The 55,111-nt window shown below is 71.0% G+C and carries 56 protein-coding genes (2 of these 56 cut by a window edge); 27 read left to right on the top strand and 29 right to left on the bottom strand.

Translation table 11 applies throughout. From position 1 onward, the window contains the following. Positions 1-2,163 carry the 5' portion of a serine/threonine-protein kinase gene (locus WMF17_RS11500; RefSeq protein ID WP_437649405.1) on the bottom strand. It extends 1,902 nt beyond the left edge of the window, so 2,163 of the gene's 4,065 nt are visible here — the first part of the coding sequence; it begins with the start codon at positions 2,161-2,163; the stop codon falls past the left edge of the window. A 398-nt stretch (positions 2,164-2,561) separates the two neighbouring features. On the opposite strand from WMF17_RS11500, the gene WMF17_RS11505 reads away from it, so the two are divergent. Further along, complete coding sequence (locus WMF17_RS11505) at positions 2,562-2,981, top strand: hypothetical protein (protein ID WP_437602088.1); 420 nt, start codon at positions 2,562-2,564, stop codon at positions 2,979-2,981. Positions 2,982-3,050: 69 nt separating this feature from the next. Here the strand turns inward: WMF17_RS11505 and WMF17_RS11510 are convergent, their stop codons facing one another. Continuing rightward, complete coding sequence (locus tag WMF17_RS11510; protein ID WP_437649407.1) at positions 3,051-3,587, bottom strand: N-acetyltransferase family protein; 537 nt, start codon at positions 3,585-3,587, stop codon at positions 3,051-3,053. A 209-nt stretch (positions 3,588-3,796) separates the two neighbouring features. On the opposite strand from WMF17_RS11510, the gene WMF17_RS11515 reads away from it, so the two are divergent. Then, positions 3,797-4,237 (top strand): CBS domain-containing protein, encoded by a 441-nt coding sequence (locus WMF17_RS11515; RefSeq protein ID WP_437602091.1) that lies wholly within the window; start codon positions 3,797-3,799, stop codon positions 4,235-4,237. A 172-nt stretch (positions 4,238-4,409) separates the two neighbouring features. Here the strand turns inward: WMF17_RS11515 and WMF17_RS11520 are convergent, their stop codons facing one another. The 8 genes from WMF17_RS11520 to pepN form a co-directional block, all read right to left on the bottom strand. Beyond that, positions 4,410-4,784 (bottom strand): hypothetical protein, encoded by a 375-nt coding sequence (locus WMF17_RS11520; protein ID WP_437602092.1) that lies wholly within the window; start codon positions 4,782-4,784, stop codon positions 4,410-4,412. Positions 4,785-4,903: 119 nt separating this feature from the next. Beyond that, positions 4,904-5,488 carry a hypothetical protein gene (locus tag WMF17_RS11525; RefSeq protein ID WP_437649409.1) on the bottom strand — a complete coding sequence of 195 codons (585 nt, stop codon included), beginning with the start codon at positions 5,486-5,488 and terminating at the stop codon, positions 4,904-4,906. Further along, complete coding sequence (locus WMF17_RS11530) at positions 5,485-7,599, bottom strand: hypothetical protein (RefSeq protein ID WP_437649411.1); 2,115 nt, start codon at positions 7,597-7,599, stop codon at positions 5,485-5,487. The genes WMF17_RS11525 and WMF17_RS11530 overlap by 4 nt, the downstream gene beginning before the upstream one ends. A gap of 122 nt (positions 7,600-7,721) precedes the next feature. Next, on the bottom strand, positions 7,722-8,888 hold the full coding sequence (locus WMF17_RS11535; RefSeq protein WP_437649413.1) for a vWA domain-containing protein: 1,167 nt from the start codon (positions 8,886-8,888) through the stop codon (positions 7,722-7,724). 244 nt (positions 8,889-9,132) lie between these two features. Continuing rightward, on the bottom strand, positions 9,133-9,780 hold the full coding sequence (locus WMF17_RS11540) for a class I SAM-dependent methyltransferase (protein ID WP_437649415.1): 648 nt from the start codon (positions 9,778-9,780) through the stop codon (positions 9,133-9,135). Between the two features lie 21 nt (positions 9,781-9,801). Further along, positions 9,802-10,110, bottom strand: coding sequence for a type II toxin-antitoxin system RelE/ParE family toxin (locus tag WMF17_RS11545; protein WP_437649417.1), 309 nt, complete (start codon positions 10,108-10,110; stop codon positions 9,802-9,804). Continuing rightward, positions 10,107-10,343 carry an addiction module protein gene (locus WMF17_RS11550; RefSeq protein ID WP_437649418.1) on the bottom strand — a complete coding sequence of 79 codons (237 nt, stop codon included), beginning with the start codon at positions 10,341-10,343 and terminating at the stop codon, positions 10,107-10,109. The genes WMF17_RS11545 and WMF17_RS11550 overlap by 4 nt, the downstream gene beginning before the upstream one ends. 177 nt (positions 10,344-10,520) lie before the next feature. Further along, positions 10,521-13,103, bottom strand: a complete 2,583-nt coding sequence (pepN, locus tag WMF17_RS11555; RefSeq protein WP_437649420.1) for an aminopeptidase N — start codon at positions 13,101-13,103, stop codon at positions 10,521-10,523. A gap of 709 nt (positions 13,104-13,812) precedes the next feature. On the opposite strand from pepN, the gene WMF17_RS11560 reads away from it, so the two are divergent. After that, complete coding sequence (locus WMF17_RS11560; protein ID WP_437649422.1) at positions 13,813-14,631, top strand: Uma2 family endonuclease; 819 nt, start codon at positions 13,813-13,815, stop codon at positions 14,629-14,631. Between the two features lie 13 nt (positions 14,632-14,644). Here the strand turns inward: WMF17_RS11560 and WMF17_RS11565 are convergent, their stop codons facing one another. From WMF17_RS11565 to rarD, 3 genes are all read right to left on the bottom strand, one after another. Then, positions 14,645-15,712 (bottom strand): lysylphosphatidylglycerol synthase domain-containing protein, encoded by a 1,068-nt coding sequence (locus tag WMF17_RS11565; RefSeq protein WP_437649423.1) that lies wholly within the window; start codon positions 15,710-15,712, stop codon positions 14,645-14,647. 118 nt (positions 15,713-15,830) lie between these two features. Further along, complete coding sequence (locus tag WMF17_RS11570) at positions 15,831-16,922, bottom strand: TauD/TfdA family dioxygenase (RefSeq protein WP_437602103.1); 1,092 nt, start codon at positions 16,920-16,922, stop codon at positions 15,831-15,833. 115 nt (positions 16,923-17,037) lie between these two features. After that, positions 17,038-18,021 carry an EamA family transporter RarD gene (rarD, locus tag WMF17_RS11575; protein WP_437602104.1) on the bottom strand — a complete coding sequence of 328 codons (984 nt, stop codon included), beginning with the start codon at positions 18,019-18,021 and terminating at the stop codon, positions 17,038-17,040. 493 nt (positions 18,022-18,514) lie between these two features. Here rarD and WMF17_RS11580 point away from each other — a divergent pair, with 493 nt between their 5' ends. Then, positions 18,515-19,066: a hypothetical protein gene (locus WMF17_RS11580; RefSeq protein ID WP_437649425.1), complete on the top strand. Its 552-nt coding sequence runs from the start codon at positions 18,515-18,517 to the stop codon at positions 19,064-19,066. A gap of 124 nt (positions 19,067-19,190) precedes the next feature. Here the strand turns inward: WMF17_RS11580 and WMF17_RS11585 are convergent, their stop codons facing one another. Next, entirely contained in the window at positions 19,191-19,562 is a 372-nt protein-coding gene (locus tag WMF17_RS11585; protein WP_437649427.1) for a thioredoxin family protein, read from the bottom strand. Positions 19,563-19,662: 100 nt separating this feature from the next. On the opposite strand from WMF17_RS11585, the gene WMF17_RS11590 reads away from it, so the two are divergent. The 12 genes from WMF17_RS11590 to ureG all read left to right on the top strand — a co-directional run bounded on the left by WMF17_RS11590 (position 19,663) and on the right by ureG (position 29,254). Next, positions 19,663-20,199 (top strand): RNA polymerase sigma factor, encoded by a 537-nt coding sequence (locus WMF17_RS11590; protein ID WP_437649429.1) that lies wholly within the window; start codon positions 19,663-19,665, stop codon positions 20,197-20,199. Positions 20,200-20,250: 51 nt separating this feature from the next. After that, on the top strand, positions 20,251-21,048 hold the full coding sequence (locus WMF17_RS11595) for an N-formylglutamate amidohydrolase (RefSeq protein ID WP_437649431.1): 798 nt from the start codon (positions 20,251-20,253) through the stop codon (positions 21,046-21,048). Then, entirely contained in the window at positions 21,045-21,218 is a 174-nt protein-coding gene (locus WMF17_RS11600) for a hypothetical protein (protein WP_437649432.1), read from the top strand. The genes WMF17_RS11595 and WMF17_RS11600 overlap by 4 nt, the downstream gene beginning before the upstream one ends. Positions 21,219-21,227: 9 nt before the next feature. Beyond that, positions 21,228-22,127, top strand: a complete 900-nt coding sequence (locus WMF17_RS11605) for a Uma2 family endonuclease (RefSeq protein WP_437649434.1) — start codon at positions 21,228-21,230, stop codon at positions 22,125-22,127. A 303-nt stretch (positions 22,128-22,430) separates the two neighbouring features. After that, positions 22,431-23,849 (top strand): glycoside hydrolase family 15 protein, encoded by a 1,419-nt coding sequence (locus tag WMF17_RS11610; protein ID WP_437602114.1) that lies wholly within the window; start codon positions 22,431-22,433, stop codon positions 23,847-23,849. Between the two features lie 179 nt (positions 23,850-24,028). Beyond that, complete coding sequence (locus tag WMF17_RS11615) at positions 24,029-24,883, top strand: urease accessory protein UreD (protein WP_437602115.1); 855 nt, start codon at positions 24,029-24,031, stop codon at positions 24,881-24,883. A 10-nt stretch (positions 24,884-24,893) separates the two neighbouring features. After that, entirely contained in the window at positions 24,894-25,235 is a 342-nt protein-coding gene (locus WMF17_RS11620; protein ID WP_437579651.1) for an urease subunit gamma, read from the top strand. An 18-nt stretch (positions 25,236-25,253) separates the two neighbouring features. Continuing rightward, positions 25,254-25,565, top strand: coding sequence for an urease subunit beta (locus WMF17_RS11625; protein WP_437602116.1), 312 nt, complete (start codon positions 25,254-25,256; stop codon positions 25,563-25,565). A 12-nt stretch (positions 25,566-25,577) separates the two neighbouring features. Next, positions 25,578-27,299, top strand: a complete 1,722-nt coding sequence (ureC, locus tag WMF17_RS11630; RefSeq protein ID WP_437602117.1) for an urease subunit alpha — start codon at positions 25,578-25,580, stop codon at positions 27,297-27,299. Between the two features lies 1 nt (position 27,300). Then, positions 27,301-27,936 (top strand): urease accessory protein UreE, encoded by a 636-nt coding sequence (locus WMF17_RS11635; protein WP_437649435.1) that lies wholly within the window; start codon positions 27,301-27,303, stop codon positions 27,934-27,936. After that, positions 27,933-28,613, top strand: coding sequence for an urease accessory protein UreF (locus WMF17_RS11640; protein ID WP_437649437.1), 681 nt, complete (start codon positions 27,933-27,935; stop codon positions 28,611-28,613). Before WMF17_RS11635 ends, WMF17_RS11640 begins: the two co-directional genes overlap by 4 nt. After that, positions 28,610-29,254 (top strand): urease accessory protein UreG, encoded by a 645-nt coding sequence (ureG, locus tag WMF17_RS11645; protein ID WP_437649439.1) that lies wholly within the window; start codon positions 28,610-28,612, stop codon positions 29,252-29,254. Before WMF17_RS11640 ends, ureG begins: the two co-directional genes overlap by 4 nt. Positions 29,255-29,366: 112 nt before the next feature. Here the strand turns inward: ureG and WMF17_RS11650 are convergent, their stop codons facing one another. Next, complete coding sequence (locus WMF17_RS11650; protein ID WP_437649441.1) at positions 29,367-29,885, bottom strand: peptidylprolyl isomerase; 519 nt, start codon at positions 29,883-29,885, stop codon at positions 29,367-29,369. A 953-nt stretch (positions 29,886-30,838) separates the two neighbouring features. Between WMF17_RS11650 and WMF17_RS11655 the strand changes: the two genes are divergently transcribed. From WMF17_RS11655 to WMF17_RS11675, 5 genes are all read left to right on the top strand, one after another. Further along, entirely contained in the window at positions 30,839-31,177 is a 339-nt protein-coding gene (locus WMF17_RS11655; RefSeq protein ID WP_437649443.1) for a transcriptional regulator, read from the top strand. Beyond that, entirely contained in the window at positions 31,174-31,734 is a 561-nt protein-coding gene (locus tag WMF17_RS11660; RefSeq protein ID WP_437649444.1) for an RNA polymerase sigma factor, read from the top strand. Before WMF17_RS11655 ends, WMF17_RS11660 begins: the two co-directional genes overlap by 4 nt. Continuing rightward, positions 31,731-31,979 (top strand): hypothetical protein, encoded by a 249-nt coding sequence (locus WMF17_RS11665; protein ID WP_437649446.1) that lies wholly within the window; start codon positions 31,731-31,733, stop codon positions 31,977-31,979. The genes WMF17_RS11660 and WMF17_RS11665 overlap by 4 nt, the downstream gene beginning before the upstream one ends. A gap of 262 nt (positions 31,980-32,241) precedes the next feature. Beyond that, complete coding sequence (locus tag WMF17_RS11670; RefSeq protein WP_437649448.1) at positions 32,242-32,484, top strand: hypothetical protein; 243 nt, start codon at positions 32,242-32,244, stop codon at positions 32,482-32,484. Positions 32,485-32,904: 420 nt separating this feature from the next. Next, entirely contained in the window at positions 32,905-33,822 is a 918-nt protein-coding gene (locus tag WMF17_RS11675) for a hypothetical protein (RefSeq protein WP_437649449.1), read from the top strand. A gap of 26 nt (positions 33,823-33,848) precedes the next feature. Here WMF17_RS11675 and WMF17_RS11680 read toward each other — a convergent pair whose 3' ends face one another. After that, positions 33,849-34,952, bottom strand: a complete 1,104-nt coding sequence (locus WMF17_RS11680; protein ID WP_437649450.1) for an IS1 family transposase — start codon at positions 34,950-34,952, stop codon at positions 33,849-33,851. A gap of 292 nt (positions 34,953-35,244) precedes the next feature. Between WMF17_RS11680 and WMF17_RS11685 the strand changes: the two genes are divergently transcribed. Next, positions 35,245-35,439: a hypothetical protein gene (locus WMF17_RS11685; protein ID WP_437576435.1), complete on the top strand. Its 195-nt coding sequence runs from the start codon at positions 35,245-35,247 to the stop codon at positions 35,437-35,439. Beyond that, the gene (locus tag WMF17_RS11690) at positions 35,430-35,573 is read left to right on the top strand and encodes a hypothetical protein (RefSeq protein WP_437576434.1); all 144 of its coding nucleotides are present in this window, start codon (positions 35,430-35,432) and stop codon (positions 35,571-35,573) included. Before WMF17_RS11685 ends, WMF17_RS11690 begins: the two co-directional genes overlap by 10 nt. Positions 35,574-35,698: 125 nt before the next feature. Here WMF17_RS11690 and WMF17_RS11695 read toward each other — a convergent pair whose 3' ends face one another. From WMF17_RS11695 to WMF17_RS11705, 3 genes are all read right to left on the bottom strand, one after another. Then, on the bottom strand, positions 35,699-36,397 hold the full coding sequence (locus WMF17_RS11695; RefSeq protein ID WP_437576433.1) for a hypothetical protein: 699 nt from the start codon (positions 36,395-36,397) through the stop codon (positions 35,699-35,701). A 6-nt stretch (positions 36,398-36,403) separates the two neighbouring features. Next, complete coding sequence (locus WMF17_RS11700) at positions 36,404-36,874, bottom strand: Panacea domain-containing protein (protein ID WP_437576432.1); 471 nt, start codon at positions 36,872-36,874, stop codon at positions 36,404-36,406. A 1,105-nt stretch (positions 36,875-37,979) separates the two neighbouring features. After that, the gene (locus tag WMF17_RS11705; protein WP_437649452.1) at positions 37,980-38,258 is read right to left on the bottom strand and encodes a hypothetical protein; all 279 of its coding nucleotides are present in this window, start codon (positions 38,256-38,258) and stop codon (positions 37,980-37,982) included. Positions 38,259-38,673: 415 nt separating this feature from the next. Here WMF17_RS11705 and WMF17_RS11710 point away from each other — a divergent pair, with 415 nt between their 5' ends. The 3 genes from WMF17_RS11710 (at position 38,674) to arfB (ending at position 41,185) form a co-directional block, all read left to right on the top strand. After that, positions 38,674-39,078, top strand: a complete 405-nt coding sequence (locus WMF17_RS11710; protein WP_437649454.1) for a hypothetical protein — start codon at positions 38,674-38,676, stop codon at positions 39,076-39,078. Positions 39,079-39,193: 115 nt separating this feature from the next. Then, on the top strand, positions 39,194-40,702 hold the full coding sequence (locus tag WMF17_RS11715; protein WP_437649455.1) for a DUF1990 family protein: 1,509 nt from the start codon (positions 39,194-39,196) through the stop codon (positions 40,700-40,702). Positions 40,703-40,756: 54 nt separating this feature from the next. After that, entirely contained in the window at positions 40,757-41,185 is a 429-nt protein-coding gene (gene arfB, locus WMF17_RS11720; protein ID WP_437649457.1) for an alternative ribosome rescue aminoacyl-tRNA hydrolase ArfB, read from the top strand. A gap of 9 nt (positions 41,186-41,194) precedes the next feature. Here arfB and WMF17_RS11725 read toward each other — a convergent pair whose 3' ends face one another. From WMF17_RS11725 to WMF17_RS11735, 3 genes are all read right to left on the bottom strand, one after another. Next, a complete protein-coding gene (locus WMF17_RS11725) occupies positions 41,195-42,139 on the bottom strand; it encodes a Uma2 family endonuclease (protein ID WP_437649459.1) in 945 nt (314 codons plus the stop codon). A 71-nt stretch (positions 42,140-42,210) separates the two neighbouring features. Beyond that, a complete protein-coding gene (locus tag WMF17_RS11730; protein ID WP_437602128.1) occupies positions 42,211-42,756 on the bottom strand; it encodes an NUDIX hydrolase in 546 nt (181 codons plus the stop codon). Positions 42,757-42,855: 99 nt separating this feature from the next. Then, the gene (locus WMF17_RS11735; RefSeq protein ID WP_437649461.1) at positions 42,856-45,627 is read right to left on the bottom strand and encodes a DUF2961 domain-containing protein; all 2,772 of its coding nucleotides are present in this window, start codon (positions 45,625-45,627) and stop codon (positions 42,856-42,858) included. 119 nt (positions 45,628-45,746) lie between these two features. Here WMF17_RS11735 and WMF17_RS11740 point away from each other — a divergent pair, with 119 nt between their 5' ends. After that, the gene (locus WMF17_RS11740) at positions 45,747-47,108 is read left to right on the top strand and encodes an ADP-ribosylglycohydrolase family protein (protein ID WP_437649463.1); all 1,362 of its coding nucleotides are present in this window, start codon (positions 45,747-45,749) and stop codon (positions 47,106-47,108) included. A gap of 77 nt (positions 47,109-47,185) precedes the next feature. On the opposite strand, the gene WMF17_RS11745 is transcribed toward WMF17_RS11740, so the two are convergent. The 7 genes from WMF17_RS11745 to WMF17_RS11775 form a co-directional block, all read right to left on the bottom strand. Beyond that, positions 47,186-48,127 carry an ABC transporter permease gene (locus WMF17_RS11745; RefSeq protein WP_437602131.1) on the bottom strand — a complete coding sequence of 314 codons (942 nt, stop codon included), beginning with the start codon at positions 48,125-48,127 and terminating at the stop codon, positions 47,186-47,188. Then, positions 48,124-49,626, bottom strand: coding sequence for a sugar ABC transporter ATP-binding protein (locus WMF17_RS11750; protein WP_437602132.1), 1,503 nt, complete (start codon positions 49,624-49,626; stop codon positions 48,124-48,126). The genes WMF17_RS11745 and WMF17_RS11750 overlap by 4 nt, the downstream gene beginning before the upstream one ends. 7 nt (positions 49,627-49,633) lie before the next feature. Continuing rightward, positions 49,634-50,653: an ABC transporter substrate-binding protein gene (locus tag WMF17_RS11755; protein ID WP_437602133.1), complete on the bottom strand. Its 1,020-nt coding sequence runs from the start codon at positions 50,651-50,653 to the stop codon at positions 49,634-49,636. 141 nt (positions 50,654-50,794) lie between these two features. Continuing rightward, positions 50,795-51,613: a hypothetical protein gene (locus WMF17_RS11760; protein WP_437602135.1), complete on the bottom strand. Its 819-nt coding sequence runs from the start codon at positions 51,611-51,613 to the stop codon at positions 50,795-50,797. Positions 51,614-51,682: 69 nt separating this feature from the next. Continuing rightward, positions 51,683-52,729: a nicotinamidase gene (locus tag WMF17_RS11765; RefSeq protein ID WP_437602136.1), complete on the bottom strand. Its 1,047-nt coding sequence runs from the start codon at positions 52,727-52,729 to the stop codon at positions 51,683-51,685. 60 nt (positions 52,730-52,789) lie between these two features. Further along, a complete protein-coding gene (locus tag WMF17_RS11770; RefSeq protein ID WP_437602137.1) occupies positions 52,790-54,715 on the bottom strand; it encodes a hypothetical protein in 1,926 nt (641 codons plus the stop codon). A 67-nt stretch (positions 54,716-54,782) separates the two neighbouring features. Beyond that, positions 54,783-55,111, bottom strand: the 3' portion of a protein-coding gene (locus WMF17_RS11775) for a protein phosphatase 2C domain-containing protein (RefSeq protein WP_437602138.1). It continues 535 nt past the right edge of the window; the window shows 329 of its 864 coding nt (coding positions 536-864); the start codon falls outside the window, past its right edge; its stop codon occupies positions 54,783-54,785.

The following is a 55,111-nucleotide window of genomic DNA, read 5'->3' on the forward strand; positions in this document are numbered from 1 at the left end:
CGCGCAGAGGAGGAGCCCGGCGGCGTCGTCGAGCGGCAAGAGCGCGACCTGATCGCGCGCGTGATCGCGGGCGCTCAGCGCGTGGCGTCGCGCCTCGAGCTCCGGCGCGCCGGTGAGGAGCACCCAGAGCGGGAGGTGCGCCTCGCGCCGCGTCGCGAGGTCGAGCGCGTCGAGCGCGGCGCTGTCGGCGAAGTGCGCGTCGTCGACGATCACGACGACGGGACGCTCCGCCGCCCGGCGGCGGAGCCCCTCGGCGATCGCGCGGATCACGCTGCCGCGGCGCGCCGGCGGCTGCCGGTCGGGCGAGCCGTCGAGCCAGCCGAGGGAGGCGGCGACGGCGGGCCACACGTCGCCGCCGAGCGGCTCGCCGAGCCGCTCGACGCAGAGCGCGCGCGGGTCGCGGGGCGCCGCGCGCGCGCCGTCCTCCGCGCCGTCGTCAACGCCGAGCACCCCGGCGAGCAGGGCGGCCGCGGTCTGTCCGGATCGGCCCCCGGCGCGTCCGGAGAGCTCCAGCTCGGCGCGCACCGAGATCACGAGCGCGCCGGGGTGCGCGAGCCGGCTGCTCTCGGCGATCTCGTCGGCGAGCCGCGACTTGCCGACGCCGCGCTCGCCGATCAGGGCGCACAGGCCGGGCCCGAGGCCCGCGAGCGCGCGCTCGCGGCTCCCCTCGACGGCGCTCTGGGGGTCGCCGCGCCCGACGAGCGGCGGCGGCGGGGCGCGCGCAGTGTCGCGCTCGCCCGGGGACAGGGGCGCCTCCTGCGCGAAGAAGTAGCGGCCGTCCTCGCTCGCCGCGGCGATGTCGAAGCCGGGGTGCGCGGTGACGAGCTCGGCGCTGAGCGCGATCCCCCGCCACGGATCCGCGGGGAGCCACGCCTCGGGTCGCTCCACGGCGAGCCCGGTGACGGCCTGGACGCTGTCGGCGTCGCGCGCCTCGCGCCGGAGCTTCAGCGGCGCGACGTGGATCGCGAGGGGCGCGCCGACCGACGCGACGATCTCCCGCCCCGCGAGCAGCGCGCGCTCCGCGGCCGCCTCCTTCGGCCCGGGGAAGATCGCGACGAAGCGGTAGCCGCGCTGCCGCGCGAGGTGCCCCTCGTGCCGGGCCACGGCGGCGCGGACCTCGGCCTCGGCGCCGCGGGCCTCCAGCGCGAGCACCACCGTGTCGTGCCGGTCCGAGGAGCTGCTGACGGCGTCCTCCCCCGCGGCGTCCGCGACGCCGCCCGCCGGGGCGAGCACCGCCGCGCCTGCCGACGCGAGCGCGGCGCGCAGGCCGGCGGCGTCGTGCGGGCGGAGCGCCCGCTCCTTGGCGAGGCAGGCGAGGACGAGGGCCTCGATGGACGGCGGGACCGGGGCGAGCTCGCTCGGCCGGGGGGGCTGCCGGCCGAGGTGCCCCTGCGCGACGTTCGCGCGATCGCCCGCGAACGGCGGGCGCAGCGTGAGCAGCTCGAAGAGGAGCGCGCCGAACGCGTAGAGGTCCGCGCGCCCGTCGATCGGCTCGGCCCGGAGCCGCTCGGGCGAGGCGTACTCGGGCGTCCCGAGCATGACGCCGAGCGTGGTGAGCGCGCTGTCCGCCGGGTGGCAAACGACGCCGCGATCGCGCTGTGTGAGGCCGAAGTCGAGGAGCCGCACGCCCCCGCCGGGCTCGAGGAAGAGGTTCTCGGGCGCGAGGTCCATGTGGACCAGGCCGCGCTCGTGCACGACCTGGAGGCAGCTCAGCACGGCGAGCGCGACCTCGAGGGCGGAGCGCAGATCGAGCGCGGCGGGCAGGCCCTCGAGGCGCGCGGCCAGCGTCTCGCCCTCGAGCCGCTCCATGGCGATGTACGCGCGCCCGTCCTCGAGCACGCCGTTCTGGAGCAGGCGCGGCGAGACCGGGGGGCCGAGCTGCTCGAGCGCCCACGTCTCGCAGCGGAAGCGCTCGCGCGCGAGGAGCGAGTGGGCCCTGCTGATCTTGAGCACGGCGGGGGCGCCGTCCTCCAGCCGCGTCGCGCCCCACACGACCGAGAACGCGCCCGCCGCGAGCGGCTGGCCAACGAGGAAGCCCGCGAGGGACGGCGGCGCCTCGGCGCCGAGATCGATCGGCGCGGCGCGGAGCGGCGCCAGGGCGCCGTCTGCCGGGCAAGGGGCGAGGGCTGCGAGTCGTCGATGGCAGGATGGGCAGCGCGGCAAGAAGACCTCGAAATGACCTCGGAATGGGGGCCGGCGCGATACGTGGCCGATATTACCGGGTCTCCGCGCGTCACAGGCGAGAAAAGCCACGTTGCACGCGCAGCTTTACGCCCCTGGCAAAAGCGCACGGCGCAGGTCGCACGCGACAGCGTGGGCGTCGTGTCGACACGGGGGGACAGGTGCGGCGATGGTCGCAGTGCGCGAAACGTGTGGCGGCCATCGTCTTCGAGCGGCGGGGTGGCCTGGCGGGGGGCCGGGTATCCGGAGAACCCACCTGCGGAGAGGCGGAGTCGGGCCGCGCCGGGGGAAAGGCCGAGTCCGGTCGCCCGTCGGGGTGCGGCTCGGCGCGCGGGGCCGGGAGCTGTGGTGTATGCTGCGCCGAGAGGTCGGAGGGTTGGATGATCCATCGACAGACGGGCGAGATCGAGCTCGCATCCGGGGTCCGCATCGGACCCTCGTACTCGGAAGCGCAGTTTTTGTCGTCACCGCTCGCGCGGACGGCCAACGCCCTGAGCCAGGCGCAGCCGTGGAGCGGTTACAGGACGGCGCGCCAGCGCATCGGCTTCCGGACCTTCCGCGTCACGCTGCACTTCTGCAGCGGCAAGATCGCGTTGGTCGAGCTCTTCGAGGTGGGCGCGGAGTCGAAGGCGTTCTGGAACGACTGGTCCGAGAAGGAGGAGGCCGAGCGCAAGGCGAACCACGATGCCTGGCTGGAATCGATCCTCGGCGCGCCGCCGTACGAGTATCCCTGGGGCAAGATCACCTCCCAGTACGATCCGCGGGGCGGCTACAGCAGCATCGTTGTGCGCTTCGCCTAGCGCCCAGGCCCGGGCTGCTTGCCGGCGTCCCTCGGACGGGGGCGCTGCGGCGCTCGTCGGTGAGGGGCGCTACAGCGCTCGCCGGTAGCGGACCTCCGGCAGGCTGCCCGCGCCGACGCGCGCTCGTCGCTGCGCGCCGTCGCGGGCGAAGCCGGAGAGCTCGTAGAAGCGGCGCGCCCGGGTGTTCCCCTCGAGGACCCAGATCGTCATGGTCCGGTGGCGGCACTGGGCGAGGTCGGCCTGCGCGGTGTCGAGCAGCGCGGCGCCGAGGCCGCGACCCCACGCGGCGGGCAGGAGGTAGATCGTGTAGAGCTCGCCGACCTCGAGGGGGTCGTCGTCGTCGTCGCGCGTCGGTCCGGCGCTCGCGAAGCCGAGCACGGCGTCCGCGGCGCAGAGCAGCCAGGCGCGCGTACCGGTCGCGGCGCCGTGGCTCAGGATGCGCTGCCAGCTCGTCTCGCGCAGCCGCGGGGAGAGGGCGTTGAGGTCGTCGGCCGGGACGAGGCCGAGGTAAGCCGCTCTCCAGGAGTCGACCTCGACGCGCGCGATGGCGGCCGCGTCTGCCGGCTGCGCCCGGCGGATGACCGCCCTCGTGATCCGCTCCGACATGGTGTCTCGCGTCCCAGTATGCCTGGCGTCGCGGCGCGAGGCGCTGCCGTTGTGTCGTCCGGAGCGCTCGCCGGCCGGGCGCGCCATCAAGCGGCGCCCGACGCCGCATTCATCACGCTGCTCCATCCGCTGCAGGCGCCGGTCCCCTAAGGTGCGGGTGTGCGCGGTGACGCAACCGAGCGCTGCAAACGGAGCCGAAGGAGGAAACCATGCTGTGCAAGGAGATCATGAAGAGAGAGATCCAGAGCGTCATGACCGAGGACACGATCCAGACGGCCGCGTGCAAGATGCGCGATGCGAACGTCGGCTTCCTTCCTGTCTGCGACGACCAGGGGAAGGTGCTCGGGACGCTGACGGACCGCGATCTCGCCATCCGGGTGCTGGCCGACAACCGCCCGCTGAGCACGAAGACGGGCGACATCATGACCCGCGCGGTGGTCGCGTGCCGGCCTGACGACGAGGTGCAGCGCGCCGAGCAGCTGATGGGACAGCACCACAAGTCGCGCGTCCTGTGCACCGAGGCGGACGGCCGGCTGGTCGGCATCATCAGCCTGTCGGACATCGCGCAGCGCGAGGACGACAAGAACACGGCGCAGACCATCCGCCGGGTGACCGAGCGGGAGGCGCCTCAGGGGGCAAGGGCGCAGTAGCCGACCTGCGGCGATCGCGAAGGGAGCCGCCTCGACGGGCTCTCCGGGCCCGGGCTGGACGACCCGGCCGGGGCGGCGCTGCGCGAACCGCTCGTCGAGGCGGGCCGACGAGGGCGGCCTCGCGCCGGCACCCGGCGGGCGTGACGCCGGGCCCGGGGGCCGCGCGGTCACGTCACCTTTCCGGGCCCCGCAGCGCTTCGACCAGCGCCTCGACAAGCGCCCGCACCGGCAGCGAGGGCGCCCGCTCGCCGAGCAGCTCGAGCACGTCCTCGTCGTCCTCGCCGCACGAGAGCTGCACGGCCGCGACCACGGCCCCATCGCGCTCGACCGCCAGGTCGAAGATCCCTTCCTCGTCGCTCACCGGCACGCCGAGCAGCGCCGACAGACGGCGGCCCAGGAGCTCGGCCAGCGGCTCGTCGCCGTCGAGGCTCGCCTCGTCGGGCTCGATCCTGGCCTGGACCGCGCGCGCCGGCCCCCCGCTCACCTCGGCGCCCTGGCGATCGAGCCGGAAACGCAGGCCGCCTGCCTCGAAGAATCCCGTTGTCACGCGCTGGATCAAGGCACGGCGCGCGCGCCCGGGCAAGCCGGTCCGACCGCGAGCGCCTCCGCCGCGGGTCTCGGCGCGGAGTTGCCCCTGGGGCGCCGCAACGACGCGCCCGTCGGGGCTCAGAGCACGCTGACGAGCGGCCCGGCGTCGCCGTCGAGCCATTGCTCGGAGATCACGAAGCTGGTCGAGATCCCCATCTCGCCGCGGTATCCCGAGGTGCCCGTGAGGATCTCGATCACCCTCCGGTCCCCGAGGCGGACGGGGAAGACCACGGAGACGCCCGTCGCGAGCTCCTCGCTGCTGTTCTGGTCCAGCGAGAACCACGCCTCCCCGGCGCTCGCTCCGAGCGTCCTCACGGCGGCCAGCGAGGGCGCCGCGCAGTCGATGCGGAGCCACTCGCGCCGCATCCGCGCCTTGCATACGGCGCCGCTCCTGTCCCGCGCGAGCCGCACCGGCTCGGCGGCGTCCCACTCCGCCGTCGCGGGCCGTGGCGTCCGCTCGGGCGCAGGCGGCGCCTCCTCCAGCGCGCGCACCCCGGACGCCGCCGCGGCCTCTCCCCCGTCCGGGAGGCCTGCCCCCGTCTCCGCCCGAGGTCCGACCGCGGCGCCGTCCGGCTCGGCTGTCCGGGCGATCGGCGACTCCGAGGCTTGCGCCGGCGCGAGCGCGCCGAGCAGGACTGTACCGATCCACAGGAGCCTCTTCATAACGTCCTCAGGAAGGCGACGAGCGCCGCCTTGTCTTTCCGCGACATGTGGCTTGTGCGGCCCATGCGATCCTCGTTCTGCGCGACGAGCTCTTCGAGCGTCCTCGCGGAGCCATCGTGGTAATAGGGCGCTGTCCCGGCGATGAAGCGCAGCGAGGGCGTCTTGTACACCGTGCCCTGCTTCTCCCTGTAGAACCCGGGTCGGGCGACGAGGCCCGGCATCGGGTAGGCCATCCGATCTGTGTACTCGGTCTCGGGCACGTGGCAGCGTGAGCACTGCGCCGCCTCGCTCGTGAAGAGCGCGAAGCCGTGCTTCTCCTCCGGCGTGAGCGGCCTATCCTCCCTGGGCGGAGGCACGAGGCCCTCGCGCAGGAAGCTGGCGAGATAGCTCGCGCGCAGCGAGTGCGCGCCGTCCGCGCCGCCGCCCATCCCCCATCGATGCAGGCCGAAGCCCTCCAGGATGCGCGCGGCGAGGAGCTCGCTCTGGGCGTTCCAGCCATAAGGACCCTCGGCCGAGACGCGCCCTGCGAGCATGGGTGTCTGTCGAGCCACGCCGCCCGCGAGCCCTGCCATCGGCCGGTTGTCGGCGGATCCGAAGAAATTGGCGAAGTCGCCGCCGCTGACCTCGTGCCACACGTGGCCGTCGTCGCGCCCATCGGGGTGACACCCGGCGCAGCCGAGCCCGCCGCTCGTTCTCCAGTCGGTCGCGTTGTAGAAGAGCTTCCGGCCGATGGCGGCCAGGTCGAGGAGCGGGGGCTCGGCCAGCCGGATGAACGGCACGGGCCCCGGCGCGAGGGGAACACCTGCCTTGTGCTCGTCGAGGCGGACGATGGCGAGGGCGTCGGTCGAGCGGCAGTACACCCAGGCCAACGATTCGTCCCCGGAGAGGGCGACGCCGCTCGGCGCGCCGCACAGGGTCGCCACGCCGGCGTCGCGCGAGAGGGTGTCCAGGGACCCCGGCGCCGCACCGGCGAGCGCCGGTGAGCTGCCGAGCGGGTACGTGCGGAGGGGCCGGAGCGTCGGCTCGACCGAGAGCGCGTCGAGCTCCACAAGGGCGTCGGTGCCCTCGCTGGCCACGAGCAGCGTGCGGGTGCTCTCGCGGTAGACGAGGGCGCGCGGCTGGACGAACGGGGCGAGCTCGCTCCTGGGTGCTTCGAGCTCCGGGTCGCCGGTGATGTCGAGCTCGAAGTCCCGCGCGATCCGGCTCGGGGCGCCCTCGCGGCGGCGCGGCGCGAGGGGCTCGTCGTTGCCCGTGATCAGGACGTCGACCGTGGCGGCGCCGAACCACGAGAGCTCGCCGAGCGCGCCGAGCGCGTGGCGCGCGACGAACAGGCGGCGGCCGTCCGGGGAGAGCGCGGCCGCGTATCCGAGCGAGGCAGCGCGCGGGTCGTCCGGAGGGGCGCGGTAGGGCGATGCGGGCAGCGCGATCGGCCTCGCCTGCGGGGGAGAGCGCAGATCGATCCGGGTGAGCGCCGACGACGTGAGGTGCGTGATGTACGCGGCCGCGCCGTCCTCGCGGATCACGACGCCGCGAGGCTCGCGCGGGACATCGATCGACCATGACTTCGTGGCGGTCGCCAGATCCACAGCGGAGACCTTGTCGGTCCACGCGCTGGTGACGATGGCGGTGCGCTCGTCCGGCGTGATCGCCAGCCCCCAGGCATCGGCCGGCAGCGGCACGCGCGCGACCTCCACGAGCCCCGCGGTCGGATCCGGCTGCATCACGAGCAGCAGCCCCGGATCTCGGATCGTGACGAGCACGCGGCCCTCGAGCGCGAGGACCTGCGCGGGTCGCCCCGGCATCGCGATCGCGATCGGCGGAGCGCTCACGTCGACGGGCAGCGGGATGCGCCGGAGGGCGCGGTGGTCCTCGTCGGCCAGGTAGAGCGCGTCGCCCTGCGGCGCGCGCATGAGGGCGCCGCCGGTCCGCTGGACCGCGCGGAGCTTCGGGGACGGCGGCGGCGGGGACGGTGGTGGTGGTGGAGACGGCGGTGGAGTCGCCGTCTTCTCCGCTCCGGCATTGCGCTCGTCCGGCGCGGTTTGCCTGGAGGGGCTCGAGCAGGCCGCGGCGAGGACCGCGGCCAGAAGGAGAGTCGATGTTCGCGGCTTCATCGGGCGCCCGCGACAACGACAGCGCGCACCGGAGTTATTCCGGCGCCGTCCTCGCTCTCTCGGGCTTCTCCGGCGCCAGGGATGCCATCGACGGGCCTCTCAGCAGGACGAAGCCCGCAGGCTCAATACGCGAGCACCTCGCCGCCCGACGAGAGCTCGCACGCGCCGTCCAGGGGATCGCCGCCCGTGCGGAGGATCTCGGACGGCTCCGGCTCGTGGTAGACGCCGGAGAGCGCGATGTCGACCATGCGCAGGATCGCGCGATCGAGCTTTGTCACATAGTAGCAGGGGATCGTCGGCTCCTTGTGAGCGCCGCCAACCCCGGAGTCATCGGTCAAGAAGAGGTATCGCCCGCCCGTCAATTGCGCGGCTGAGCGCATGGTGAGCTCGGTGAGCTCGTCCACGCCGCTCGACGCGACGGGATAGACAGCCACCCCGCGGTCCTTGAGGGCTTGTATCCCGTCGGCCATGGCCGCCGCGTTGCTGTCGTGGTGGGGCGCGTCCGCGACCCAGAAGGCGAGGCGCGCTGTGTCGCCGCCCGTGCTCCAGGCGAGGTCGGCCGCCTTGGAGAGCGCCTTGTCGGGCGCCTCCGGGAAGTCGCCGCCGCCGCCGGCCGCCTGCTCGGCGAGCTTCACCTGGAACTCGCCGGGATCGGTGCGGAAGTCGAACCACCGGACGACGTAGTCGTCCTCTGTGTCTCTATAAAGGACCAGCGACCAGCGCTGCTCGGCGTTCGGGTACTTGGCGAAGATGGAGTCGGAGAGGGCGATGAACTCCGTCTGGAGATACGCGATCTCGTCGCCCATGCTGCCGGTCGTGTCGATGATGAGCGAGACGTCGAGCGTCTCCCGCTTCACTGGAGGCGCCGCGAAGAAGCTGTGCGCGGCCTGGTGATCGGCCTCGGTGAAGGGCATGAGGCCCGGGAGCTGCTGCGCGTAGAGCGTGCTCCGGTACGAGAGGAAGAAGTCGAAATTGCGATTGTCGTCCCAGACGCCCGCGGTGAGCGTGCCTGGCTCGATGCCGCCTCCGCCGCCGGTGCCTCCGCCGCCGGCGCCTCCTTCGCCGGCGCCTCCGCCGCTGCCGGGGGAGCCGACGCCGCCTGCGAGATCGCCGCCGTCCGTCGGACCTCCCGCACCGGCCGAAGCGGTGCCGTCGACGTCGCCAGGGCCGGGGCCCGTCCCCGGGATCTCGCCATCGCTACCGTCGTCTGAGCTCGAGCTCGAGCTCGAGCACGCCCCCAGAGCGAGAAGGCATCCCACCGTGAAAGCGAAGCGGACACAGATACGCATGGGGTCTCCTTGGCCGCCGGGGTCCTCACGTGCCGACGTCGGACGCGGCCAGGCGTGCTGCAGTGCATAGTGCATGGAGCGTACCGAGCCCCGATCGCGCGATCTCCGGCGTTTGCGTGGCTGTCCGTTGTGCGGTCTGTGCCAGGACGCGCCGGAGCGCGACCCCGACGGCACAGGCGCTCGCGGGCTCCGCAGGGCGCTGATGGGCTCGCGGTCCTCGAGCTCGGTCGGTCCCGTCGCCCCCTCAGCCGATCGCCTCGGCCGTCAGCCGCCGCGTCCTCCGGCCCGACGCGAGCGTGAGGTGCTGTCCCCAGCTCGTCTGGTGCGGCACCTCCCCGTCCACGATCTCGCTCGCCCGGATCTCGAACCCGGCGGCGCGGTAGGCGGGGCGCAGCGCGTCATCGATCCACGCGTCCGAGAGCTCGGGGAGGCCGAGCCGCGCCGCGTAGGGCCGGTCGTCGAAGACGCTCTGGTTGAGCAGCGCGATGAGCTCCCCGCCCGGCCGGACGAGCCGGCGCAGCGCCTCGAGCACCGGCGCCTCCGGGAGCACGAGGGCCGAGAGCAGCGAGGCCCAGGGGAAGTTCAGCGTGAGGGTGTGGGCGAGCCCGGTGAGCTCCTCCGGCAACGCCTGCACCGACGCGACGACGAAGAGCGCGTTCGGCCGGCCGCCCCGGGCTGCCTTGCGGCTGGCGCGCCACGACACCTCGCGCATCCGCTCGCCCGCGGGGTCCACGCCGATGCAGAGCGTGTCGGGGTGGGCGCCGGCCGAGCGGTACACGAAGCGGCCGTCGCCGGTGCCGACGTCGATGAGGACCCGCGCGTGGCCAGCGAGCTTCGCCTCGAGGTCCGCGCGCGTCCACGGGAGAGACGCCTTGCCGAGCTGCACAATCATCGTCGCCTCGAGCGCCACCGCTCACTGGCCGGGGCGTCGCATCCAGTACCCCGGCCGCCGCCTCGCGTGAGCGAACGCGACGATCTGGATCGCGGAGCCTTCTGCCGTGAAGAACACGACGAAAGGGAAACGGCGCAGGGCATACTTTCGATAGGGATAGCCATCCTGCCATAGGGGCCATGCATCGGGCGCATCGGCGATCGCGTCGAGCGCCCCCTCGATGGCGCTCACGAACTCGAGGCCGAGCCGAGGACGGCGCCGCTCGTACCAGTCTACAGCTTCGTCCAGCTCCGTCTGGGCGTCGACGCGAACGAGGATCGGTCGGGTCAACCAGCGCCCAGTCGCGCGAGGACCCGCGCCCGAACCTCGGACCACGGGGTCCCCTCGCTCCCCCCATCGCGCACCGCCTGCTCTCTGCGCTCGAGCTCCTCGAGCCAGGCGGCGTCCCAGGCGTCATCGTGCGGCTCCCCGACGCTGGCGAGCAGCTCGGACGCGATCTTGAGGCGTTCTCCTTCAGGAAGGGACAGGGCGGCAGCGAGGATGTCCTCGGTGGGATGGGCCATCGTGTGTCTAGCGTACCTCGGCTCGCGCGCCGGATCGACCCGTCGCGCCGGGCCGGGCTGGTTCAGCCGCGGGAGCGGTCGGTTCAACCGTCCCGGCTCCCGGGTCGCAGAGCTCGCTCGCGACGCCCATGCGCGCGCCGGTCGCTCCTCTGCGCGGAGTCGCAAGGGCCGGCTCGCCTACCCGCTCGCCGCCGCGAGCTCCCGGCACCCGATCGCCCGCACGAGGTCGTCGCTCGACTCGCGCAGCATCCGGACCAGCATCGGCAGCCGCTGCCTGGCCGGCGGCGCCCCGCCCGGGGCCGCCTGGAGCGCCGTGAGCCGCGCCTCGGCCGCCGCGAGGAGGTCGCGATCGACGCGGTACGAGGGGAACAGGTGGGTGAAATACGCGGACGCGAGCTCGTGCGTCCGCGTCTCGAAGACGTGCTGCACCCGCTCGAAGAACCCCTCCACGTACGGCTCGAGCAGCGCGCGCTGGAACGACCAGTTGAACCCCGACATGGCCGCGCTCGTGAGGTGCAGCGAGCCGTACCCCTCCCCGTGGAAGCGCTCCCACGCCGCGGCCTTCGCCGCCGGATCCGGGCGCGCCGTCTCGGCGCGCAGCGCGGCGCGCTGGCCGCGATCGGACGGGTCGCGCTCGCGCTCCTTGGCGAGCCGCTCGTCCGCGCCCGCCATGCCGCGCGCGATCCATTTCACGGCGACCGTCCAGCGCATCTCCTGGTCGATCTCGAGCCCCTCCACCTCGATCTCGCCGTCCACGAGGCGCGCGGCCACGACGAGCTCCGGCGCCGAGTAGGCCGCGTGGAGGAGCGCCCGCGCCCACACGATCTGCGCGTCGCCGCGGGGCGCCGCCCGGAGCGCCGAGAGGGCGAGGCCCGTGAACGCGCTCGCCTCGGCCTCGCGCATCGGGTCGGGCACGTAGCGCGCGAGCGCCGTCACCGCGTTCGTGAGCACCGGCTCGACGAGCGAGAGGTCCGGCTCGGACGGCAGCTTGTCCCTCACCAGCGCGAGGTACGCGGGGGAGGCGAGCTTCTTGTCGCGCACCATGCTCCAGAGCGACGACCAGAGCAGCTGCCGCAGGAGCGCGTCCTCCACGCGGCCGATGTGCTCGCGCACGAACGCGAGCGAGCCCGGATCGAGCGCGATCTTCGCGAACGTGAGGTCGTTGTGGTTCGGGAACACGAGGAGCGGCGCCCGCTGCCCCCGCGCCGCGACGACCTCGGTCGTGGCGCCGTCGATCTCGGCGGGCACCGAGTCGACGACGAGCGCGCCGCCCTCCTCGCGCGCGAGCGCCACGTCGATGCGGTGCGGCCGGAGGGTCGGGTAGTCCACGGGGGCGGTCTGCACGACGCGGAGCCGGCCGATGCGGTCGCCGTCGGGCTCCCACTCGGCCGTGAGCGTGTTGAGCGACGCCTGCTCCAGCCAGACGCGCGACCAGGCGCCGAGGTCGCGGCCCGAGCCCTCCTCCAGCGCGGACAGGAACTCGCGCAGGGTCGCGTTGCCGTACTGGTAGCGCTTGAAGTAGCGGCGCATTCCGTCGCGGAAGGCCGGCAGGCCGATCGCCGCGACGAGCTGCTTCATCGCGGCCGCCCCCTTGCCGTACGTGATGCCGTCGAAGTTCAGGAACGTGTGCTCCGTGTCCGCGAGCTCCCCGGCGATGGGGTGCGTCGTCACGAGCTGGTCCTGCCGGTAGGCCCAGCTCTTCATGACGTTGAACGCCTTCCACACGGCCGGCTCGAACCGGGTCGCCTGCTCCATGGCGAGGAAGGCCATGTACGTGGCGAAGCTCTCGTTCAGCCAGAGATCGTTCCACCACCGCATGGTCACGAGGTTGCCGAACCACATGTGGGCCATCTCGTGGAGGAACACCTCGGCGCGCGTGAGGCGCTGGTGCTCGGTCGGCGGGTCCCGGAAGATCATCCGCTCGCTGTGGGTGACGGCGCCGACGTTCTCCATGGCGCCGGCGTTGAACTCGGGGACGAAGACCTGATCGTACTTGGTGAAGGGGTACGGGTAGTCGAAGAACTCCGGGTAGAAGTCGAAGCCCTGCTTCGTGATCGTGAAGAGCTCGTCGGGGTCGAGGTGCTTCTCGAGCGATCTGCGGCAGTAGAGCCCGAGCGGGATGCCGCGGTGCTCGTCGCGGACGCCGCTGTAGGGGCCGGCGATCAGCGCGAAGATGTAGGTGCTGAACCGGGTCGTCTCCTCGAACACCCGCGTCGAGCGCCCCAGGCCCGCGCCGATGGTGCGGCGGACGCGGGCGTTGCCGATGATCTCCCAGTCCTCGGGCGCGGTCACGGAGAGCCTGTAGCTCGCCTTGATGTCCGGCTGGTCGAAGCAGGGGAACAGGCGGTGCGCGCTGAACGGCTCGAGGTCCGAGTAGAGGTAGTCCTCGCCGTCCTCGGGGTCGCGGAAATGGTGGAAGCCGTCGCCTGTATGGTCGTAGTCGTTCTCGTAGACGACGCGCACGCGCGTCTCCGGATCGAGCAGCTTCCCCGGGAGGCGGATGCGGCAGTCGGACCACTCGGGCTCGACCTCGACGCCGTTGATCTCGAGCCGCTCGATGCGCCGGCCGCGGAAGTCGATGAAGGTGTCGCCGCTGCCGCGGACGTCGAAGTAAGCGAGCGCCTCGCCGCGGTAGCCGCCCTCGCCGCGCGACAGGTCGAGGGAGAGCTCGTAGCGCGCGTTGCCGATGCGCGCGGCGCGCTCCTCGGCCTCCTTCTGGGTGAGCACGTCCCGTCCGGGGCCGCCGGTCTTTTCCGTCATGACGTGCACACCCTAGGACGAACCGCCGGAGGGTGGCCAGCGCATCCGCGCAAGGTCGGGATCGCCGCACCGCCTCGAGGCGCAGGACGGAGGCGCCTGCCAGGCGGCCGGTCGAGGGACGAGGGAGCGGACGGCCGGTCCGAGGAAGCCGTCCCGCGCGGCCGGCGGCCGCAGGCTCGATGGGGGCGCGGAGCGAACCCGGGGCGTCGGCCTCCCCCGTGCCGCCGGGGGCGCCCGAGACTGCGGGGAGCCTCCGGAGGGAGCCGCGCGGCCTGATTTTGTGCCAGAAGGGCGCGGCTCTGTGCCAGGGGAGGGGGGTCCGGCACTGGCTCAAACGCAATGCATTGCGACACACCGGGGTCCGGACCCCTCGAGAACGCTCGGTCGAGCGATTTTCAGGGCAAGATTGTGCCAAAAAGCGAGCTATTTGGCGAAATTCTGTGCCAACAACCCCGTGCACACCGTCTTCGTTGTGCCAGACGGGGGGTCCGGACCCCTCCGGACCGCAATGCAGAGCGCTTGCGGGGGTGTCGGACCCCTCCGGACCGCAGAGGCGAGCGCGCGCGGGGGCGCGGGATCCCTCCCGGGCGCAAGCAGCGCGAGCGGGGGAGCGCAGCGCGGCTCGGCGTGGCCTGGAGCGCCCTTGTTGAGGGGCCGAGGCCGGGCGTGTGCCGTGGTCGCGCCCGCGCGGGCTCGCGAAGCTCGGACCATGCAGCGCGCGCCGACGTCCTGGGTGATCGACCCCGACGATCCTCGGGCCCCCCCGCAGGAGCTCTGGGACCGGATGACGCCGGAGGAGCGGCAGCGCGTCCTCGACACGCTCCCGTCGGAGTTCGAGGTCTCGGAGGCGAGCCCTCCCGAGGGCGACTTCCACTTCAACGCCAAGGTGGCGGCCCGGGACACGCTGGGCGGGTACTTCCAGAGCATCGGCAAGCGCGTGTACCTCGCGTGCGAGCTGCCGGTCTACGACGCGGCAGGGCGCATGGTGGCGCCGGATCTCATCGCAGTGCTCGACGTCGAGGTGAAGGAACGGGCCTGCTGGTCCGAGAGCGCGGAGGGCAAGGGGGTCCATCTGGCGCTGGACATCCTCTGGAACGAGAGGAGCAAGAAGAAGCTCGAGGACAGCGCCGCCCGCCACGCGTCGCTCGGGATCCCCGAGTACTTCGTCTTCGACCGCCGGCGCCGCCGGTTGCGCGGCTTCCGGCTCGCCGCGGGAAGCGCGCGCTACCAGCCGATCGCCCCGCACGAGGGCCGGCTCACGAGCGCCGTGCTCGACCTGGACCTGGGCCTGGAGGGGGACCGGCTGTGCTTCTACCATGCGCTGGCCCGGCTGCCGGAGCCGCGCGAGGTGCTCGCCAGGCTCGGCGCGATGGTGGACGACCTCGCGGCGCGCATCGAGGACGCCGAGCAGCGCATCGATGAGGCCGAGCAGCGCCTGGATGAAGAGCGGCGGCGCGCCGACGAGGCCGAGCGGCGGCTGGCCGAGGCCCTGGCCGAGCTTGCGCGCCTCAAGCGCGAGCGCGGCTGAGCGCGCCGGCGGCTCAGCGCGCGGGAGGGCTGCGGCGCCACGCGAGCGTGGCGGCGATCCCCGCGAGCGCGAAGGCCGCCTGGAGGAGGTGCAGGAGCAGCGAGACCGCGATGGCGGAGCTCGCGGTGAGGCCGAGCAGCGAGGCGGCGAGCGTGAAGGCGCCGTCGGTGGCGCCGATCTGGCCCGGGATGAGGTCGCCGGCCGCCGTGCCGGCCGCGCCCACGCCGTACGCGGCGAGCGCGCGGAGGAGGTCGCTCTCGGCGCCGACGGCGGCGAGGAGGACACCATACTGCGCCACCTGGAGCGCGCGGCCCGCGACGCAGGCGACGAACGGCCAGCCCGGGACGGGCGGGCGCTCGCGGACGGCCTCCTGGAAGGCGGCGGTGAGCTGGCCGGCGCGGGCGAACCGCCGGGTGATCCACGCCGAGGCGGCGCGCTGCCGCGCCGCGAAGGCGACGCCGAGGCCGCTCGCGACAAGGAGGGCGGCGTGCGCGAGCACGCCCAGGGCGAACGGGGAGGCGCCGCCGCCGATGCGGAAGAGCGCCGCGGCCGCGAGGAGCGACAGCGGGGCCGCGGCCAGGAGCGCGAGCGACTGGTTCGCGGTGGCGATCGCGGCCGCGCGCGGGGCGCCGACGTGGGGCGAGAGCAGCGCGGCCTTGACCGCCTCGCCCGCGGCGCGGCCGGCCGGCATCAGCGCCATGACGGGGTAGCTGACGACGTGGATGCGAAGGAGCTCCGCAGCCGGGATGCGCCGCGGCGCGCAGAGCACGGCGGTGGCGATCGTCTCGCAGCCGACGCGCGCCGCCTCCAGCGCGATCAGGAAAGGCAAGAACGGCGCGGCGCGGGTCACCGCGGCGAGCATCTCCGCCGCGCCGACGTGCCGGATGAGCGCGACGAGGGCGGCGAGGCCAAAGGCGCCGAGCGCCGCGTGGAGCAGCGCCCTGCGCCGCGCGCCGGGGGCGGCGGACGTGTTCAGGGCGGCGGGCGGCGCGGCAGGGACGCGCGCCCCGCCGCCGGGCATGGGCCCGGGGTCGCTGTCGGGGCATTCCTCGGCCGCTCGGGCCGGAGGCAAGGGAGCCATGGGAAGGAGGTGCGCTGCGAGGCGCATGCCGGCGCCATGTGGGCGCGGCGTGCGCACGCGGCGGCGAGGCGCCCCGCGGAGAGCGCAGGTGCCCGGGGCGCTCCCCGGGCGCGACCGCTCACGCGGGAGCGAGCGGGGCGTGGAGGCGCGTGCCCGGCACGACGATGCCCCCGCGGTCGCCGGGGGTGAGCGAGCCGAAGCGCTCGCGGAACACCGGCGGCAGCGGCCGCGCGCCGGGCGGAGCGAGCCAGAGGCGGAGCAGGTGCCGCCGGCGATCCGGCTCGGGCCAGTCCTCGAACGCCGTGCGATCGTGGAGCAGCGTGTGGTTGTGCACGAGCTGGATGTCGCCCGGGCGGAGCTCCATGGTCATGTGGAGCGCCGGGTCGTTGGCGAGGGCATCGAACAGGTCGAGCGCCTCGATCTGCCGCGCCGTGAGCGGCGGGACGTCGGGAAAGCGGCGCGCCGACTCGATGTACTGCCGCTGGTAGACGGCGGACAGGAGCTGGGTGTGCCAGCTCAGCACCGGGATGCGAAAATAGGGCCGCTCGCCCGCCGGCACCTCGCCCCGGCGATCGGTCTCGAGCGGCGCGAACAGCGCCTCGGCCAGGTCCGGGCGCGCCCGCCGCAGCTCGTTGTACAGCGTGACCGAGCTGACCAGCGCCGAGAGCCCGCCCGCCCTGGCGGTCCGGAGGCAGAGCAGCGCCACGACGTCGCACGAGTCGGTGTGGAAGGTCTGCCGCTCGTGCGTCTGGTAGATGCGCACGCTCGGGTCCTGGCTCGACAGGCCGAGGTCCTTCACGTGGCCGAGCACGTGCCCTCGCGCGTTCTGCGAGCGCGCGCTCCCGAGGTGGCTGCCGATGCCGAGGAACGCGATCGCGGCCGCGCGGGGGTCGCCGCGGTCGAGCCAGGCGCCGCGCAGCCCGCGGAGGAGGGCGAAGCCGCGGCCGTCGAGCACCTCCGCGAGCACGCGGCGGAGGCGCGCGGCGAGCGACGGCAGCGGGAAGGCCTCGCTGCGCATCCGCGCCGGGTCTTCGCCCGTCTCGGCGAAGCGCCGGACGGCGGCCTCGACCTCCTCGAGCTCCGCCGGCGTGAGGTGCTCGATCCAGCCGTCGCTCTGCGCCATCGCAGGGCCGTACCAGGCCGAGGGGCCGGCGATCTGCGCCGGGATCTGCGAGAGGTCGGTGCTCGGTAGGGTCTCTTCAGAGCTCATCGTCTGGCCTAGAGAAGGAGTCGAAGCGTCGAGGCGTCAAGGACGCCGGGGGAGAGATTCGAGCTGAAACGAGTCGAGGACGCCAGTCACGCCAGGGCACCATCTCTCCTCTCTCTCAGCGGCGCGGACGTCTTGACAGTTCGAATTCCTCTTGTCTCGTCTGCCGAGCGCTCAGCATGCGCTCGTCGTTCAACGCGCGGCGCGCGCGCAGCGCGGCGTCGGCGCTGAACACAGCGAGCCCGGCCCAGATGCAGGCGAAGCTCACGGCCTGGGTGGCCGTGAACGGCTCGCCATAGACCAGCACGGCCAGCAGGAACTGACCGCTCGGCGCGAGATACTGGAGGAAGCCGAGGGTGGTCAGCGACAGGCGGCGCGCCGCGTTCGTGAACCAGACGAGCGGCAGCGCGGTGATGACGCCGGTCGCGGCGAGGAGGACGTGCGTCCGCAGATCGGTCTGGCCCATGGCGCCCGAGCCGTCGATGTGGAGGGTGGCCAGGTAGGCTGCGCCGAGCGGGGCGACGAACAAGGTCTCCAGGGTGGAGCCAGGGAGCGAGTTGACGGCGGCGACCTTCCGCAGCAGGCCGTAAACGCCGAACGTCCCGGCCAGCGCCAGCGCGATCCAGGGGACCGCGCCGGCGCGCGCGGCGAGGTACACGACGCCCGAGGCGGCGAAGCCCAGCGCGAGCCACTGGGCGGGCCGCGGCCGCTCGCGCAGGAAGAGCATGCCGAGGAGCACGCTGAGCAGCGGGTTGATGAAGTAGCCGAGGCTGGCGTCGAGCAGGCGCCCCACCGCGACGGCGTAGATGAAGAGGACCCAGTTCGCCGAGACGAGCGCCCCGGTCGCCGCCATGGAGATGACGACGCGCCGGTCGCGCAGCGCCGCGCCGAGCGCGCCGAGCTGCCCCGTGGCCAGCGTGAGCGCGGCGAACGAGAGCAGGCTCCACACGGTGCGGTGGGCCAGGAGCTCGAACGCGCCAACATGACGGAGCTGCTTCCAGAAGACGGGAACGATGCCCCACGCGCTGTAAGCCGCGACGCCGTAGACGACGCCCCACGCCGCTTCTGGGCGGCTCTCCGGAGCGTTCTCGGACGTGCGCATGAACGGTCGTGCTCTCCGAGGTGCGATACCCGCGGCCCGGCGCAGCCGTCACGCGGCGCCGCTCGCGTCCTGCCGACGGCGAACATGTCCAAGTTATTCGCGAATTTCAAGCGTCTTCTGCGGACTGGCCGGCGCGTCCCCGGGTTGCATCCAGCATGTTCGCGCCGACCTCCCGGAGCGTGGGTGACCTCGGGGGGCCGGCATCGCGCTGATCCATGCTCCCAACTACGAGCATCTTCGCCCGGCGAGGAGATCACGCCCCTCGGCGCGGAGCAGGTGCGCCCCAGCATGGCTCATACCCGCTCGTGCGCTCGCCGGAGGCCCACCGTGCTCGCGCCCGCCACCGCGCAGCGCGTGCGCGTAGCTGGATCCCGGGTTCGCTGGCCCGCCGGGGGCAGGACCCGCGCGCGCAGGGCCGCCCGATCGCGGGCAACACCGCGCTTCCCATCCTCCCGAAGAGCGGCCGCGCTCGCCGCCGCGCCGCGAGATCCGCGTGGCACCCGCGTTGCTGGGCGCGGAGCGCGGCGCCGGGATCTGCGCCGAGCACAACGAGGTAGGAATGCGAAGTATCTACTCTGTGGCAGGGCTATGCGCAGCGACGATGGTCGCGTGCATGCACAACACGACCGACGAGACAGAGCCGGGAGAAACAGGGCCGGGAGAGACACAGCCTGAAAAGATGGGATTCGTCGCCGTCCAGTGGGCTATCGAGGACAGGACCGACGCCTCTCAGTGCAAGGCGTACGGCGCGAAGGCGGTCGAGCTGATGCTCATCGACACGAAGCACAACCACGTCACCAGGCAGGTGGTCCCGTGCGAGCGGTTCGACGCGAGCATCCATGTCTCCGCCGATAACTACGTCGGAGCGATCACGCTCATCGACGAGAACGGCAGCCCGGTCAGCGAACCGCTGCCGCTGGGTCCGTTCGAGGTCTCCGGGGCCGAGACGACGACGCGCCGGGTCAGCTTCCCCGCCGCCGAGGGGCGGCGCGACACCGAAGGGCAGCGAGACAGGCAACGACCGGGCGACCGACAACGCCGGTAGCCTGCGGGCGGGCCTGGCCGCCCGCCCGACCCCCCGAGCGAGCCCGAACGCGCGCTCGCCGCCGCGCCCCACCACGCCACGCCGCCGGGGCCTCACCACGCCAAGGAGCGCCGCCGAGACGCCATCACGGCGGCGAGGGCGCTCGGTCCCTCCGCGCCCCCGCGGAGAGCTCCCGCCCTTCGACAAGCTTCAGGAGCTTCTCCCTCGTGGTCAGCCCCACGTGGCGCGCCACCTCCTTGCCGCCGGCGAACGCGACGACCGTCGGGAGCCCGCGGACGCCGAAGCGGCGGGCGAGCGCCGGGCTCCGATCGCCGTCGACCGCCACCACCTTCAGGCGACCTGCGCCCTCCTCCGCCAGCCGGTGCAAGATCGGCGCGAGCGCGCGGCACGGCGGGCACCACTGCGCCGTGAAATCGACGAGGACGGGCACCCCGGCCTCCAGCACCTCGGCATCGAAGTCGAGCTCGTTGATCTCGTGGACGGGATTCATGGACATTGCGCGAGCCTCCATGCCTCCTCAGGTCTCGAGACCCGCAACCATTACAGCGCTCGCCGGTGTAATGTGGGCGCGGCTCGAGACCTGACCTCCGTAGACCATGGAAGCCATCAAGGACGCGGACGACATCCTGGGGCACGTGTCGCACCTTGTGCGCTCGGAGCGTTCGGCGCTCGCGGCGCTGGCGCGCGCGGAGGGGGTGACGCCCGAGGACGCTGTCGACTGCGTGCAGGAGGGCCTCTGCACGCTGCTCACCCTCGCGCAAGAGGGCGCGCTCCCGGACGACGCCGGCGCGTGGGGGGGCGTGCTCGCCGGGATGGTGCGGAACGCCGCGCGCAACCGGCGCCGCCGTCACTTCCGCGCCCGGCCGCACGAGGACGTCGACGCGCACCCGGAGGCCGCGGGGGAGGTCCCGGCGACCGACGAGGCGATCGCGCGCGCGGAGGAGCACGTCCGCCTGCGCGCGTGCGTCGAGGAGCTCTGCGAGATCCAGAAGGCGGTCGTGACGCTGCGCATGCTCGAGGAGCGACCGGGGGAGGACGTGGCGCGCGCGCTCGGCATCTCGGCCGGCCACGTCGCGGTCCTCCTGCACCGCGCCAAGGTCGCGCTGCGCGCCTGCATGACGACGCCGTCCTGATCGCGCGCGGCGCGGGCGCGCTCGGGTCTGCTATGTCTCGGGCAAGACGCCATGAGCACCCCTCCGCCTGCCTTGCGCATCCTTGCACCCGACGAGCCGCCTGCGTTCGAGGTGGTGAATCCCCAGGGTCGATCCAGCGCGGTCCTGCTCTGCGACCACGCCTCCAACGCGGTCCCGCGGAGCCTCCCCGAGCTGGGCATGCACGAGGAAGCGCTCTGCCAGCACACCGGCTGGGACATCGGCGCGGCGCGCCTCTCGCGCCGCCTGTCCGCGCTCCTCGACGCGCCGCTCGTGCTCTCCGGCTACTCCCGCCTGGTCATCGACTGCAACCGGCCGCTGGGCTCGCCGACCTCCATCCCCGAGATCAGCTGCGGCGTGCCCATCCCCGGCAACGTCATCGACGCCGCGGAGGCCATGGCGCGCGCCGACGCCTGCTTCTGGCCCTACCACAACGCGATCACCGCGCTCCTCGACGAGCGGCGGGACCGCCGCGAGAGCACGGCGATCCTCAGCCTCCACAGCTTCACGCCGTCGATGCCCGGCGAGGACCGGCCCTGGCACGCGGCCATCCTTTACGGCCGCGACCGGCGGCTCGCCGCGCTGTTCCTCGAGGCGTTGCGCCGCGAGCCGGGGCTCTGCGTCGGCGACAACGAGCCCTACTACGTGACCGATGGAGGCGATTACGGGATCCCCGTGCACGGCGAGGGCCGCGGCCTGCCGTGCGTGCTCCTCGAGATCCGCCAGGACGGCCTGCTCAGCGACGAGGGCGTGGAGGCCTGGGCGCAGCGCCTGGCCGCGATCTACCGGGAGATCGAGGCCGACCTCTTCCCCGCGGCCGGCAGCGCGTGACGCCCGGCGCGCGCGCGGCGCCGCCCCTCGCCGGCGTGGCCGAGCGCGTCGGCCCGAGCGAGTTCCCGGAGCTGCTCCTCCGGCTCGATGAGCCCGGCCTCGTTCAGGCCAGCGTGGCGGAAGCGCCCCTCGCGGCGGGGCGCGACTGCCGCGGCGGCGTTCGGTGCTAGGTTCTCGGCATGGTCCTACCCGCCTCCGGAACGCCGCGGCCGCCCGGGCCCCCGCTGATCGCTCCGACGGAGGAGGAGTGGCGCGCGATGACCCCGGCGGAGCGCGAGCGCCTGCTGGTGAGCATCGTCGACGCCCTGTCCGACCCGAAGAGCGCCATGGCCGAAGGGCGGCCCCACCACAAGGCCAAGGGGCGGGCGATCGACATGCTCACCCTGCACTTCGGCTCCACCGGACGCGTCATCTACCTGGCGGAGGAGCTGGCGGTCCTGTACCCGGGTGAAGAGGTGTTCGTTCCGGATATCCTCGCGGTGCTGGACGTTCAGCAGCCCGAGGACGATCCGCGGATGGCGTGGGTGGTGGCCGACGAGGGCAGGGGGCTGAGCCTGGTGCTGGAGGTCCTGCACCAGGGCGACCGGAACAAGGATCTCGTCGCCAACGTCGAGCGCTACGCGCGCCTGGGCATCCCCGAGTACTTCGTCTACGACCGGCTCCGGCAACAGGTCCACGGCTACCGGCTCCCCGGGCCGGATGCCACGCGCTACCAGCGCATCGTGCCGCAGATGGGGCGTCACGCTTCGGCGGTGCTGGGCCTCGACCTGGCGGTCGCCGGCGATCGGCTCCAGTTCTTCCAGGGCATGGCCGAGCTGTTCGGCTCCGCGGACCTGATCGGTCGCCTGAAGGGGATGATGGAGAGCCTGGAGTCCAGGGCCGAGCAGGCGCAGGCCCAGGCCGAGCAGGCCATGGCAGGCCTGCGAGAGGCCCTCCTGGCCGCGCTCGCCATGCGCGGGATCCCGTGCCCGGACGAGGCGCGCGCGCGCCTGCTGGCCTGTCAGGACCCGGCGACGCTGCAGCGCTGGCTGCTGCGGGCGATGAGCGCCGACTCCCTCGAACAGATCCTCGCCGAATAGCGAAGAAGAGCGAGGAAGAGCGCCTCGCCGACGAGCGAAGCCCCGCGGCGAGACGCGCGTAGAGCGCTGGAGGAGCTGCGCGTACCCGAGAATGCAGGTCCACCCGCGCCCACCGCTCGCCGTCGAGCCGGTAGAGGCCGTCCGTCGTCCCGGCCAAGAGCGCGACGGCGGGCGCGACGCGCAGGCGCCCGCGGGGGAGTGACGGTGCTCGGCTCGTGATGCTTGACGTCGATGCCGAGCGTCGATGCTACGATTCGAGCTGCGGAACAGAAGACCGATATGCCGCACCCGAACAATCCCGTCATGGACGACACGGAACGTCCGCGACACGCCTTCATGCCAGAAGACAGCCTTGAAGAGTGGATTCTTCAGGAGAGCGAGCGCGCCGAGATCTATCTCCTGAGGAACGTCTCGCCTCCAGACGCCCTCCCGGGGGCCATCATCGCGTCCCCTTCCAGATCGAGCCCTGATTACTACTATCACTGGGTCCGCGACGCCGGAATTGTCATCAAAGCCATCCAGCAGCTCTACCGGTTGGCGCGAGAGCCCGAGGCGCGGCGACGGTACTTCGATCGGATGATGGAGTTCGTGGACTTTTCCCGGCACACCCAGCAGACGGCCGTTCAGGCCGGCATCGGGCTCGGCGAGCCGAAGTTCTTCGTGAATGGAATGCCCTATACGGGCCCGTGGGGACGGCCGCAAGACGACGGGCCCGCCATTCGCGCCATCGAGCTCACCCATTGGGCCTTCCTCCTCCTGGACGAAGGCCGGCGGGAGCTGGTGCAGGAGAGGCTCTACGATGGGAGGCTGCCCACCGGATCGGTGATCAAGGCGGATCTGGAGTACACAGCGCACCGCTGGCGCGCGACGTGTTACGACCTCTGGGAGGAGGTGCTGGGTCATCACTTCTTCACGCGGCTCCTGCAGCGGAAGGCGCTCATCGAGGGAGCCGCGCTCGCGACGAGGCTCGGGGACGACGGGGCCGCGCGCTTTTACGTGGAGCAGTCGAGACACCTGGACGGCGAGCTGCGCCGGCACTGGGAGCCCGAGCGCCAGTTCCTCGTCTCCATCCGCGATCAGGGGACCGATCCCCCGCGGAGCGGCCTGGACAGCTCGGTCATCATCGCGACGCTGGGCGGGTACTCGATCCACGACTACGAGCTCTACGGCGAGGATCTCTACCCGGTCGATCACGAGCAGGTGCTCGCGACCGCCGTGGCGCAGAAGAGGACGTTCCAGTGCCTCTACCCGATCAACGATCCGTCGCGCCGGATCGCGGGCATCGCCATCGGCCGCTACCCGGAGGACCGCTACGATGGCTACCGGACGGACTCGATCGGCAACCCGTGGCCGAGCCTCACGATCGGCTTCGCGATGTATCACTACAAGCTGGCCATGCAGTATCGGCGGTCGACGAGGATCGTCCTCACGCCCACGAACCTGCCGTTCTTTCAGGCGCTGCCCGTGGAGGGCGTGCGATTCGACCCCGGGGAAGAGCTCCTCGCCGGCGATCCTCGCTTCGACCGAACCGTGGACGCGCTTCGGCGCGAAGGGGACGCGTTCCTGGAGCGAGTCCGCTACCACATGAACCCGGACGGGTCCCTGTCAGAGCAGATGAACCGATTCACCGGCTTCCAGCAAGGGGCGGCCCACCTGAGCATGAACTACGCCGCTTTCTTGCTCGCGACGGAGATGAGGAGGCACCTCTTGCTCTTCTCTTGAGCGCGCTCGACGCTCCCCTCCCGTGCGCATGGCCCGTCCGCTCGCCGAGGGAGGCGGCCGGCGTGGGGCAAAGTCCTATGGACAGCGCTGCGTGCGCCGGAGTACAAGCCCGAGGACGGATCGACGAGCAGCGAACAGCGGCGAGGCGGGGCACTTTGCACGATCGACAGGGGCTCTCATTGGCTGACCCGAAGGACCACCCCGAGCACCGCCTGGGGCTGCAGCGGGACAACGGGTTCCTCGAGGTCCGCTTCGAGCGGCACGATCGCACGAGGCCCGTGCACCTCGCGCACCGCGCGCCGTGCCGCATGCTCTTCCCGCGGCAAGAGCCGGACGAGCCGCTGCTCGGGGTGTTCATCACGACCTCCGGCGGGATGGCCGGAGGCGATGTCCTCCAGGTCTCCGTCGAGGCGCGCCGCGGCGCCACGGCCACCGTGACGAGCCAGGCCGCCGAGAAGGTCTATCCTTCGCTCGGCGCCCCCAGCTGCCTCTCGCTCGATCTCCGCGTCGGCGAGGGCGCCACGCTCGAGTGGCTGCCCCGGGAGACGATCCTGTTCGACAGCGCCCGCCTCGAGCGGCGCGTCGAGCTCGACGTCGCGCCCGGCGGGAGCCTGCTGGCGCTCGATCTCCTGGTCTTCGGCCGGCTGGCCCGGGGCGAGCGCTTCACGGCCGGCGCGCTGCACGACGTCTGGCGCGTCCGGCGCGGAGGGCGGCTCCTCTGGGCGGACGCGCTCTCCCTCTCCGGCGACATCGCCGCGCAGATCGCGGCCCCCGCGGGCTTCGGGGGCGCCACGGCGGCGGGGCTCGCGCTGCTCGTCGCCGACGACGCGGCGGCGTGGGTCGACGAGGCCCGCGCGCGGCTCTCGCGCGGGTCGTCCCGCGCGGGCGCCACGCTCGTCGGCGGGGTGCTCGTGGCCCGGGCGCTCGGCGAGGAGCCGGCGCACGTGCGGCGCGATCTCACCGATCTCGTCTCGTGGCTCAGGGCGGCGCGCTCGGGCCATCCGGCGCGCATGCCGCGCTTCTGGTCGATCTGAGGAGGAGTCGATGAATCTCACCCCCCGAGAGAAGGACAAACTGCTGATCTCCATGGCCGCGATGGTCGCGCGCCGGCGGCTGGAGCGCGGCGTCAAGCTCAACTACCCCGAGGCGATCGCGCTCATCTCCGACTTCGTGCTGGAGGGCGCCCGCGACGGCCATTCGGTGGAAGATCTGATGTGCCGGGGCGCGCGCGTGATCTTCCTGGATCAGGTGATGGAGGGCGTCGCCGAGATGATCCACGATGTCCAGGTCGAGGCCACGTTCCCCGACGGCACGAAGCTCGTCACGGTCCACCACCCGATCGGCCCGCGGCTCGGGATCCAGTCGGAGCCCCAGGGCAAGCCGTAGCGGCGAGGAGGAGGTGTCATGATTCCCGGAGAGATCATCAGCCCGGCGGCGCAGCTGGACATCCAGGTCAACCTGGGCCGGCCCGTCGTCACGCTCAGCGTCGAGAACACAGGCGATCGGCCGATCCAGGTCGGCAGCCATTACCATTTCTACGAGACGAACGAGGCGCTCGTCTTCGACCGCCAGAAGACCCGCGGCATGCGGCTCGACATCCCGGCCGGCACCGCGAAGCGCTTCGAGCCGGGCCAGAAAGAGGAAGTGTCCCTGGTGCCCTACGGCGGCGACCGCGTCGTCGTGGGTTTCCAGGGGAAGGTCAACGGCTCGCTCTAGGAGGCTCAGGCGATGGCTCATCCGATCTCTCATTCCAGCTACGCGAGCCTGTACGGCCCGACGGTGGGCCAGAAGGTGCGGCTCGCCGACACAGATCTCTTCATCGAGGTCGAGCAGGACCTCACCGCGCTCCACGGCTATGGCGAGGAGGTCACCTTCGGCGGCGGCAAGGTCATCCGCGACGGCATGGGCCAGTCCCAGCGGACGCAGGCCGAGGGCGCCGTCGACACGGTGATCGTGGGCGCGCTCATCCTCGACCACTGGGGCATCGTCAAGGCGGACATCGGCCTCAAGGACGGCCGGATCGCCGCCATCGGCAAGGCCGGCAACCCCGACGTGCAGGACGGCGTGACCCTCGTCATCGGCCCCGGCACCGAGATCATCGCGGGCGCCGGGAAGATCGTGACCGCCGGCGGCATCGACACGCACATCCATTTCATCTGCCCTCAGCTCGTCGAGGAGGCGCTCTGCTCGGGCCTGACGACGCTGATCGGCGGAGGCACCGGGCCGGCGGCGGGCACGACCGCGACGACCTGCACGCCCGGCCCCTTCCACCTCCGGCGCATGCTCCAGGCCGCCGAGGCGCTGCCGGTCAACATCGGCCTGTTCGGTAAAGGGAACACGAGCCGGCCCGCCGGCCTCATCGAGCAGATCGCTGCTGGCGCCTGCGGGCTGAAGCTCCATGAAGACTGGGGCACCACGCCGGCGGCGATCGACAACTGCCTCGCCGTCGCCGACGACTACGATGTCCAGGTGGCGATCCACTCCGACACGCTGAACGAGGGCGGCTTCGTGCAGGATACGATCCGGGCCTTCAAGGGGCGGACGATCCACTCGTTTCACACCGAGGGGGCCGGAGGCGGCCATGCGCCCGACGTCATCGCGCTGGTCGGGGTGCCCAACGTGCTCCCTGCGTCCACGAACCCGACCCGGCCGTATACCCGGAACACGGTCGTCGAGCACCTCGACATGCTCATGGTCTGCCATCACCTCAAGAAGGAGATCCCGGAGGACGTGAAGTTCGCCGAGAGCCGTATCCGGAAGGAGACGATCGCCGCCGAGGACATCCTGCACGACCTCGGGGCCATCTCGATCATGGCGAGCGACAGCCAGGCGATGGGGCGCGTCGGCGAGGTCGTCCTGCGGACCTGGCAGACCGCCGACAAGATGAAGCGCCAGCGCGGCAAGCTGCCGGAGGAGAAGCAGGACAATGACAACTTCCGCGCCAAGCGCTATGTCGCCAAGTACACGATCAACCCGGCCATCGCCCAGGGGGTCAGCCGGCATATCGGCTCGGTCGAGGTCGGCAAGCTCGCCGATCTCGTGGTCTGGTCGCCGGCCTTCTTCGGGGTCAAGCCGGACATGGTGCTCAAGGGCGGCTCGATCGTCACGGCGGCGATGGGCGATCCCAACGCCGCCATCCCGACGCCGCAGCCCGTGCACTACCGGCCGATGTTCGGGGCCTATGGCCGGAACGCGATCGAGAGCTCGGTGCTCTTCGTGAGCCAGGCGTCGCTCTCGCGCGGGCTCGCGGCGAGCGCCGGGCTGTCGCGCCCGCTGCTCGCGGTGGAGAACACCCGGTCGGGGATCTCGAAGGCGAGCATGATCCACAACAGCGCCACGCCGCGCATCGAGGTCGATCCGGAGCATTACACGGTGAGGGCCGACGGCGAGCTGCTCACCTGCGAGCCGGCGGAGGTGCTCCCCATGGCCCAGCGCTACTTCCTGTTCTGACATGCGACGCGCCATCGAGGTCATCCCCCACGGGAGCACGCCTGAAGCCGCCGCCGAGGCGTGCGTGACGCTCGCCTACGACGACCGGCACCGCCGGCGGATCCGGCTCGCGACCGACGACGGGTGGGAGTTTCTGCTCGACCTACCGGAGGCGACCGTGCTCGGCGACGGGGACGGCCTTCGCCTCGACGACGGCGCCTGGATCCGGGTGCGCGCGGCGGACGAGGAGCTCGTCGCGGTCACGTGCCGCGAGGCGCCGGACCTGGCCCGCATCGCCTGGCACATCGGCAACCGTCATATCCCGGCGGCCTTCGACGGCGCGCGGATCCTCATCCGCCACGATCATGTCATCGTCGACATGGTCCGGGGGCTCGGCGCCGAGGCGACGCCGCTCCGCGCGGCCTTCACGCCGGAGCGCGGCGCCTACGACCGGCAGGCGCCGCACGGTCATGGGCATTCCCACGAGCATGGGCATTCCCACGAGCATGGGCATTCCCATGAGCATGGGCATTCCCATGAGCATGGGCATTCCCATGAGCATGGGCATTCCCATGAGCATGGGCATTCCCACGACCACGAGGACGGTCATGGGCATTCCCACGACCATGAGCACGGTCATGAGGACCGAGACGGGTGAGCTCCGTGGGCGATGGCGCGCTCTACCGCCTGTTGAGCTGGATGTCGCCGGCCTATCCGGTCGGCGGATTCAGCTACAGCCACGGGCTGGAGTGGGCGGTGGAGGCGGGGCTGGTCGGCACGGCGGAGCAGCTCCGGGCCTGGGTCGCGACGATCCTCGGCGAGGGCTCCGGCCGGGTCGACGCGGCGCTCCTCGCGGCCGCCTTCCGCGCCGAGCACGACCGGGAGCTCGACGAGGTGGCCGAGCTCGGGGCGGCGCTCCGGGGCACCCGCGAGCTCGCCCTGGAGAGCGCCCAGCAGGGGGCCGCGTTCCTCACCATCACCCGCGCCGCCTGGCCGCACCCTCGCCTCGACGCGTTCGCCGAGCGCCACGCCGGTGAGGCGCCGTTCCCGGTCGCGGTCGGGCTCGCCGCGGCCGCGCACGGGGTGCCGCTCGAGGCGGCGCTCCTTGCGTACCTGCACGGCCTCGGCTCGGGCCTTGTCTCGGCGGGCATGCGCCTGATCCCGCTCGGCCAGACGGACGGTCAGCGCATCGTGGCGGCGCTCGAGCCGGTCATCGCCGGCGCTGCCCGGCGCGCCGGGGACACGCCGCTCGACCGCATCGGCGCCGCGACGCCGGGGGTCGATCTCTCGTCGATGCAACACGAAACCCAGCACACGAGGTTGTTCCGATCATGACAGCAAACACTCACGGTCCCCTCCGTGTCGGTATCGGAGGGCCGGTCGGTTCCGGCAAGACGGCGCTCGTCGATCGCCTCTGCAAGCGCATGCGCGACGAGTGGCGCCTCGCCGTCGTCACAAACGACATCTACACGAAGGAAGACGCGGAGTTCCTGACCCGCTCGGGCGCTCTCAGCCCCGATCGCATCGTCGGCGTCGAGACCGGCGGCTGTCCCCACACGGCGATCCGCGAGGACGCCTCCATCAACCTGGCGGCCGTCCGCGAGATCTCGCAGCGCCTGGCCCCGCTCGATCTCGTGTTCGTCGAGTCCGGCGGAGACAACCTGGCGGCGACCTTCTCACCGGAGCTCGCCGACCTCACCATCTACGTCATCGACGTGTCGGCCGGCGACAAGATCCCGCGCAAGGGCGGCCCCGGGATCACCCGATCGGACCTGCTCGTCATCAACAAGATCGACCTCGCGCCCATGGTCGGCGCGAGCCTGGAGGTGATGGACCGGGACGCCCGCAAGATGCGGGGAGAGAGGCCGTTCCTCTTCACCAACCTGAAGGAGAACAAGGGAGTCGAGGAGATCGCCGCCTTCATCGTCAGGAAGGGCGGCCTCGACGCCAGGACGAGCGCCCCGGCGGGCGGCTGAGAGGCCAGCAGAGGACCCAGGTCATGCCTGGGGGATGGGGCAGGGCGCGCGCCGCCATCACGTCAGCGCGGCGGCGCGGCGGCGCGGCGGCGCGGCGGCGCGGCGGCGCGGATCAGGCTTCCTGCACGACGACGCGATTCATGCGGATCGGGGTCTGGGGCCGATCGCCTCCGTCGGTGCGCGCCGTCTCGATCTTGCGCACGACGTCCATGCCCTCGATCACGCGGCCGAACACGGGGTGCTTCGAGGGGCCGGGCGTGAACCAGTCGAGGTAGGCGTTCTGGACGGTGTTGATGAAGAACTGGCACGAGCCGCTGTTGGGGCTGCCCGTGTTGGCCATGGAGAGCGTGCCGGGCTCGTTCGAGAGCTTGGCGTCGGCCGGGTGCTCGTCCCGGATGCATCCGTCGGGTCCGTCGCCCGTGCCCGCCCGCGGGCTCTTCGGGTCGCGGCTGTGCGGACAGCCGAACTGGAGCATGAAGCCGTTGATGACGCGGTGGAAGTGCAGCCCGTCGTAAAAGCCACTCTTCGCGAGCTTGAGGAAATTGCCGGCGGTGATGGGCATCTTGTCGAGGTAGAGCTCGATCGTGATGTTGCCCAGGGAGGTCTCGAGGAGCGCGGTCGGGTTGGCCATGGGCGAGAGGGTAGTAGAAGGCGCGGTCGGGCGGCAAGAGCCGGCGAGGCGCCGCGCGCACCTCCGCCCTGGGCAGCGCGCGCCTCCGCCCTGGGCAACGCGCGCCGCTCGGTCCGTGACCCCACGCGGCGCCCCGCGGCCGGCGCCGGCGCTCACCCGGGAGCGGCGATTGGCTCCTGGAGCACCGATCCGCTTGAAGACCGAGAATGAACAACAGAGGACACAGAGCTGGGGAATCCCCTTATTTTGTGCCCATTCACAGAGGGAAATTGAACAGGGAGGCGGGGAGGCGGGGAGTTTTTCTGAGATTTTACTCCCCGCCTCCCCGCCTCCCCGCCTCCCTGTGAATTTTCCGAAAAAATTTGAGGGGAGTCCTCAGGACACAGAGGAGAGGCAGGGGAATGGCACGTTCATTTCTCTCTCCTCTGCGCCCGCCGCTGGAGGCGCCGGTGGAACCGGAAGAGGAGCCGCTGGCCGATCCGGCGTGAATCGAGTCTATCTTGTGATTTGGCTCACGTTTGCTTTAAAATGTAAGCAATCTTCATAGGATACAACTTCGCGGACCAGGACGCGTTGTGGTCGCGGGCGAGCCGGCTCGCGATGGACCAGAACGCGTTGTGGTCGCGGGCGAGCCGGCTCGCGATGGACCAGAACGCGTTGTGGTCGCGGGCGAGCCGGCTCGCGAGGGGACCACAACGCATTGTGGTCGCGGGCAAGCCGGGTCGCGTTGGGACCAGGACGCGTTGTGGTCGCGGGCGAGCCGGCTGGTGATGGCCCAGATACCACCTCTCCTCACGCATAGTGGCTCAGACTCAACAATGTAGTGGCCCAGATATCGATATCTGTTGTGACCGCGTAGTTGGTCCGTAGGCTTCGACCGCGAAGTAGTGACCCCCGCGACGCTTGCCGGCGTCCGGGGGTCGTGGCCGAACCCCGCACTAACGAGGTCCGACATGTTGACCGTAGTCCGTTCGCCTTCGGGCGAGCAAGAAGGCGGACGTGCGCCCGCGCGGCGCCGCCGTTCCATCCCCTGCCTCTCCCTCACCCCGACCCAGCGCAAGCGCCTCCGGGCAGCGCTGCGGAACCTGCGCGCCGCGTACGGCAGCTGGTCATGCGTCGCCGAAGTGATGGGCCTGTCCGTCGTCGCGGTCGAGAGCATCGCGAACGGGCGGGCCCCGGGCTCCCCTGCGACCGCGCAGCGTGCCGCGAAGGCCGCTGGCGTCACCGTTGAGCAGCTGCTCGGCGGGCTCGTCGCGGCTGACCGCTGCCCCGCGTGCGGGAGGAGCGGGTGAAGCGCCCGCGGAAGGGGGCGCAGAGCCCGCCTGCCGCACGACATCGAAGCCAGCGCCCGACGATGCAGGCGATCCTTGCGGAACGCGGGATCGTCCTGGCGACGCTCGCCGGCATCCCGAAGCGCGACCGCCGCGACGTGGAGGCCGAGGTGTTGCTCAACGCCTGGAACGCCATCCGACGTGGGCTCTACCGCCCCGACCCGCGGGACAAGCCCAGGGACGCGCTCCGCAAGTGGCTCCACGGCATCGCGTGGCGCCTCGCCTCGCACTACATCCACAGCGCGTACGTGCGGCGCGCCGTGCTTCATCCGAGCCCGCTGGGTCTGCTCCGTGAGCCAGTCGGCATCGACATGCACGCCCAGATCGAGGCGCGCGAGGTCCTGGACGCGATGGCCAGCCTGCCGCCGTGGCAGCGGGACGCGTTGCTCTCCGTCGACTCGCCAGAGTCGCTCGTCGCATACGCGAAGTGCCGCCGGATGAACCCGAGCACCGCAGCGTCCAGGCTCCGCATCGCCAGGGAAGCCTTGGCGCTGAAGCTGCGGAGGTGGCGCCGATGAGCAGCCCCGACTTCAGGAAGCGCGTGCTGAGCGACGACGACCTCTCCCTCATCGCGAGCGAGGTCCCCGCGCTGGCGGAGCTCCGCGGCGTGCGCCCCTGGAACCGCGACAAACTCTGGGCCGCCGTGCTCGACGCGATCATCGAGGCCGAGACGAAGAGCGCGCGCGAGGCCGCTCAGCAAGCGCTCGGCGCCATCCAGGCGCTCGACGCCATCGACCAGCTCTTCGTCCGGCACGACAGGTAGGCGCCTGCGGCGCGCTCGTGCCCGCCTCGTTCGGAAGCTCAGGCGGCGACGGTGAGCGCGCCCCATCACGGCCAAGGACGAGGCGCTCCGCGAGGTCGCCGCCATGGTGCAGATGGACGAGGAATCGGGGCATGGTAGCGGCTGAGGCACTTACGGAAGTTTCCGCTTATTCCGCCGTTGCTATAATTCAGCCTGCCGCCCACGCTGGCATTGGCTCCCGTCGCCTGCGACTGCTATATCCATGCCATAGGTGGTCGGCGTCATGGACTCACTCACGGTAGGACTGCTAGTTCTGGTTGCTGTCATCGCGATCGGCAGCATCGTGCAGAGCACGCGCGCCATCCTGAAGCACCGCGCGCGCGCATCCGACGTCGTGCTCCGTATCGGCGCGAAGGAGATCCACGTGGAACGTGGCATGACCAGCGATGAACTGGCTAAAACGATCTTTGACGCCTTGAAGACGCAGCAGAACGACAGTGCCAGCGGATCGCATGGACCAGCGTGACCAGCCTACCAGCACCATCACATCAGGGCGGATGCTAGAGGGTGGTACGATTGGTGCCGCAGTCGGCAGCGTACTATTGATATCCGCCCGTTCTGCGCGTCCTCCGTACAATGAAGTCCTCGCGCTCATCGCGCCGGCTGTAGGCTCCGCATGTACCGGCGCTTGGCCATTTGTCCAGCGAGCGGTTACGCGCTCGGCTGCGGCCCTATACGCTCACGCAACAGATAAGTACATCGTTTGGATGGCAAACAGAAAAATTGCATACGCGGAAAAGCATTTGCAGTCCAATGGGCTATCGCGTGAGCATAAACAGAGGCTAAGGCGCGCCATAGACGATCGAAGAACTCTCGTGATAGAGAAAGAGTTCCCAGAGATCAGGCAGGCGCGGCAAACGAAATAGGCGCGCATAGGGGCTCGTCTGTGAGACTACGAGAAATCGTCGATAGGATAAATAATAACATTCAGTGGCTTGAGCCGCCCAGCGAACGGTTCGTGGCGCAGGATGGCAATTCGCGCGTTAGGGTACTCCGCCGGCATAAGCTGCAAGACGCTCTGAAAGAACTTGCGAGAATACCAGGTGTAGCTCCGCACGCCTCGAAGATCCTCGAGGACCCAACGTTCTCGGAGCCAGGGGATCCGGTTGTGGTATTCCCAAATATTTGGGACGCTCTGAACTTGAAGTTATCTAATCTCAGGGCCCTCCTGCTGGCCCTGATGGCCATGGTACGTTCGGTCATTCCGAAAGAGAGCCCGCTCGCCATCCACGTTAAGTTGCCAGAACTGACGAGCATCGACGAGTTGGAGGACTTCCTCAACGACATCAAGGTATCTATCGCGCATCCGGTTGCCTTGATCGAAAAGGAATCCGTAGGGTTTGCCGGATTTGATGTTGGCTCGTCTTATGTGACTATTTTGGCCGCGTCGGACGCTGCGCTTATATTCATTGCGGTGTTGTTGCACCACACTCATCTGTATCTGCAAGAGCGCAGTCGGCGCGCCCAAATGGTCCTGATGATGCGGGAAAGCCACATTCCGGCCAATCTTATTGATGGGGTATCCATGGACAACGATGCAAGGCTCATGGAGAAAGCCAACGAGCTTGCCGTTGCGGCGATCGAAATGGCTGGTGGGGCAAAGCTTTCTGCGCAGGAAAAGAACGAGGGCGCGAACGCCGTTAGCGCAGCCATACAAAGGCTTGCGTCGTTGCAGGAACGCGGGGCCGAGTTCTTGCCGTCGGCAACTGCGTCAGAAGAGACACGACAACTGGTGCCCGACCGCTCGTCAGTGCGCCAGTTGGTGGCAGCAGCGACCGATAAGGCTCCACGGCAGATGAAGTAGCTTGTGCCCACAGTCGGCTTCAGTGACTACATTTGTTCTTCGAATAAGCTCAACTGCTCCATGCGTCTCGGTCCCGGCGCGGGCGGCGGCTCTGACGGGGGCGGCTCCGGTTCCGGAGGGGCCGAGACGAGCGCCACGGGCGGCGGCTGCGGAGGCGATGGCGCCGTCGGGCCTGACCCGCGCGAGACGAGCCGGAGCCATCCCCTGCCCCCTGGGAGCTCGCGCGCTGGCGCAGGCTCCTCACCAGGGCGCGGCTCCAACTTGAGCGGCTGCGGGACGGGCGGCGCCGTCTCCTCCTCCTCGGCAAGGGCCGCGGTGACCAACTCGGCGAGGGTCCACGGGCGCTCTGCCAGGCCCGCCGCAACGGCCGGGGTGGTGCCGAGCGTGCCGTGCGCGCGGACCCAGTTGTAGGAGGCGATCCCCAGGCCGATCGCGGCGCGGTGCCCGCGAATCGTCTTGCTGAAGGCGAGGCAGAGCCGGCGCGTGCGGCCGACCGTGTGGCGCGTGGTCAGGTTGAAGCGCTCGACGAAACTCGTGCTCATGAGTTCGTCCTTGGGTGCGCCAAACACGGGTGTTTTGGTGACGAAGACATCCCGGGTCGGCTCGTACCTGTGGTCAGGCGAGCGCTGCGGTCCGCCGCGGTAGTTTTTGACGCATTGGGCGTAATCGGCAGATCCACGGAAGTTTGCGAACATCGCTTCGATGTACGGCTGCCAGCCGTCACTCGTGACGTGCGGGACTACCGTGAGCCGCGCGCGAAGGTCTTTGACGAACGTCTCGGTGTTCTCCCCGTCGCGCTTGCCGACGTGGTACGAGATCGCCAGCTTCGTGTTCGCGTCCAGCGCGACGTAGAGGTACGCATCGCCATGCTCGGCGGCGTCCTTGGCGGTCACACGGGCCTGCTTCTTCTGCACATAGCTCCACATCTCGTCCATCTGGATCACATGCGCCGCCAGGTTGCGCACCTTGCGGCCGTGGAGCCGGATGCAGCCCTCTCCGAGGCGCAGGGCGAAGTCCAGCACGGTCCCCCGCGCCACCTCGACCATGCGGGCGGTGGCGCGCAGGGAGTTGCCTTCTACCAGGGCGGACGCTATGCGGACGCGCGTCTCCAGCGGGAGCGGTGCGGGCATGACGGGCCTTGCCTCTCTCCCCAGGCCGGCCCATGCTCGCGGTGCGACGCGCGCTCTGTGGGCCACCACAGGGTGTGTTGCAGCCCCGCTCTCAGGTGCGAACTGAGGGCGGGGCGCTTTGCTAAGTACCCTGGAAAGATAGCACCGAACGCCTATGTTTCTCGGCGTTTCCGTGTGGCTCGGACGCGCGATGTCCTAGCCCGCATGCGCGATTACAGCCTGTTTGACGGATTTTTCTCGCCGTCGGTCGCGAGCGCCAGCGGTCCGCGCGGTGCGCGTGGTAGGGTCGCGCATGCGCGTGCGGCTCATCCTGGAGAACGGCGGCAACGTCATCACCAAGCGCGTGGAACTCCCGGAGGCGCCCGCCGTGGCCACGATCGTCATGGCGGAGCGCGAGCGGCGCGTGGTGAGCGGGAGGTCCACGCCGAGCGCGCGGAGGCGGACGTCTACCTCCGCGAGGACGCGGACGACCCGAAGGTGCAGGTGATCCCAGAGGCGCACCTTGCCCACATCGAGTTCATGAAGCGGTACGGGTGGGACGTGGAGGAGGCCGCGCTGATGGCGTGGCTGCGGGACCGGATCGACCGGCAGGACGACGGCGAGCCGGTCGGCTTGGACTGAGGGTCAAGCGGTCGGCGGGCTGTCTGCCCTAACTAGGGCACCACCGAAGAGGTGGCGCTGCGGCGCGTGACCGACGGAGCGGAACGGCAGGCGAAGCAACTGCCACTAAGCGATCGCGGCGCGCGTCACCTCTGTGACGCACGCTTACGCTTGGTCTTGTATACCTCGTGGTCCCGATCCCACCACACAACGTTGAACACATTGCTGTCTCTGTACCCAAATAAACGTCCCAGCTTGGATATGTCCAACTGGTACCACTGTTCTTGGTCATCGAGACAAAGGTACCGCAGCCTGTCCCTAGAAGGCTCCTCCCATTTGCTCCAGTCTTCCCATCGGTGATTTTGCTCAGAAACCCTGTCGAGCTGGCTCCACGTGAAAGACTCGTATATTTTGAGCCTGCTGATGATATGCAGTATAGCTTCTGACTGCTCTTCATTGAGCCACTTTTTGGGGTGGTCCAGATCAAAGCATCCGACTCGCCACACGATCTTCTGGCTGCGCCACGCGTCGGCCGACGCGTCGAGCATTGGCACAGCTGGATCTGTGTCTATTGTCTGTGGTCGGAAGAACGCCGGCGCAGAGGCAAACTCGTTCTTAAAGGTCGCCAGTTCGCTGTCGATTGCTGCAAGTTCGCTTTCGCACTCGCGCTTAAGCGCCTCATCATCAAGATCAAGGCAGTCATTCACCCCATCGCATCGGCTCTTCAGAAATCCGAGCCACTCGGCGGTAGCGGCAACGTTGGCGAGCTCTGCCTGACGTCCGGTCGACGACGCAAGAAACGACGCAATAGTGGCGCTAATGCGCCTCGCTTTGTCGCGAATCATCAGGCACTAGCCGCGTTCGCGCTGTGCGCGTTCACGCTGCTGTCGCGCAAAAGCTGTGTAATAGTCCACTATCTCCGTCGGGTCGATCGTCTTATCCCCTCGCTCGGTTGGACCAAGGCCCTTGCGGGCGTTGATCCATGGCGGCTCAGAGTGGGTCAACTCGCTGAGTTGCTCAGCGGTCCTATCCCCGTAGTGGGCCAGCACCACGTCGACGGATCGTCTCTCGCTGGCGTCCAGAGCGTCGACGTTCCCCAGTAGATCTCCGGCAGATAGCGTGTATCGGCCACGATGGGAAATATACAGCGACTTGATCACGGGTCCGGCCGCCCACGCCTGGATCTCGTCATCAAAAAGAGTCTTGTCCGCGCGCACCATGTGCCACGCCTGCGCGTAATACACCAACTTCTGCAACTTCATGGCCGTCATCTGGCCGCGCTGTTGGAGGATGTACGCTGCCACATCGTGTGCGGTTGCCATGGTCGTGCTCGCTCGCCGTGCACCTGGTAGGTGCAAGGTGCATCGTGCTTGCCTGCGGTCAGATGTCAACGCCATGCCCAGAGCCGCGCGCAGGATCGGCAAGAGGAAAACGCGTAGCGCGGTTCGCATCATCGGGGTAACTTAAGTCTGGTCGCGCGTTCAGTAAGTGCCTGGAAATGTCCTAGCACTTCGCGCCAGGCGTGAGACTTCTGCGGATTCTGAGAATCCGCGTGTTCCAGGCGCCAGACATGCCCCCGCGGGCACGTGGGATGCATGGAGTCTACGCGAACGCGTACATTGGCACACATAAAACTACGCGCTCGCGTAGACTGTACTGAACGCTTGACGATCCGGCGCCGTTGAGCATGGCTTACAGACGGGCGGGCCCATCTGGGATGCCGCGGCATATGGACCAGGTTCGCCGTCAAGTCCGCCCGGGGCCCGGCGCCTAAATTGAGTGTCACCGACATACCCGATGGTTCGACCAGGGTACGTCGCCGGTTGCGTCGGAAACGTGCGCCGGTCCGAGATCTAGCAAACGCTATCCACGGCCCGCGCTCGCCGGCACGGCGGAGCCGGCTCGACGTGAGCCCGGGCACATGGCCGAGCCAAGTGGCCCAAACGTCGGTTTCGAGTGGCCCAGACCCGGGATTTGCGAGGCTATTCGGGCCACCACCAGCCGGCTCGCGATGGGACCAGGACGCGTTGTGGTCGCGGGCGAGCCGGGTCGCGCTGGGACCAGGACGCGTCGTGGTCGCGGCCGAGCCCGGGGGTAGTGGTCGCGTTTGCCTGAAACGCGACCCCCCCCGATCCAACGGCGACCACCTCGCCGGAAGGCGCGCGGCAGGATGGCCGAGGGCCGCCTGCGCCGGCGGGAGATCGATGCGTTCCGCGAGCGCCACGGGTCACGCGCCGCGAAGTCTTCGACCCTCGCACCGGCAGGGTCCTAACCAGGACAGACGGGCTTCGGCCACTCGACCGCCTGGCGACGACCATCGTTCCTTCCATGCACCTCCCGGCGCGGACGAGATCATGGCCCTCCGAACTGTCGATCCTTCCATCGGATCGCCCGGAATTGCCCCAAAAAATCAACGTGATCGGGACTCTAGTCAACAACGCTGCAGGTTCGCAGGAGGACCCAAACGATGCCCCACAGAACGAAGAGAAAGACCACGAACTCGACGGTCCAGCCGAGGATGTAGATCGGCCTCGGTGCCCTGATCTCTCGTTCGATGTCGCTCGCCTCCTCCCTCTCTGGACGTCGCGCGGGCGGGCCAGAGGCCGAACTCCCCGCTTCCTCTTGCTCGCGCTCGCCGTTCATGACCAGCTTCGTAGCATACAGCGTCGCTGCCGCACCCGTGCGCGGCCCGACGTCCGGCATCACGCCAACAACCCGACCCAGGTGGGGCAACCCGACGTCATGGCGGCGGGCCGAGACAGCGAGGGCGTGGACCAGCAGCCAGCGCGATCCAGGCGACCGCTCCGCGCTGCCGGCGTGGGACGAGGGCGCGCGCCCGGCAGGGTGACCCTGGCGCGTCGCGCCCGGCGCCGGGCGTTGCATGGAGCGCCCCCGGGATGAGCTGAGGCAGCTTGTCTCATCCGTGGCTCCCTGCCGCGGGTGAGCCTCCTCCGGAGGCGAGGCGATGGGCAGGTCGCGGCCCGGTGAACTCTGTAAACCACCGTATTCCGAAGGATTCTAGGTGCCCGCTCGCGGCGGCACCGTTCGTGTAACGGCCGCCTCCCACGCACCGGGCCCGGCCTTTGCGCCGGGCCCTTTCAGCACAACGGAGGAGGTATCCATGTCGCAGGCAGGCAATCCGAGGTGGTGGGATGAGCAGAGGACGTCCGGCTGGGAGCGCGTGAAGGAAGCGCTGCGCCGCGACTGGGAGCAGACCAAGGCGGACTTCACCAACGACAAGGGGCAGGAGCTCGACCAGGACATCGACGACACGGTGAAGCAGGCGCTCGGCAAGCAGCCGATCCCGCCGCGCCACGTGCCGAACAGCGACTGGGACGAGGTCGAGCCGGGGCTGCGCTACGGCTGGGGCGCGGCGAGCCAGTACAGCGAGCACAGCGACTGGGACGATCGGGTCGAGAGCAAGCTCAGGGAGGAGTGGACAGATCTCAAGAGCGGGCGCACGTGGGACGAGGCGAAGGGCACCGTGCGGCGCGGGTGGGAGTCGGCGCGGCGCAAGGCATCCTGAGCGGCGCGCGCAAGGGCGGCGGCCGGACCTGAAAGCCCCGGGCGCGCTGCGGGCCGGGCCTGGCACGGCCGCCGCCTTTCGTCGGCCATCCGGTGGGTGCAAAGGAGAACGGGGAATGAAGGTTCTTGTGACCGGCGGCACAGGGGTGGTGGGCCCGGAGGTGGTGCGGCGACTCCTGCGGAGAGGGCACGGCGTCCGGCTCCTGTCGCGCCACGCGAGCGACGATCGCAGGTCGTTCGAGGGCGATGTCGAGGCGTTCGACGGCGACATCGGCGACGCCGCGTCGGTGCACGGCGCCGCCGAGGGGTGCGACGCGGTGATCCACCTGGCGGCCGTCGTCGCCGAGCGGCCGCCGGAGGTCACGTTCGAGAGCGTCAACGTCGAGGGCACACGCAACCTCGTCGCCGAGGCCGAGCGGGCGCGCGTCCAGCGCCTCGTCTACGTCTCGTCGCTCGGCGCCGATCGCGGCGAGTCGGACTACCATCGCTCGAAGCAGCAGGGCGAGGCGATCTGCCGCACGTTCTCGCGCGAGTGGATCATCGTCCGCCCCGGCAACGTCTTCGGCCCGGGCGACGACCAGGTCTCGCTCCTGCTCAAGATGATGCGCGCGCTGCCGGTCGTGCCGCTCGTCGGGAAGGGCGACGATCCGTTCCAGCCGATCTGGTGCGAGGACTGCGGCGAGGCCCTCGCCGTCGCGGTCGAGCGCGCCGACCTCGCAGGGCGCGAGCTCGACCTGGCGGGCCCGGAGGTGACCTCGATGAACAAGGTGCTCGACCGCTTCGAGGCCATGACCGACCGGCACCCGGCCCGGCTCCCGCTGCCGGCGTGGATCGAGTCGACCGGGGCGAAGCTCGCGGCGAAGCTCGGCGTCGAGACGCCGGTCAACGTCGACCAGATCACGATGGTGACCGAGGGCAACGTCATCCCCGAGGGGCGCGAGAACGCCCTCGACGTGCTCGGCGTCAAGGCGACACCCCTCGACGAGAGCCTGGTCAAGCTCGGCGACTCGCTGCCCGAGCAGCTCCCGTCCGAGGGGCTCGGCCCGATGCGCCGCAAGATCTACAGCGCCGAGATCCGCGGGGCGCGCTTCGACGCCGAGGGGCTCATCGCGCTCGTGCGCGACGAGCTCCCGGAGCTGACCCCCCGCAAGACGGTCGTCGTCGGGGCCGAGCCCGAGAGCCCGACGCGCATCGCGCCGGGCGCGACGCTCACGATGGCCCTGCCGCTGCGCGGGCACGTCCAGGTGCGCGTCGAGGAGGTCTCGGCCCGCGCGATCACCCTCGCCACCCTCGAGGGCCACCCGCTCGCCGGCGCCGTGCGCTTCCTGGCCGACACCGCGCCCGGAGGCGACGGGGCGGTCCGCTTCGAGGTGCAGACGTGGAACCGCGCCTCGACCCTCGCCGACCTCCTGGTGATGGAGACCCTCGGCGGGGCGATCCAGACGTACACGTGGACCTCGCTCGTCGAGACCCTGATCGAGCGCAGCGGCGGCCGCGCCGAGAAGGGCGTCGAGGTGATCCGCGACGACCCCGACGAGCGCGAGGGCAAGGCGTTCGAGCGCTGGCTGGAGGAGCTCATCCTCCGTCGCGTCCGGAGCGACGGCGCCGCCGCCCCCGCGTGCTAGGGGTCAGGCGCTCCGCGCGGCGCTCGCGCCCGCCGCAGAGCAGAGCGAGCCGCCGTGTCCCACCCCCTCGTCATCAACGATGCGCTGACCGCCCCGGCCGCCCTCCTCAGCTGGAGCGCCGTGCGCGCGTCGGGGCCCGGCGGTCAGAACGTCAACAAGGTCGCCTCCAAGGTCGAGCTGCGGTTCGACTTCGCCGCGTGGCCGGAGCTCGACGAGGGCGCCAAGACGCGGCTGCACGCGCTGGCGCATGGCCGGCTCGACGCCGAGGGACGCCTGCTTATAGTAAGTCAGCTCACGCGTGATCAGCAGCGCAACCTGGAGGATGCGCGCGAGAAGCTGCGCGCGCTGATCCTTCGCGCGCTCGAGGTGCCGGTGCTGCGGAGGCCGACGCGGCCGACGCGGGCGTCGAAGAGGAGGCGGCTCGACGAGAAGCGGCGCACGAGCGAGAAGAAGCACGTGCGCCGCGGCGGGGAGAGCGACTGACGGCGACCGTCAACGCTTGCGCCGGGAGCCCGCGACGACCTCGGCCGCCGTGGCCGCGGTGGCTGCGCGCTTGAGCCATCGCCGCAGCTTGGTCGGATCGTCGCAGCCGGCGATCGCGCGAGCCACCTTGGCCGGCACCACGACCCCGCGCGCTTGCAGCACCGTGGTGATGGCCTCCTGCGCCATCCTGACTTCGCCGCGCGCCTCTCCGAGCGCCGCGCCGCGCGCCTCGCCGCGCGCCTCTCCGAGCGCCGCGCCGCGCGCCTCTCCGACCGCCTCGCCGAGCAGCGCGCCGCGCGCCTCGCCTTCTGCGACCGCCGCCTCGAGCGCCGGCACGCGCTTCTCGAGCAGCGCGCGGGCCACGGCGTCGTCCGAGGAGGTGGCGTCGAGCAGCGCCTGGATCGGCAGCGGGCGCACGAGGCATCGGTCCTCGATGACCGCATCCTTCGCAAGCGGCTGCCAGCCGTCGGTCTCGCGCGACCATTCCAGCACCCGGCGCTGCTTCACCAGGATGCAGAACACCCGCCGCACGCCCCGATCGATCAGCCGGCGCGCCTTGCTGGTCGGAACGGCGAGGGCTTGCTTGTCGCTGACCTCGAAGGCCAGCTCCTCCAGCCGCCGATGGCCTCCGCGATCGGGTTTCTGCGAGAAGACGCTGGCGTCGGGCGCATAATCGCTGCCGTCATCGGCCCGGGTGAGCATGTCGACGGCGCCCCGGTAGCCGGCGGCGACATGGGCGCCGAGGACGTAGGTCAGATCGAAATGCTGCGTCGCGTGCGGCGCATCGGCCGGGGCGGCGAAGAGCTCGGCGCCGTCGAGGTACTCCACCCGCGTCTCGGGCGGGGCCAGCCGGTCATCGACGTGCGGGCGGGCCCTGCCGCTCGAAGGCGTCTGGAGCGTGCGACCCGACGCGCCTGCGCCGGGGGCGAGGAGGACGTGTTCGTGCCTGGGCATGGCCTCCAGCATAGCCCAGCCAGCGGCCGGCAGGGCTCGCAGCGCCCGCGGCGGGATCGCCGCGGCGCGGATTACGCGTGCGCTCTCAGACAGCCCAGCTCGTAAAGCCCCATCCAGCCGACCTCCGGGTCCGTGCAGGCGCCCTCCCTGAGCTGAGCGACGAAATCCTCGATCGGCTTCTCGATCACGTCGATGAACTCGGTCTCATCGAGCGCCTGCTCCCTCTCGCGCACGCACTCCACGGCCAGGAACGCGTGGCGCTCGATGGTCGAGTAGGCGCACTCCAGCGGGCGTCCGAGCGGCAGGAGCCGCCCGGCGACATACCCCGTCTCCTCGATCAGCTCGCGCGCCGCCGCGGCCTCCGGGGTCTCGCCCGGCTCGACGCCGCCGCCGGGGAGCTCGTCGAGGATCCGATCGGGCCCCGGCCTGTACTGGCGCGCCAGGATCACCCGCCTCTCCCGGGAGATGGCCAGGATGCAGACGACACGCCCCTCCTTCTTCAGCGAGAACGTGCGGACCTGCCCGTCCGGAAGCTCGAAGGTGACGTCCTCGATCCTCCGCCACGGCGAGTGCTGGATCACGCGCCGCGCCAAAGCCTTCCACCCGACGACCGTCATGGGAAACCACCTCTGCGCCCCGAGCGCCCCGGCTCCGCCGCGGGGCGGCCCGAGGCGCACCGGTAGCCCATCGCGCGCGCGGCCACCAGCGGGCGCGGCTCAGAGGCCGAAGAGCTCCTGGAGAAATACGCCGCCCTTGCCGGCCCCTGCGTGCGTGAAGAACAGGCGCCCCGCGCCGAGGCCGCCCCCCTCCGCGACCCATTCGGCCGCGTGCGCGCGCAGCCGGGCGATCGGGTGCGGCGCGAACGCGAACGGCGAGCGCGAGCGGTAGACGAACGTGGCGTCGTAGTCGACAGGATAGCTCGTGATCGTCAGGTAAAACCACCCCTTCCGCTCGAATACGAACGGAGACTCGGTATGGCCGCTGTTCTGCGTGGCCGTCTCCGGCCCGAGCGTGAGCGCCATGGCCGGTGGACTCCAGTGGACGAGATCGAGCGACGTGCGGTAACCGACGCCGCTCAGGCGTGACTCCCGCGACGCGCAGCGCGTATAGTAAACCACCCACAGGTCGCCGAGCCGAATGAGCATCGGATCGCGGGCGACGCAGATATCCTCGAAGAGCGTCCCTCCCTCCCGGGTCCAGGTGACACCGTCCTGCGAGCGCGCGATCCGGAAGCCGGATCGGTCGGGGTCGGGCGTGCCCACGTGAAAGACCATGACCAGGCTGCCGTCGCGGTCCCGGACCACGTGCGGGGCCCAGATCCAGCGCTCGCCGGGGAGGGCGCGGGTGGAGAAGCGCTCGGGAGCCAGCGCGAAGCTCGGCGAGGCGGCTTCGACCCAGCGCGCCGGGCCGGGGCCGGGCGCCGCGGCGAGGACGAACGCGCTCTCGGCCTCCGGCCGATAGGGCTCGTGGCCGAAGATACCGGTGAGGATCCAGCGGCCGTCGGAGAGCTGGATCACCGCGTGGTCATTCACGTAGAACGGGCCCCCGGGGAGGCTGTCCGTATCGAAGATCTTCACCGCGGGGCCCTGCGTCAGCCGCGGCGCGGGAGGTCCGGAGAAGAAACGCAGCGTGTAGCCGGCCTCGCTCCACGGCGCGGGGGAGCTCCGCGCGTCGATCTCGAGGACGGGGCGCCTGTCCGCGCCGCATTGACCGGGGAGCAAGTCGACCCAGAGCGCGTCCTCCGCGAGCGACCGCACAGGGTTTGCCTGCATCTCGTGGAGCACGCCGACCTCCCGCCCGTCGAGCCTCACGCGCGCCGTCTGGGGGGCCTCCGCCGCGGAGTACGCGCGGAGGAGCAGGAGCCCGCGCGCCTCGGGCGGGCACGCGAGCTCGATCCGGGTGACGCCGCGGCCCTCACGGAGCCAGAAGGACCGCCGGGGCTCCGAGCGCTCGGCGTCGACGGCCGAGCGCGCGACGTGCCGCTTCCCTCGCACGCGGACCTTCTGTTCACCGATCTCGCGGTGATCCGAGAACGCGTACGCGAGGCCAAGCGAGCGCACCCGCAGCGGCGTGTAGGCGCCGGTCGGCCCGGCCTCGGCGCCGAAGCGCATGCCAGAGCGGCTCACGATGGGGTCGGCCACGTGCAGGCGGTACAGGGAATGGTCGAACCGGGCGCGTCTCCAGCCATCCTCGGGATCGATGACGAGGAGGCGGAGAAGGCCGCTGAAGGGATTGCTGTGCGCGCCGAGGAAATAGAAGCCTCCGTTGAAGTAGTCCTCGGTGCCAGTCCCGATCTGCAGGGGGTAAGACATCCCGTCGGTCCGGATCATCTCGTCACCCTCGAGGTACAATCGGTCGCCCGGGCGGCCGCCGCTGAGGTGCTCGAGGAGGGCGACGAACTGGAGCGGCTCATCGCTCTCGAAGAGCGGCATCGTCGTCTCGCGCCCGGGGGCCGTCTGATCGCGGTACTGCGCGAGGAGCCGCACGCCGCGGTGGACGGGCGCGAGGTCGACGGCCGCCTCGATATCCGAGGTACCCCCCCCGAGCGCGACCTCGACCGAGAGCGTCTCTCCCTCGGAAAGCGGAATGGGCAGGCGCGTCGCGAGCCTGCCGGCCCCTCCGGCGTCGGGCGCCCAGGCGGCGTGCAGCGCGCTCCGGAAGGTGGTCCATCCGCCGTCGGTCTCGGCGCCCGTGCTGGCCAGGCCGAAGAAGAAGGACGCGGGCACAGGCGGCTGCCCGCCGATCCTCACCTCCAGGTCCTTCAAGCTGCCCGCAGGGATCCGGATGTCGAGACCCGATACCGTCGCGGGGCCTGTCGCCAGGAGGAGCGGGGCGCCGGGGCCCAGGGCCTGCCGGTGCGACGGGGCAGGCAGGGTGGCGGTCCAGTCCTCGGTCATGAATCGCGCGAGCTCCTCGGACGTCGGGCCCGAGGCGGCGCCGGGACCTTCGCGGTAGGTGATCTGGTAATAGATGGGGACGCCCCGGAAGCGGACCTTCGCCTCGCTGGACCACGCGAAGGGGACGTAGCTGGTGAATGCACCCGAGCTCGCGTCGACGCCGAGCGCGAGGGGCGATCGCCAGGGGCCTCGGCCCTCGAAGAAGCCGAGGAGCGGCCCGCGGTACGCGGTGCGTCCGTCGATCTCGATCCAGATCTCCTGGTCCGGTTTCTCGAGCTCCGCGCGCGGGGCGGTCATCCATATCCGCGTGATTCTCCCCTCGCCGCGGGCATGGAACAGGACCCGGTGCTCCCCCTCCAGCGCGACACCCGCGCGGTAGCCATCGTCATTGCCGCCCGCGGGGTCGTGCGTGGTCACGCTCCGGGTGACCCACCCGGGGTGAAAGGAGAGGAGATCCTCCAGCACCGGATCGATCGACGCGGCGCCCGGCGCGATGGCGAGCGGCGCGCCGAGGAGATAGCGGGCCGCGCGGGAGACGAAGAGGTCCAGGCGCGCGCCCGTGAGGCGCCCGTGGCGAACTCCGGTGCTCATGATCACAACCTAATGGTGCCGACGGCGCCTGGGCAGCGGGCTCGTCTGGGTACCTCGCTTGCATCAACGCGAATCGAGACAAGGCGCGACGCTTCGGGCGCGCGCTCGGCGAGCAACTCATGCGCACCCGCGGCTCTCGACGCCTCGTCCAGGGGACACCCCACATCGGGCCTTCTGCGCGGAAGCGTGGCCTGCTGCTCGCGCTCCTCTCGATCGCGCCGCTCGCGGGCGAACATGGCCCGCCGAGGCGCGCGTTCGCCGATCCTGTGGAGCAACGGGACCCGCCGGGAGTGTCCGCCAGGCCGCGGGCGCAGCTCGAACGCGCAGCGTACGCCGAGCGGCTCCGCGCGATGTGGATCGGCGCGTGCATCGCCAACTGGACGGGGCTGCGGACAGAAGGCGTCCGCATCGAGCGCCCCTTCTTCACCGACGCCGACTGGGGGAAACCCCTGGGCCGCGACGGGGCGCGGATCGACTTCGTGCTCCTCGACCCTTGCCCGGCCGACGACGACACCGACATCGAATATGTCTACTTGCACCTCATGACCGAGGCGGGGACGCTCTTCCTCTCTCCCGAGGAGATCCGGGACGGGTGGCGCGCGCATATCAACGATTTCATCTGGGTCTCCAACCGGAGGGCGCGCGATCTCCTGGAGCGAGGGGTGCTGCCCCCCGCCACGAGCGATCCGGCGCTCAATCCGGACGCGCTCCAGATCGACGCGCAGCTCACCACGGAGATCTTCGGCGCGCTCGCGCCCGGCATGCCGGAGCTCGCGCAGCGGATCTCCGACCTTCCCATCCGGACCACGGCCCGCGATCACGCCGCGCACGCCGCGCGGTTCCATGCCCTCCTTTTCTCGCTCGCGGCGACCGTCGATCTGGAAAAGCCGAGGCGAGAGGAGATCGTGCGTATCGTCGGCGAGGCCAGGAGCTACCTGCCGGACGGGTCGAAGGCCGCCGATGTCATCGATTTCGTGCTCTCCGCGTATCTATCGGTCGAGGATCGCGACGCGTGGGAGAGCGTCCGTGACGCGATCGCGGAGCGCTACCAGGAGCGGGCCTCGGAGCACGGCTTCGTCTATCGAGGGTTCACGGAGTCCGCGATCAACCTGGCGACCGGGACGATGGCCCTTCTGTTCGGTGAGGGGAGCTTCCTGCGCACCGTACGGATCGGCACCCTGTCCGGGTGGGACTCCGACAACGGCACGGCGACCATGGGCGCGCTCGTGGCGCTCATCGGCGGGATGGAGGAGCTGCACCGCGCCTTCCCGGGAGCGCGCCTTCCCGAGCGTTACTGGATCCACCGCACGCGCCCCACCCTGCCAGACCGCCTGCCGGAGGATCGCGAGGCCGAGGATACCTTCACGGAGATCGCGAGGAGGATGGCCGCGCTTGTCGATCTCGCCGTGGAGGGCGAGGGCGGCCAGGTCGAGCCGACCCGGTGGGTGCTCCCCCTCGCCTCCGCGAGGGCGGGACGATGATGGGCCCCTCGCAGAGGGCCGTGGAGCGACGTCGGCCCGTCCGATGGGAGGCGGCGCGCGCGGCCTGCGGGCCCGCGTCAGCGCGCGGCCGTGCCGGCCGCGCGCGCGCGCCGCACCCGGTCGATGGCGACGGCGACCACGATGATCGCGCCCGTCGCGATCTCCTGCACCCAGCTCGGCAGCCCGAGGTGGACGCCGCCGGTCCGGATGACCGTGATGAGCAGCGCCCCGATCATGCTCCCGGCGACGCTGCCCTCGCCGCCCGAGAGCGGCGCGCCGCCGATGACGACCGCCGCGATGACCTCCAGCTCGAGGCCCACCGAATCCGTCGGGTCGCCCACCGTCAGCGTCGCGAACTCCATCACGCCGGCGACGCCGGCGAGCAGGCTCGACACGGTGTACACCGCGATCTTCACGCGCCCCGTGTCGATGCCGCACAGCCGCGCCGCGGCCTCGTTGCTGCCGACCGCGAACACGTGGCGCCCGAAGCGCGTGAAGGCGAGGACGGCGGAGGAAAGGAGCGCGAGCGCGACCGTCATCCACAGCCCGGGCGCGGCGAGGTCGGCCGAGAGCAGCGCGTCGAGCCCGCGCGGGTCGGCGTCGATCTTTTGCTCGGACGCGAGCCCCTTCGCGGCGCCGCGGAGCGCGCTCATCGTGCCCAGCGTCACGACGAACGGCGTCATTCGCGCGCGCCCCACGAGCGTGCCGGCGAGGACGCCAGCGAGGCCCGCCGCCGCCACCGCGGCGAGCGCCGCCGGGAGCGCCGGCACCCCCGCGCGCAGGAGCTTCGCGAGGACGACCGTCGTGAACGCGACGAGCGAGCCCGTGGAGAGGTCGATCCCGCCGCTCGCGATGACGAGGGTCATGCCGAGGGAGCAGATGCCGACCACCACCGTCTGCCGCGCCATCGCGAGCAGGTTCTGGCTGCGCAGGAACGTGTCGGGCGCGAGCGCCGCGAAGAGCGCGCACACGAGCGCCAGGGCGACGAGCGGACCGACCCACGGCGGACGCTTCTTCACGAGGATGCCTCCAGGAGGAGCGACGCTCCGGTCCACGACGACGCGGGTCGCGGCGGCTCGAGGGTCCCCCGGCGGAGGACCGCGATGCGATCGCACGTCGTCACGAGCTCGTCGAGCTGGCTCGACACGAGCACGATGGCCCTGCCGGCGGCCGCGAGGTCACGGAGCAGCGAGAGCACCTGCGCCTTGCTCGCGACGTCGATGCCGCGCGTCGGCTCGTCGACGAGGAGCACGTCGAAGCCCTCGCGGAGCAGGCGCGCGAGCTGGACCTTCTGCTGGTTGCCGCCCGAGAGCTCACCGGCGCGCTGATCCGGGCCTCCTGCGCGGATCGCGAGCTTCTCGATCCAGCGCGCCGCCTCCGAGAGGAGCGACCTCGGCGCGGCGAGGAGCGGCGCGCGCGGCGAGAGCCAGACGTTCTCGGCGATCGAGCGGCCGAGCATCAGCCCCTCGCCGCCGCGATCCTCGCTGAGGAGACCGACGCCGCGGGGAGCCCGCAGCGTGACCGCGCCGCTGCGCCTCGGATCGAGCCCCGCGAGGATGCGGAGGAGCTCGGTCCGCCCCGAGCCGACGAGGCCGGCGATGCCGAGGATCTCTCCGCGGCGCAGCGTCAGCGACGCGCGCTTCGGCCGCTTCACACCGGAGACGTCCCTGGCGTCGAGCACCACCTCGCCCCCGTCCGGGGGCGCCGCCTCGGACGCCGCGCGCTCGCGCGCGCCCTCGAGCGCGCGTCCCAGCATCTCGCGGACGATCTCGGCAGGCTCCGTCTCGCGAGGATCACCTTCCCCTGCGGTGCGGCCGTCGCGGAGCACGGTGTAGCGGTCGGCGTGCGCGCGCACGTCCGAGAGGAAGTGCGTCACGAGCAGCACCGCGAGGCCGGCGTCTCGCAGGGCCCGGACGCGGTCGAACAGGCGCACGGCGTCGTCGTGACCCAGGCTCGAGGTCGGCTCGTCGAGGACGAGGAGCCGCGCCGCGAGCCGCCCGCCCTCGCGGAGGCCGCCTTGCGCGAGCGCTCGCGCGATCTCGACGAGCTGCTGATCGGCGACGCCGAGTTCACCGACCGGCGCATCGAGCGGGGCGCGGGCCGGGTCGGCGGCGACGAGCGCGATCGCGTCGCGCGCGACGGCGCGCGCTCTCGCGCGGTCCCGGAGCCCGAGCCGGGCGCGCGCGGCCGGCTCGATCCCGAGCATCACGTTGTCGGCGACCGTGAGGTGGGCGCAGAGCGTCCGCTCCTGCGGGACGAGGACGACGCCGGCGCGGCGCGCGCCCTCGGCCGACGCCGGCGCGTACCGCGCTCCCCCCAGCAGGATCGCGCCGGCGTCCGCGCGCTCCATGCCGAGCAGGATGCGCGTCAGCGTGCTCTTGCCCGCGCCGTTCTCGCCGAGGAGCGCGTGGATGCTCGCCGGAGCTACCCGCAGCGAGACGTCGCGCAGCACGGCGTTCCGGCCGAACGCCTTCGCGAGACCCGTCACCTCGAGGAGGGGCGCGCGCGCTCCGGCCATGAGCCGCTCACTCCCCGAGCCACCGGGCGGTGTCCGGATTCACGATCTCCTTCACCGCCGGGTCGTCGAGGTCCTGCTTCGTGACGACGCGCGCGCCCGTGTCGATGCGCCGCTCGACCTTCTCGCCGCGGAGGTGCGCCACCATCGTCTTGACCGCGAGGTATCCCATGTTGAACGGGTCCTGCACGACGAGCGCCTCGATATCGCCCTCGCGCAGCGCGCCGAGGAGCTTCTCCGAGGCGTCAAAGCCGACGAACTTCACCTGATTCACGAGGTTCGTCTTGCGGAGCGCCTGCAGCATCCCGAAGGTCGTCGACTCGTTCGGCGCGAACACGCCGGCGAGCGTCCCCTCCGCCGCCTTCTGCGCGAGGAGCAGGCTCTCGCTCTTCTTGAACGCCGTCTCCGTGGTGGCGCCGCCGTGCTGGTTCTCGCTCGCCACCGTGATGCCGGGCATCGCGCGCACCACGTCGAGGAAGCCGTCCTCGCGGTCCCGCGTGCTCGCCGAGCCCTCCTGGTAGCGGAGCATCACGACATTGCCCTTCCCGCCTATCGCCCTGCCGAGGTGCTCTCCCGCGAGCTTGCCGGCGGCCCGGTTGTCGGTCGCGATGAAGCTCACGTGCTCATCACCGGCGAGGTCGGAGTCGAACACGACAACCGGGATCCTCGCCTGCGCCGCCGCGTGCACAGGCGCCTTCAGCGCCATGCTGTTGAGCGGCGCGAGCACGACGCCGGACACGCCCTGCGCGACGAAGCTCGAGACGACATCGATCTGCGCCTTGAGATCGTCCTCCCTGAGCGGCCCCTTCCACACGATATCGACGTCGAGCTCGCGCGAGGCCTTCACCGCGCCCGCGTGCGCGCTCTTCCAGAACTCGTGCGTTGTCCCCTTGGGCACGACGGCGATGCGGAGCCGCGCGCCGCTCTTCGCGCCTGTGCCAGCGTCCGTCGACGTCGTATCCGACGACGTCCTCGAGCACGCAGCGAGGACGGTGATCGCGATGGCGCACGCGAGGACATGAGTGTTCATCGGCCCGGCGATGCTAGCCGATGGATCGCCGCCGCGCCCGCAGCCGCGAGCACATGATTTGTATGGATCCGCCGGAGCAGCTCTGGCCAATCAGCGCGGCCATCCAGGGATACAAGACGGCGATCCCACCGGTTGAGCTGATTACCCTCCGAAGCCGCCGGCGGCCGCCTTGGAGAACGACGCGCCGCCCTGGCTGGCGCGCACCGCCGACTGGGAGAACAGCGAGAACGCCTTGCGGATGTCGGCCGCGTCGCTCTTCGGCGTCAGGATCCAGCGGTCCTCGATCCCCATGTCGCGGAAGACGGCGCGGAAGTCGGTGTTCCCGTCGTCGATGCCGATCGCCGCCACGATGTGGGCCTCGGCCCGGCGCATGTCGCGGACGAGCGCGCACACGTCCTTGGCCTTGGCCCACGTCGAGCCCGCGTCGGCGCCGTCCGAGATGATCAGCGTGACCGTGCGCGCCGGGACGCCGCTCAGCGCGAACTCCTGCGCCTTCGCGATCACCGTTCCGAGGAGCACCACCGTCTGGTCGTAGAGCGGCGTGCCGAGCATGGGGTCGTAGTTCTTCGTATCCATCTTCACCGCCTGGGCGATCGGGCAATACGGATACAGCACCTCTCCGTTCAGGTAGCGGTTGTGCGCCAGGATGGAGTCGCGCTGCTTGGAGTCGGCGAGGGCGCCCACAACGAGGTTGTGCCCGTCGCGCACCGCCCGGGCGTTGCCGGCGAATTTGATGGATCCCGAGTCGTCGGGCATCACCGTGACCAGCACCACCTCCGACGACGCGACGTCGTCCACCTGCACGCCGAAGCCCGCCTGGATCTGGGCGCCCAGGTCGGTGATGTGCAGCGCCTGCATCGCCTCGGGCGAGAGCGCTCCCTCGTCCCGCGCGGCCTCGAACAGCTGCTCGATGTCGAGCGAGCCACCGCCATTCATCGTCTTCCCGTTGTCCTTGCTCATGGTATCGGATCCTCCAGGGTCATGCGTTCCAGCGCGCGAAGCCGGGGCGGCCGGCCGGGCCGCGCGGCGCTAGACGAGCCAGCGCGCGACCGGGTCGGTGCTCTTCACGAGGTTCATGCCGGCGGCGGCGAACCGGCTCAGCGCCTTGTCCGCCTCGGCGGTGAAGTCGGCCACGAATCCCCCCTTGCCGTCGGGCACGGTGACCGGCGACATGCAGTCGGTCATCACGTAGATCTTCTTCGCGAGCGCGCGGTCGGTCAGCGCGACCTCGGTCAAGATGTCCTCGATCGAGCTGCGCACGCAGTGGCTCGAGGCCTGGCCGGCGATGATCACCGCGTCCGCGTGGAGCAGCGTCTTCAGGAAGAGCGTGCTCCGCTGCGCCAGCGGCTGGCCGTCGTGGCGCGTCAGCACCTCGGGCTGCATCACCGAGTAGTTCTCGGTGAGCGGGTTGCCGCCCTTGACCTCGACCCACGACTGCACCCCGCGCGCGAACGCGTGGAACATCCGCGCCTCGTGCACGACCCCCGCGAGCGCGTGGCCGTCGCTGCCGAGGATGCAGTGCGGCGGCCACAGGTAGAGCCTGTATTTGCCCGCCTTCTCGAGCTCCTCGCAGTAGTACCGGACCTGCTTCATCAGCCACGGATAGTTGCCGCCGCAGAGCCACTTCGCCACGGCCGGGTTCGGCCGCACCTCCCCCGCGTCGATCTGCGCCGTGGTGATCTCGCGGTACGCGCTGAGCGGCCGGTCCTCGCGATCCACCCAGAACGACGGGAAGAAGATCTGGTAAGCAAAATGGGTATCCATCGTGACCGTCATGTTCGTGATGGACGCGAGGTTCCTGTAGATGAACTCGGCGATGCGGCGGCTGTCGTCGACCGCGCCCGTGCCGCTCCTGCCGGCGACGTACAGCGAGCCCTGCGGGAAGCAGAAGTCCTTCTGCACATCGATGAGCAGGAGGTGGACGTTCTGCGCGTCCGCGGCCGACGGCTTCATGCCGTGCGCCTTCCGCCACGCGGCGGCGGCGCCGTGGAGCGCCGTCTCGTCGGGGTGGTAGCCCCACCGCTCGGCGTTCCTCGGATCGTAGAAGGTGGGCAGCGGGAGCTCGGTCGTTTTCATGATCTCTCTCTCTCCTCTCAGGCGGCCCGCGAGCGCGGGCCGATCAGCTCAGCCATGGATTCACGCGATGCGAAGCAAGGTGATCGACTGCGCGTCGACGACGAACAGGCCCTCGGGCCCGACGAGCAGCCGGGAAGCCTGCGTGACGAACGGCTCGGTGCCGGGGAACTGCCGCGTCTCCACGAGCGCTCCCCCTCGGACCTCGACGCGGACGATGCCGCTGTCGGTCGCCGAGAGCAGGAACCCCGACGCCGCGCACTTGCCCGTGAGCGCACCGAGCCACGAGCCGCCTTCCCCCTCGCCGTCGGCCATCGCCTCGACCGCGCCGTCCTCGCCGACGACGATGCACCGGTGCACGGTGCGGCCGGCCTGCTCGGCCGCGAGGAAGAGCCAGGCGCGCCCGCGGCCGGCGCGGGACGCAGCGCCCGGGCCCGCGTCGAACACGCATATGGCCGAGGTGAGCTTGCCGCCGGGGAAAGGCAGCTTGACCGTGTCCTTGAGGCCCGGCCGCTCGGCGTCGAACACGAACGCGATCGAGACGTTCCCGGCGCGGTAGAAGCCGAGCCCGAAGCGCGGACCCGCCCAGAACACGGTTTGCCCGGCGAGGACATCGCCCATCGGGACGGCGTCCGCCTCGCCCGACAGCGCGGCGGCGCCCGGCTTGCCGCTGCGCAGGAGCTGGCCGCCGCGCGTCCAGTAGCGGGCGCGCTCGCCCACGTCGAACATGGGCCTCGTCCCGAGGCAATCCACCTGGATCCGCTCGGGCGCCGCCCCCGGCGAGAGCAAGACGAGCTCGCCGCCCCGGCCGATCAGCGTCGCCCTCCCGTGCACCGCGAACCGCATCGCGGGGTGAGGCGCGCCGGACATCACGAGCGACCCGTCCTCCCGCAGGAAACGCCCGCCCTCGTTCACGAGGTAAGAGAGCCCGCCCGGCCCGACGGACGCGGCAAGGATCACCCCGCGCGTGCTCAGGATCCGCGTCGCGAGCACCTCGCCGTGGACCACGGTCGACTCCTTCACGACCGCCGGCGCGGCGCCCGCGCAGGTCGGGCAGGCAGGGCGCGCGTGCTCGACGCCGCACGACGGGCACCGCGTCCACGCGAGCGCCTCGATCAGCCGGCGCGGGAACACGCCGCGCTGGTCCTGGACGAAGACGCGGTACAGCGCGTCCAGGAGGTCGTCCGGCAGGACGCGGTAGGGGATCGCCGGCTTCGGATACCGCACCTCGCGGTCGAACACGGTGATGCGGCGGAGCGGCCTCGCGCACTCGGGCACGCGCGCCGACGGGGACCGCGGCCGGAAGACGCCGCCATAGGGCCCCACGCAGAGCAGGCTCTGCATGGCCATCACCGCGAACGCGTACCAGTCGGAGTCCGGCGAATAAGGCCTCCCCAGCATCGGTCGGGGCAGGGAAGGGTCGCAGAGCAGCGGATCGACGAAGCGCTCGGTGAACACCTGACACAGGAACGGGCCGAACTGGAAGCTGTCGGCGTCGATGACGAACGCCTCGCCGCCGGCGACGAGGACGTTGAGATCGTTGAAGTCGCCGATCACGACGCCCCGGCCGTGGATCGCCTCGACGGTCCGGTGGAGCCCCGCGAGCACCCCGGAGACCGCGGCCGACGAGAGCCCGCCGTGGCGCATCGACGGCTCGCCGTACCGCAGGAGCGGCTCCGCGCCGCGCACGAGGCGCATGGCGTAGCCCACGAGGCGCTTCCTCGCCTTGTCGGTCGCGAGCTCGACGGGCGCGATCACCTGGCCTGGCAGCGCGCCGGGAAAGGCGCGCAGCTTGTCCTGGTGGCGCTCGATGCGGTCCTGCGCCGCGCGCTGCTCGGCGTCCTGCCCCGCGTAATCCGGGTGATCGGGCGTCTTCCAGACCTTGAGCGCGCGGCCGTCGCCGAGGTCGAACACGTCCGCCTCTCCGCCCTTGCCGATCGAGGCCTTGGGGTCGAGTCGAACTCGCTTTGCACCGAGATACACGTCCACCTTCGCCTCCTCTCGGCGTTCGAAAATCCGCGCTATCCCCCGTCGTGACGCCGCGCAGGGCGGCGCGTCAGGCGCGCGCGCTCCGCGCCCTTCGCACGACGACAAGGGTCGTGTCGTCGCGCAGCAGCCCGCCTTCGCGCTCCATCCGCTCTTCCTTCCACACTGGCCGCGTCACCGTGCGGTTGATGAGCGCGAGCCGCCTCCTCACCGCGTCCGGGTTGCCGAAGGTGCGATCGTCCTCCCAGAACCGGGAGAGCGGGCCGACCTCTCCGCCGCCGCCCGGGAGCTGCCGGGACGACGACTCCAGGAGATCGAGCGCGCCGTCGGTGCCGAGCAGGGCAGTCCGGAGGGCGCTCGACGGAAAGGCGCGGTGCACGGTGAAGCGCGGCGCCTCGC

The sequence above is a fragment of the Sorangium sp. So ce362 genome, assembly GCF_051519845.1.
Classification (GTDB): Bacteria; Myxococcota_A; Polyangia; order Polyangiales; family Polyangiaceae; genus Sorangium.

What these genes read in the sequence shown, in the direction of transcription:
- WMF17_RS11540 (WP_437649415.1), bottom strand. Translation starts at nt 9,780, where the DNA reads ATGATTGTGCAGCTCGGCAAGGCGTCTCTCCCGTGGACGCGCGCGGAC.
- WMF17_RS11725 (WP_437649459.1), bottom strand. Translation starts at nt 42,139, where the DNA reads ATGCCCAGGCACGAACACGTCCTCCTCGCCCCCGGCGCAGGCGCGTCG.
- rarD (WP_437602104.1), bottom strand. Translation starts at nt 18,021, where the DNA reads ATGCGCACGTCCGAGAACGCTCCGGAGAGCCGCCCAGAAGCGGCGTGG.
- WMF17_RS11620 (WP_437579651.1), top strand. Translation starts at nt 24,894, where the DNA reads ATGAATCTCACCCCCCGAGAGAAGGACAAACTGCTGATCTCCATGGCC.
- WMF17_RS11700 (WP_437576432.1), bottom strand. Translation starts at nt 36,874, where the DNA reads ATGGCAACCGCACACGATGTGGCAGCGTACATCCTCCAACAGCGCGGC.
- WMF17_RS11595 (WP_437649431.1), top strand. Translation starts at nt 20,251, where the DNA reads ATGAGCACCCCTCCGCCTGCCTTGCGCATCCTTGCACCCGACGAGCCG.
- WMF17_RS11735 (WP_437649461.1), bottom strand. Translation starts at nt 45,627, where the DNA reads ATGAGCACCGGAGTTCGCCACGGGCGCCTCACGGGCGCGCGCCTGGAC.
- WMF17_RS11710 (WP_437649454.1), top strand. Translation starts at nt 38,674, where the DNA reads ATGTCGCAGGCAGGCAATCCGAGGTGGTGGGATGAGCAGAGGACGTCC.
- WMF17_RS11560 (WP_437649422.1), top strand. Translation starts at nt 13,813, where the DNA reads ATGCAGCGCGCGCCGACGTCCTGGGTGATCGACCCCGACGATCCTCGG.
- WMF17_RS11510 (WP_437649407.1), bottom strand. Translation starts at nt 3,587, where the DNA reads ATGTCGGAGCGGATCACGAGGGCGGTCATCCGCCGGGCGCAGCCGGCA.
- WMF17_RS11530 (WP_437649411.1), bottom strand. Translation starts at nt 7,599, where the DNA reads ATGAAGCCGCGAACATCGACTCTCCTTCTGGCCGCGGTCCTCGCCGCG.
- WMF17_RS11685 (WP_437576435.1), top strand. Translation starts at nt 35,245, where the DNA reads ATGCGCGTGCGGCTCATCCTGGAGAACGGCGGCAACGTCATCACCAAG.
- WMF17_RS11655 (WP_437649443.1), top strand. Translation starts at nt 30,839, where the DNA reads ATGTTGACCGTAGTCCGTTCGCCTTCGGGCGAGCAAGAAGGCGGACGT.
- WMF17_RS11670 (WP_437649448.1), top strand. Translation starts at nt 32,242, where the DNA reads ATGGACTCACTCACGGTAGGACTGCTAGTTCTGGTTGCTGTCATCGCG.
- ureG (WP_437649439.1), top strand. Translation starts at nt 28,610, where the DNA reads ATGACAGCAAACACTCACGGTCCCCTCCGTGTCGGTATCGGAGGGCCG.
- WMF17_RS11565 (WP_437649423.1), bottom strand. Translation starts at nt 15,712, where the DNA reads ATGGCTCCCTTGCCTCCGGCCCGAGCGGCCGAGGAATGCCCCGACAGC.
- WMF17_RS11760 (WP_437602135.1), bottom strand. Translation starts at nt 51,613, where the DNA reads ATGAGCAAGGACAACGGGAAGACGATGAATGGCGGTGGCTCGCTCGAC.
- WMF17_RS11740 (WP_437649463.1), top strand. Translation starts at nt 45,747, where the DNA reads ATGCGCACCCGCGGCTCTCGACGCCTCGTCCAGGGGACACCCCACATC.
- WMF17_RS11505 (WP_437602088.1), top strand. Translation starts at nt 2,562, where the DNA reads ATGATCCATCGACAGACGGGCGAGATCGAGCTCGCATCCGGGGTCCGC.
- pepN (WP_437649420.1), bottom strand. Translation starts at nt 13,103, where the DNA reads ATGACGGAAAAGACCGGCGGCCCCGGACGGGACGTGCTCACCCAGAAG.
- WMF17_RS11610 (WP_437602114.1), top strand. Translation starts at nt 22,431, where the DNA reads ATGGACGACACGGAACGTCCGCGACACGCCTTCATGCCAGAAGACAGC.
- WMF17_RS11750 (WP_437602132.1), bottom strand. Translation starts at nt 49,626, where the DNA reads ATGGCCGGAGCGCGCGCGCCCCTCCTCGAGGTGACGGGTCTCGCGAAG.
- WMF17_RS11550 (WP_437649418.1), bottom strand. Translation starts at nt 10,343, where the DNA reads ATGGCCCATCCCACCGAGGACATCCTCGCTGCCGCCCTGTCCCTTCCT.
- WMF17_RS11715 (WP_437649455.1), top strand. Translation starts at nt 39,194, where the DNA reads ATGAAGGTTCTTGTGACCGGCGGCACAGGGGTGGTGGGCCCGGAGGTG.
- WMF17_RS11605 (WP_437649434.1), top strand. Translation starts at nt 21,228, where the DNA reads ATGGTCCTACCCGCCTCCGGAACGCCGCGGCCGCCCGGGCCCCCGCTG.
- WMF17_RS11765 (WP_437602136.1), bottom strand. Translation starts at nt 52,729, where the DNA reads ATGAAAACGACCGAGCTCCCGCTGCCCACCTTCTACGATCCGAGGAAC.
- WMF17_RS11515 (WP_437602091.1), top strand. Translation starts at nt 3,797, where the DNA reads ATGCTGTGCAAGGAGATCATGAAGAGAGAGATCCAGAGCGTCATGACC.
- WMF17_RS11590 (WP_437649429.1), top strand. Translation starts at nt 19,663, where the DNA reads ATGGAAGCCATCAAGGACGCGGACGACATCCTGGGGCACGTGTCGCAC.
- WMF17_RS11665 (WP_437649446.1), top strand. Translation starts at nt 31,731, where the DNA reads ATGAGCAGCCCCGACTTCAGGAAGCGCGTGCTGAGCGACGACGACCTC.
- WMF17_RS11625 (WP_437602116.1), top strand. Translation starts at nt 25,254, where the DNA reads ATGATTCCCGGAGAGATCATCAGCCCGGCGGCGCAGCTGGACATCCAG.
- WMF17_RS11585 (WP_437649427.1), bottom strand. Translation starts at nt 19,562, where the DNA reads ATGTCCATGAATCCCGTCCACGAGATCAACGAGCTCGACTTCGATGCC.
- WMF17_RS11755 (WP_437602133.1), bottom strand. Translation starts at nt 50,653, where the DNA reads ATGAACACTCATGTCCTCGCGTGCGCCATCGCGATCACCGTCCTCGCT.
- WMF17_RS11635 (WP_437649435.1), top strand. Translation starts at nt 27,301, where the DNA reads ATGCGACGCGCCATCGAGGTCATCCCCCACGGGAGCACGCCTGAAGCC.
- WMF17_RS11695 (WP_437576433.1), bottom strand. Translation starts at nt 36,397, where the DNA reads ATGATTCGCGACAAAGCGAGGCGCATTAGCGCCACTATTGCGTCGTTT.
- WMF17_RS11525 (WP_437649409.1), bottom strand. Translation starts at nt 5,488, where the DNA reads ATGAAGAGGCTCCTGTGGATCGGTACAGTCCTGCTCGGCGCGCTCGCG.
- WMF17_RS11535 (WP_437649413.1), bottom strand. Translation starts at nt 8,888, where the DNA reads ATGCGTATCTGTGTCCGCTTCGCTTTCACGGTGGGATGCCTTCTCGCT.
- WMF17_RS11680 (WP_437649450.1), bottom strand. Translation starts at nt 34,952, where the DNA reads ATGCCCGCACCGCTCCCGCTGGAGACGCGCGTCCGCATAGCGTCCGCC.
- WMF17_RS11570 (WP_437602103.1), bottom strand. Translation starts at nt 16,922, where the DNA reads ATGAGCTCTGAAGAGACCCTACCGAGCACCGACCTCTCGCAGATCCCG.
- ureC (WP_437602117.1), top strand. Translation starts at nt 25,578, where the DNA reads ATGGCTCATCCGATCTCTCATTCCAGCTACGCGAGCCTGTACGGCCCG.
- WMF17_RS11650 (WP_437649441.1), bottom strand. Translation starts at nt 29,885, where the DNA reads ATGGCCAACCCGACCGCGCTCCTCGAGACCTCCCTGGGCAACATCACG.
- WMF17_RS11730 (WP_437602128.1), bottom strand. Translation starts at nt 42,756, where the DNA reads ATGACGGTCGTCGGGTGGAAGGCTTTGGCGCGGCGCGTGATCCAGCAC.